Origin of the sequence: Mannheimia indoligenes (genome assembly GCF_036880405.1) — a bacterium.
GTDB lineage: Bacteria > Pseudomonadota > Gammaproteobacteria > Enterobacterales > Pasteurellaceae > Mannheimia > Mannheimia indoligenes.
In genome coordinates this window covers 1-56,945 of record NZ_JBAJJM010000001.1, presented here as the reverse complement: position 1 = coordinate 56,945, position 56,945 = coordinate 1, and the positions used below count along the sequence as shown (strand labels likewise).

Genomic DNA, 56,945 nt, shown 5'->3' with positions numbered 1-56,945 from the left:
ACTAATTGGTTGATAGTTGCCATTAAAAAAGCTCCAGTTAAAATTATTAAAAATAAAATTAAAAATATCCTTTCACACGAAAGGACGGCAAATTTTAAATTGGTTACGGATAAAAGTCAAGCACAGTAAAAGATTAACAATGATTATTTGTTAATCAACGGCATTAATTTTTCTAGTACTTGTAAAGGTTTAATATTTTCCATTTTATCGGCTTTTAGATAACATTGATTTTGACCGTAAGCTCCGATTAATTTAGGATCGGTTGCTCCGTATAAAATCACATTTGGTTTATCTAAAGCTGCCGCCAAATGACTTAACCCTGTATCCACCGACACTACCGCTTTAGCCCCCACAATCTGCGTTGCTAATTCTGTTAATCCCATTTTAGGGAGAACCACAACATTACCCATCACCTTAGCTAAACGTTCCGCTCGTTCTTTTTCAGTTTGATTCCCCCAAGACAACCGTACTTCAATATTTTGCTTAGCAAGCTCTTTTATAATATCCGCCCAATACTCCTCTCTCCAATGTTTATCCGCACGAGTTGTCGCGTGAATGAGCATAACGTAAGCGGTCTTTTTCGACTGATTTTTTGCAAAATGTTGTGCAATGCGGTAATTACCTTGAGTTCCAGACAATGTATAACCTAATGATTTTGCACATAATTTTCTAATCCGCTCTACCGCGTGTTGTTGGTAAGGAATATCAAATTTTTTATCATAAAATAGACTACTTAGCCCTTCTCGAGCGGAGTTTTTATCATAGCCAAATTTTTTACCTTTCGCTTGTTGGGTAACCAACACCGCACTTTTAATAAGCCCTTGAGCATCAATCACAGCATCATATTGCTCACTTTTCAGTTCTTGCAAAAAATGTTGCCACTCTATCCAAGTAGAACGCTTACATAAATTTTTTCGCCAACGGCGAATGGCGACAGGAATAATTTTATTAACAATAGGATGCCAAGTCGGAATTTCAGCAAAATTTTCTTCAACAACCCAATCTACACTCAAATTAGGAATTGTATTTTGCATATCAGTTAAAGCAGGCAAAGTGTGTAATACGTCGCCCATTGAAGAGGTTTTTACAATTAGAACTTTCATTTTGATAAATAACAAGCGGTGATTTTTACAAAAAAATTTACAAAAACGACCGCTTGTAGTGAGTTTATGCTAATAATGCTTGGAGTTTTTCTATTACCATTTGCGGCTCAATATCAATCAAACTTTGATGATACCCTTCTGCTCCATCGCCTTTGCGGATTTTAATTAACCCACCTTCAATCAAGCGGATAATCACCGCATTTTTAGCCAGTGGCGGCGTATATTGTGGGCTGGTTGGACCGTAGAGGGCAACCAACGGTTTATTTAGGGCAGCAGCAATATGCATCAACCCCGAATCGTTACTCACAACCGCTTGGCAATCGGCAATTAAATCTACCGCTTGGTTTAAATCCGTTTGCCCGGCTAAATTTAAGCAATAACGTTGTAAATTTTCAGGCAGAGATAAGCGGATTTGTTCACCAGCTTCTTCATCTTTTTTTGAGCCAAATAAACGCACAGAATAGCCTTGTTCAATCAACATTTTAGCAAGTGCTGCATAATGGTAATGTGGCCAACGTTTTGCCGGTCCAAATTCCGCACCCGGACAAAAACCGATTGCAGGACAGTTTTCTGCATAGCTTAATTGCTTCTCAAATTTTGCTTTGGTTTGCTCAATTTCTTGACTATCGGTTTTCAAGTAAGGGTAAGCAATCGGCAATTGTTCAGCGTGAGGAATAGCACCTTGTTCAAAGGCTAACGCAACATAGCGTTGAACCATCATCGGATAATCATTTTTATTTGAGCGAAGATCATTTAAGAAAAAATATCTACTTTCGCCTTTCCAGCCTCGACGTGTTGCAATTTTCGCAAAAAACGGAATAAAGGCAGATTTCAATGAATTTGGTAACACTATTGCCATATCATATTGATTTCTCAATGATTTCCCGAGTTGATAACGCTCACATAGGCGAAATGAACCGTGTCCAATCGGCATTGAAATGGCTTTCCGTACTTCAGGCATTCGAGCTAACAGCGGACGACACCAATCCGGAGCCATTACATCAATTTGACAATTTGGATATTGCACTTTGAGTTGTTGATAGAGTGAATGAGACATCATCATATCCCCCACCCAAGAAGGACCGATAACTAAAATATTCATTTGCAAAATTCTCTTAAAAATCATTAACAATCCTTGTAAGGATTGTTCACAGCTTCGCTGCAATTGGCAAAGCCAACGCCCAAAAAGCGATACTTTTTGTCCTCGCTTGTTATTGTTTTACGCAATTTTCAGCAAGATTTTTTTTCGTTGTATTATATAAAAATGCTTTGCCATTACGCATTTCGTGCCACGTCCAGCGAATATTCGTGTATTTTTTACCATCTTTGGTTACTGCAGGGGAAAGTTGATGAGTCGAACCTTGAAAATTAACCATAATAGTTTCTTTTTTTGTTGTATTCCTTGTAACTCTTTGGCGTTCAACCTCAACTTTTTTATTGTTTTTACAAAGATATAGATTGATTTCTGTCGCTTTCTCGACCTGCTTAATCACAGTTTTAGCAGGTTCTGCTACTTTTTGTACTTTTTCAACTTGCTCAACAGGTGGAATAATCTCGGTTGTACAAGCTGCTAAAGAGCCTACTGATACCGCCAAAACAATAAATTTATAGGATTTGGAAAATAAGTTCATATACTCCTCCTTAAAAACAAAGAAGCAACGCTTGTAGCGTTGCTCTTATTTCCTCATTATTTAAAAGTATAGCTACCGTTTGCTTGGCGTGTAAATTTACCACCTGAGCCAATGCTCATTTCAACCACACGGTTATTTTTATCTAAATGAACAGTTACTCGTTCACCCACTTTTAAATTACTTACTACATTATTTACTTTACTCATCGCATTCACATCTGAGATATTTAAATTATTATCACGGAATACCTGCATTAACGATACACCTTTTGGCACTGTCATTGTTTTAGTAGATACTGCTGCCGAAGCTGTATTTGTTTTAGCTACTTCAGATTTTACAGGTGCTTTTTCTGCCGGTTTAGCCACTACTTTTGCCGGCTCTTTTTGTGCCTGTACTACAACACGCTCAGCTTTAGGCTGCTGTTTTGGAGTAGTTTCAGGTTGGAATATTACGCTACCCTCTGTTTTTGGCTTGATTGCAGGCTGTGCAACTACAGGTTTATTCTGAACAGGCTTAACTGCTACAGGTTGCTCAGCAACAGGAGCTTGTGTTGCCTGTGGCTGATTATTTTGCACTTGATTAGAAGCCGGTTGTTCAGTTTGACTTGGTGCTACTGCAGCTGTTGCCTCTTGTTGTGCTTGCGACTGAGTTTCTTGAGCTTGAGCCTGTTCTTGTGCTTTAGCTGCTTCTTGCTCCGCACGAGCTTGTTCTTCCGCTCGTTTTGCTTCTGCCTCATCTACCGGACGGAACTCAATTGGTAAACTACCACCTTGTTGCGATTGCAACTCTTCCACCGTTTCAGGCGTACTTGGTTTTAATAGGAAAAATAACACTAATAATGCTAAACCTAATAATGCTACTAATAATAAACGACGTGTTTTAGGTGGCATTTTCGCTTTAATATCTTTTGTTTTTGCAGTCGCCACAGCTGCCGTAGCTGCTAAGGTTGCCCCTGCTGCAGTTGCTGCTGCATTTGGAATAATACGCTCAGTAGTAAAACTTTCTTGAGCAGGCTTAACCGCTTCAGGTTCTACTTTTTCACTTATTTCAATAGGTTTAGTCATTATTGCTGATGTAGTTTCTACAGAGATATTTTCTTCCACATCATTCAATACTCTCTCCTTATTCTCTGAGCTAGGGGTAAATTGAAATTCTTTTGTTGATTTAGCTGTAAATACATCTGCTGTTTTATCTTCCACTGTCGCATCAGGTCTTTTCATAATTGGCGTAAATGTATGAGCAGGTGCTTTTGTTGAATGTAGAGAAACATAAGGTTTGTTATGTTGTGATTCTATTTGAGCTGACTCTACCTTTTCATTTTCTTGATTAGGAGTTAAAGGTTCGCCAAAAACAGGCTCTTTACGAAAGTTATTTTGTGTCATATTTATTCCAAAAATAATGGGAGTTAATTCATATAAAAATGCCGTTATTCTAAATCAATTCACGGTTTATTTGAATTTATTTGAATAAATTTACACAATATAGCGGTCATTTTTCATAAATTTTTTGCAAATTGTTGTAATTTCGCTTAATTTCAGACCAAATGCAAGCTAATAAGTTTAGCTTTTTCTATTTTTTCGATCTGTGTCGAAAAATTCATTTTTGCTACTTGCCGTCATTTTAATTCACTTTTACTCTTCTCCTCGAATTTTCACAACCAAAAGGAAAGCCTATGAAAATCATCAAAGCACTAAGTTTAAGTTTGTTACTGGGTTTGTCTTCTTACAGCTTGGCACAAACCGCTGAAACCGCTAAAGTGGCAGAAACAGTACCTGCTCAAGAGGTGGAGCAAACGACTACTCAAATTCAAACCAGTACTAATACGGTCAATATCAACACTGCAACCGCTGCGGAAATTCAAGATAAATTAGTTGGCATCGGTGCCAAAAAAGCCCAAGCAATTGTCGATTACCGTACCAAAAACGGCAATTTCAAAAGCGTGGAACAGCTAACCGAAGTATCCGGCATCGGGCAAGCAACCTTAGAGAAAAATCGAGCTAATATTGTTTTAGAGTAAGGTTTTAATAGCAGCCAAGGATATGTTGAAGTGGGCAAACCTACAAAGCCCCTATCTGTTTTTTCTTTGTAGCCACTTCAACATCTTTAATTTTTTTATCTATTTTGCATTGTATTTGCTATACTTCGCCCTCATTTAAAAACAGACTTCAGTTTTTAATCAAAAAAAGGAAAACGCAATGCAATTAAAATCATACCCTACTCCGACTTATTTACAGCGTGTAAAAATTGCTCTGCATTACTTATTGCCACAGTTAGCAATTACCAGAACCGCAGGTTGGTTAGCGGAACAAAAATGGGGAGCAGTTACTCATTTCATTATTAAATTATTTGCCAAGCAGTACAAAGTGAATTTATCTGAAGCGGTAAAAACCGAGCCTTCAGATTACGCTACATTTAACGAATTTTTTATTCGTGAATTAAAAGAGGGCGTTCGTCCTATTAATAATGATTTAAATACTATTTGCCTTCCGGCAGACGGTAAAGTAAGCGAATCAGGCGAAATTTCTGATAACCGCTTATTACAAGCAAAAGGTCATCACTTTACGTTAGAAACCTTATTAGCTAATGATGAAGAAATGGCGGCAAAATTTAAAGACGGCACATTTATTACCACTTATTTATCGCCAAGTGATTACCACCGTGTGCATATGCCGTGCGATTCCACCTTACGTAAAATGATTTATGTACCGGGTGAATTATATTCGGTAAATCCATTTTTAGCGGAACACGTTCCAAACTTATTTGCTCGCAACGAACGTGTAATTTGTGAATTTGATACCGCATTCGGACCAATGGTACAAATTTTAGTGGGTGCCACCGTTACTGCAAGTATGAGTACCGTTTGGGCAGGTGTGATTAACCCACCTCGAGCTGATGAAGTAGTCGTTTGGAACTATGAAACCGAAGGTGAAAAAGCGATTAAATTACAAAAAGGTGAAGAAATGGGTGCATTCCGTTTAGGCTCAACGGTAATTAATCTTTTCCCTAAAGGAACGGTGCATCTCAACCCAGCCTTGATTGCAGGAATGAAAACTCGAATGGGAGAAGAATTAGGTAGATTGATTTAAATACTCATTAGTCCTTTAAAACTGAATATACTATTTAGCTTTAAAGGGCTTTTTTCATAACCAAATCATCTAGCTCATTCCAATAAAATAAAACCTACTATTTCACTAAGCCTTTCATTTATGCTATTGTTCTACCGATTTATAAATTAAATAAGGATAGATAATGAAGCTACAACAACTTATCCGAGAAAATCATTTAGGATTACTGTTTCAACAAGGAAATTTTGGTTTAGAAAAAGAGAGCCAACGTGTTGATATCTTTGGTAATATTGTTACCACTCCACATCCAGCCGTATTTGGCAATCGTTCTTACCACCCTTATATTCAAACTGATTTTGCAGAAAGCCAGTTAGAACTTATCACTCCTCCAAATGCGAAATTAGAAGATAGTTTTCGTTGGTTATCGGCAATACACGAGGTAGTTTTACGCTCTTTGCCGGAAGATGAGTACATTTTTCCTTTAAGTATGCCTGCCGGTTTACCGCCGGAAGACCTGATTCAAGAAGCACAATTTGATAACCCCGAGGATGTGAAATATCGTGAACATCTGTCTGCTACCTACGGCAAATATAAGCAGATGGTTAGCGGTGTGCACTACAACTTCCAACTTTCGCCGGAATTTGTGCAAAAAGCCTTTGGGTTGCAAACGGAATACTCGGATCTAAAAACTTACCAAAACGCACTTTATATGAAGTTGGCGAATAACTTCTTGCGTTATCAGTGGATCTTGCTCTACTTGCTTGCTGCCACGCCAACGGTGGAATCGCAATATTTTTATGAAAAATCACCGCTTGCAACGGGGCAATTAGTACGTAGCTTGCGTTCAAGCCCTTATGGTTATGTCAATTCAGCTGATGTTCAAGTCAATCACGACAGCCTTGAAAGCTATGTGGAAAGCCTTGAGGATCAGGTGGCGAAAGGCTTGCTGATTGCGGAAAAAGAGTTCTACTCAAATGTGCGTTTACGTGGCGGTAAAAAAGCCCGTGATTTATTAGAAAATGGGGTGAAATATGCCGAGTTCCGTCTATTTGATCTCAACCCTTTCTCCCCTTACGGCATTACGTTGGAAGATGCGAAATTTATCCACACATTCTTGTTGGGAATGTTGTGGCTAGAGGAAGCAAGCGGTCAAAAAGAGGTAGAAATTGGCAAACAGAAACTTTACCAAGTAGCTCTCGAAGATCCAAGAGCGGAAACCGCTTTCCGGACCGAAGGTGAGGTGATTTTAAAGCATATTTTAGCGATGTTAGAAGATCTTGGTTCAAATGAAGAAAGACTTGCTATTGTGCGTGATAAATTAGCTCAGTTTGCTGATCCAACGAAAACAGTTAATGGACGTTTACTAAAAGCCATCGAACAATTCGGTAACTATAAAGCACTAGGAGCAAAACTCGCTCAAGAATACAAAGCCCAAGCCTTTGAACGTTTTTATGCGTTGTCGGCATTTGATAATATGGAGTTGTCCACGCAAGCCCTATTCTTTGATTTGATTCAACAAGGTATTAGCACGGAATTATTGGACGAAAACGATCAGTTCCTTGCCCTGAAATTTGGCGATCATTTGGAATATGTGAAAAACGGCAATATGACCAGCCACGATCAATATATTTCGCCACTCATTATGGAAAACAAAGTGGTAACGAAAAAAGTGCTAGCGAAAGCCGGTTTCAACGTGCCGAAAAGTGTGGAATTTACCACGCTCGAAGAGGCGGTGGCTCACTATCCGCTATTTGAGGGTAAGGCAGTGGTGATCAAGCCGAAATCCACCAACTACGGTTTGGGCATCACTATTTTCCAACAAGCGGTCAAAAATCGGGAAGATTTTGCAAAAGCGGTGGAAATTGCGTTCCGTGAAGATAAAGAAGTGATGGTAGAAGATTATTTGGTCGGCACAGAATACCGTTTCTTTGTGCTGGGCGATGAAACCTTAGCCGTGCTTTTGCGTGTGCCTGCCAATGTGATAGGAGACGGCGTGCATTCCGTCAAAGAATTGGTTGAGCTGAAAAATGACGATCCGCTACGAGGGGACGGTTCACGCAGTCCGTTGAAAAAAATCGCTTTGGGCGAAATCGAACAATTACAATTGAAAGAGCAAGGCTTAACGGTAAATTCCGTGCCGGCGAAAGGTCAAACCGTTCAGCTGCGTGCCAATTCCAACATTAGTACCGGTGGTGATTCGATTGATATGACCGATCAAATGCACGAGAGCTATAAACAAATTGCGGTAGGAATTGCTCACGCTATGGGAGCAAAAGTCTGCGGTGTCGATCTAATTATTCCAGATCTCACAAAACCTGCCGAGCCATATCTCGGCTCTTGGGGCGTAATTGAAGCCAACTTCAATCCAATGATGATGATGCATATTTTCCCATATCAAGGGAAATCTCGCCGTTTAACCAAAGCAGTAATTAAAATGCTGTTTCCGGAAATAAGTAATTAAAATTCTTATTATCTATTCAAGAGGAGCCGTTGATTAATCAATGGCTCTTTATTTATACATCAGCACTCCAATTATATTTTACTTCGCACAAAACCACTCCAAATAAAGAATGAGCATATAACAAAAATGAAGAATACCCGTAACATTTTGTTATTAAAATGTTATAAATAAATCACAATAAAGCTAATTAACAAACAAAAAATATCTTTATATGTGATATAGATCACACTTCCATAATTAATACATTGCGTGAAATAATTATCATATTAAAATCACACTCCAGTAATAACCTAAATACCTCTAAGGAGTAACAAATGAGCATTGCTATTATTATAGCAACCCATGGTGTTGCTGCGGAACAACTCCTCAAAACGACGGAGATGTTAATTGGTGAGCAAGAAGATGTGGCATACATTGACTTTGTTCCCGGTGAAAATGCAGAAACGATTATGGGTAAATACCAAACATTAATTGATGGACCATTATCACATTGTGATCAAGTTCTATTTCTTGTGGATATGTGGGGAGGAAGCCCTTTCAATGCGGCTAATCGCTTCCAAGATGGTAAAACAGGAATGGATGTTGTTGCCGGTGTTAATATCCCAATGTTAGTCAATACCTGTATGGCTCGTGATGATGTTGAATCACTAGAAGAGCTTGTTGAAGTAGCATTAGAAGCTGGCTCAACAGGAATTCGTTCATTAAACCATCAACCTGAGGTTGCTCAAGCAACTACTCCAACTCAAGAACAAGAAACATCTGTTACCCAACAATCTGAAATTGTCGATGATGGTCGCCGAATGACTATTGCTCTTGCCCGTATTGATGATCGTCTAATTCACGGACAAGTAGCAACTGTTTGGACAAAAGAAAGCAAGGTAAATCGTATTATTGTCGTAAATGAGGGTGTTGCAAAAGATAGCGTTCGTACAACGATGTTAAAAAGTGTAGCTCCTCTTGGTGTTACGGCACACGTTGTTGATGTACCTAAAATGATCCGTGTCTATAACAATCCTGAATATGCAGATGACAGAGTGATGCTTCTCTTCACTAATCCTAGCGATGTGCTGGAACTTATCGAAGGTGGTGTTCCGCTTACCTCCATTAATGTTGGAGGCATTTCTCATAAAGAAGGGAAAAAAATGGTCAGCCACGCTGTTGCCGTTGATCAGAAGGATATTGAGGCTTTCAAAGCTATTGACACTAAAGGTGTTGAGTTGGAAGTACGTAAAGTCTCAAGTGATAGCCGTCAATATATGATGGATTTATTAAAAAAACATAATTTAATCTAAAGGAAATCAATATGGAACTCTCAGCATTACAAATTGTGCTTTTATTCCTCGTTGCCTGTATCTCCGGTATGGGCTCAATTCTTGATGAATGGCAAACTCACCGTCCGCTAATCGCTTGTACGATGATAGGATTAGTGTTAGGCGATGTTACAACTGGTGTTATTGTAGGTGGTTCATTAGAACTATTAGCATTAGGCTGGATGAACATTGGTGCAGCAGTTGCTCCTGATGCAGCTCTTGCCTCTATTGTTTCAACCATTCTTGTCATTGTTGGTAAACAAGATATTTCAACAGGTATTGCTATTGCAATCCCACTTGCAGCAGCAGGTCAAGTATTAACTTATATTGTACGAGCTATCACTGTTGGCTTCCAACACGCAGCGGATAAATCAATAGAAGATGGTAACTTAAACCGCTTAGATTGGCTACATCGTGGTGCATTACTCTTACAAGCAATGCGTATTGCTATTCCAGCATTAATTGTTGCTCTAACAGCAGGCACAGATGCAGTACAAACAATGTTAAATGCGATTCCTGAAGTTGTAACAACAGGGCTCAAAATTGCAGGTGGCTTTATTGCCGTAGTCGGTTATGCGATGGTGATTAATATGATGCGTGCCGGTCATTTAATGCCGTTCTTCTTTGCCGGTTTTGTGATTGCAGGTTTTACTGATTTTAACCTTGTCGCACTTGGTGTACTAGGTACTGTAATTGCAATGTTGTATATCCATATGCATCCAAAATACAACAAAGGCCAACAAGTAGTAGTAACTGCTGCACCGAAAAATGATTTAGACAACCGTTTAGACTAAGAGGGCATTCAATATGACAACCGAAATCAAAAAAGTAACGAAAAGCGATTTGAATGCCGTTGTACGTCGTTCAAACTTATTCCAAGGTTCGTGGAACTTCGAACGTATGCAGGCTTTAGGCTTTGCTTATGCGATGGTACCGGTCATCAAACGCTTATATCCCGATCCAAATGACCCTGCTCGTAAAGAAGCTATTAAACGCCACTCTGAATTCTTTAACACTCAGCCATTTGTTGGTGCCCCTATTTTAGGTGTAACTATTGCGATGGAAGAAGAGCGAGCTAATGGTAAAGAGATCGATAATGCCGCAATTAACGGGATTAAAGTTGGTCTGATGGGTCCTTTAGCAGGTGTAGGTGATCCTATCTTCTGGGGAACCGTTCGCCCCGTCTTTGCTGCATTAGGGGCAGGTTTAGCGTTAAAAGGCGAACTTTTAGGTCCAATTTTATTCTTTGTTTTATTTAATATTGTCCGCTTAGCAAGCCGCTATTATGGTGTAGTTTATGGCTATAAAAAAGGATTAGATGTTGTACAAGATATGAGCGGAGGTTTACTACAAAAATTAACCGAAGGTGCATCAATTTTAGGTCTGTTTATTATGGGGGCTTTAGTCCAAAAATGGACCAGCATCAATGTTCCGCTTGTGCTTTCTACAATTCAGAAACAAGATGGTACAACCGAAATTACCACCGTTCAAAGCATCTTAGACAGCTTAATGCCGGGTTTACTGCCGTTGCTTTTAACCTTTGCTTGTATGTGGCTACTTCGCAACCGTGTTAATGCAATTTGGATTATCCTAGGATTCTTTGTCATTGGTATTTTAGGTGCTGCAACAGGTGCATTAGCTTAAATATACCGATATGTAAAATTTCTCTCAAAAATGACCGCTTGATCTTCAAGCGGTTTTTTTATAATTTCTATCTACATTTTTCCCACTATTCAGACATTATGACAAATGCGATTCTTTTTTTCTTTATTTTACTTAGCTTTAGTTTTGCCATTTACGATCAAATCCTAATGAATAAACTTAAAGGCGAAACAAAACTCACAGTCGTACTCAAAAAACAAAAAGCTATTGATAGTTGGTTATTAATCGGCTTAATCATACTCTCTATTAGCTATGGCATTCAAAATCAAATTTCGGCATTTACCCTCTATCTACTTAGCACTTGCGTTATTTTAGCCGTCTATTTAGCATTTTTTCGTGCACCACGTCTTTTACTCAAACAAAATGGATTTTTCTTTGCCAATGTTTACTTTCATTACACTAGAATTTACCAAATAAATATAGCTGAGATAAGCCCTCGTGAAAAAGTCCTCGTCATTGACTTACACGGAGGAAGAAGGTTACTTGCCAGCCCCGAAAACGAAAATGATCTTCAATCTGTGGTAAACTTTTTTGGTGGATATAAAAAATAGCAAAGCGGTTGTTTTTCTCAAACATTTTGCAAAAAATATGAGAAAAACAACCGCTTGTAATATTAAAAATGCAATTATGCTTTCGCTGCTGCCGCTGCTTTCACGATTACCGCAAATGCCGGAGCTTTCAGTGAAGCACCGCCGACTAATGCACCGTCAATATCCGGCTGAGTAAATAATTCTGCCGCATTTGCATCATTTACAGAACCGCCGTATTGAATAATCACTTGGTCTGCTACTGCTTGTGATTTTGCTGCGATGTGATCACGGATGAATTTATGTACTGCTTGAGCTTGTGCTGGAGTCGCTGATTTGCCTGTGCCGATCGCCCAGATTGGTTCGTAAGCAATAACTGCACCGTTAAATGCTTCAACACCGTGTGCGTTGATTACTGCATCAATTTGACGTGCACACACTTCTTCGGTTTTGCCTGCTTCGTTTTCTGCTTCAGATTCACCGATACATAACACCGGCACTAAACCTGCATCTTTTAACACTTTGAATTTTTGGGCGATAAATTCATCGCTCTCTTTATGGTAAGTACGACGCTCTGAATGCCCGATAATGATGTATTTTGCACCAAACTCTTTTAACATTTCAGGGGAAATATCGCCTGTGAATGCACCTTTCACATTCACATCAACATTTTGTGAACCTAATGCAATTAAGCCTTTATCGCTACAACCACAGCCACAACCTGCAAGTGATGCTTCAGCGTGAGCCAAATACATTACCGGTGGAGCAATTGCTACATCACAGCCTTCAACGCCGTGTAATTCTGCTTTTAAATCTGCAATTAAGGTTTTAGTAAACGCTTTATCACCGTTTAATTTCCAGTTACCCATTACCAGTGGACGACGTGCCATTTTGTTTCTCCTATAAATTGAATTTAAATATAAATCGTTGTGAACTATATCAAATTTTGAAAGCGTTTTGTGGTTTTTATTCGCTTTTTCTGATCTAGATCGAAAGGTTTAACGTATAATTAGTAAATCTATTTCTAATGAGCAAAAAACAATGCAACTAAACTATTTATACTCTGCCCCTCAAACCCAAGGGCATTTAAAAGCTGAATTTGCCGACTTTATCGTGCGTGAAGAATTGGGCTATGAACTGACTGGCGAGGGAGAGTTTGTGGCAGTTAAAATCCGTAAAACCAATGCAAACACTCTCTTTGTCGGCGAAAAATTAGCAAAATTTGTCGGAATTTCTGAGCGAGAGATGAGCTACGCAGGCTTAAAAGACCGCCACGCCGTTACTGAGCAATGGTTCTGCTTGCATTTGGCTGGTAAAGAAACACCTGATTTCTCTACTTTTGAATGTGAAGGTGTGGAAATTTTAGAGGTTACTCGCCACAACCGCAAAATCCGTGTTGGCTCACTTGCCGGCAATTATTTTGAGTTATTGCTACGTGATGTCAAAGAAAGCGATAACCTAACCCATCGCTTACAGCAAATACAAGCGGTCGGATTCCCCAATTATTTTACCGAACAACGTTTCGGGCGAGACGGTCATAATTTAACCCAAGCGTTACGTTGGGCTAAGGGTGAAATTACGGTAAAAGATCGCAAAAAACGCAGTTTCTACCTTTCTGCTGCCCGCTCTGAAGTATTTAATTTAGTGGTTTCCCAACGTATTGCAGATGGCTTGATGAATCAAGTGCTAGAAAATGATTACGTTCAGCTTGCCGGCTCAAATAGTTTTTTCTGCGTAAAACAAGATGAAATTGCCGAAACCCAAGATCGCTTAGCTCACTTTGATGTATTACTCACCGCCCCTCTCATTGGTGAAAAATCGCTTGAGTTGGAAAGCAACCAACCCGAAAAAGCAATTATTGAACAACACTCCGATCTAGTGGAATTAATGAAAAAAGAGCGAATGAGCACTGCCCGCCGAGCAATGATCTGCAAACCTAAAGATCTCGAATGGCAATTTGAGACAGATGGATTAAGATTAAAATTCTTTTTAGATTCAGGTAGCTATGCAACAGGATTGGTGCGAGAGTTAATACGTTTATCGGAAGAGAATGAAGTTTAAATCTACAAGCGGTTAGATTTATAAGATTTTTTGCAATTTGCAAAACTTTCTTAAAATCTTACCGCTTTTTACACTTTTAGACTAAAAAAATTGTCGAAAAATTGTTAGAATTGAATGCTTTTATACTTAGTATCTGTTTAGCAGTAAGATCTAAAGGAAATTATGAGAATTTTAATCAGTAATGACGATGGTTTTCACGCTGTCGGCATTCAAACCTTAGCCAAAGCACTGCGAGATGCAGGGCATATTGTAACCATTATTGCTCCGGATCGTAACCGCAGTGCAGCATCAAGTTGTTTAACTTTGGTCGATCCATTACGTGTGCATCGTTTTGATGAATACAATTATGCGGTAATCGCCGGTACACCGGCAGATTGTGTCCATTTAGCCTTAAATGGCTTGTTTGACGGTAAATTTGCGGAAAAATTTGATTTAGTGGTTTCGGGGATTAATCACGGTGCAAATTTAGGCGATGATGTGGTTTACTCAGGCACGGTAGCTGCCGCGTTAGAAGGTCGCCATTTACCATTACCAAGTATTGCAGTTTCGCTGGTTGGACGTAAGCATTCCTCATTTTTAGATGGCGAAAACCATTTTAATACCGCAGCACAAGTTGTGTTAGATTTGTTGATAAAAATGGAAAATCAAATGTTTCCGCCAAACCACGTTTTAAACGTGAATGTGCCAAATTTACCTTATACAGAACTAAAAGGCACGATGATCACCCGATTAGGAGAACGCTCAACCGCTGCTGAGATCGTAAAACAGAAAGATCCTCGCAATGCCGATGTGTATTGGATTGGCGTAACAGGCGATCCAATAGATGAAAGTTACGGCACCGATTTTTATGCGTTAAATCGAGATTGTGTATCTATTACTCCAATCCAAGTGGATATGACTGCACATAAAACTATTGCAACTTTAAAAGGCATTTTTAATGAAACTGTTTGAAAAAATTTATGACAAAACTATGGAATGGTCAAAACACCGTTTAGCGGCATTTTGGCTTAGTTTAGTCAGTTTTATTGAGGCGATTTTCTTCCCAATTCCGCCTGATGTAATGCTTATTCCGATGTCGATGGCAAAACCGGAAAATGCGTTTAAATATGCTTTTTATACCACTGTTGCCTCCGTGCTGGGTGGTATTATCGGCTATTTTATCGGTTTGTATGCGACCGATTGGGTACAAGGCATTATTGCCAACTGGGGAATGCAAGCAAACTTCGATAGAGCAAAAGCGTGGTTTGAAACTTGGGGAGTGGCAGTTGTCTTCTTAGCAGGATTCTCACCAATTCCGTTTAAAGTATTTACGATATGTGCCGGTGTGCTACAAATGGCATTTTTCCCATTTGTAATAACCGCTGCAATTTCTCGTTTTGCCCGCTTTATTTTAGTCGCAAAACTGTCTGCGTGGGGAGGCAAAAAATATGAAGTCAGAATTCGCCACTCTATTGAATTAATTGGTTGGGGAACTATCGTGCTTGCGGTAGTTGCTTATCTTCTTTACAAATTATTGAACTAAATTTTAAGGGTAATAGAAAATGAAAAAATCACTTTTTGTTTTATCACTTGTCTCATTCGCTTTAGCAGGCTGTTCAAGTAACTCAAGCGAGTCTAGTACATCAAGCGTGGAAACCACAGATGCCAACGCAACTTGGCAATCTGCGGATAGCATTCAAACTGCACCAATGCCGGATTCTATGAATCAACCCATTGCTGTACCGCCGGCACAGCCTGTATATTCAGCCCCACAACCTATTACTGCCGCACCTGCCCCAATGCCTGTTTCAAGCGGTAGCTATGGAGCTCAAATGGAAAACGTAGGCAACTGCCAAGTTGTGCGAGATGGCAATAATGCCCCAATTTACGCACAAATTACCAAAGGTTGCTATACCGATAGCTCTTACACAGTGGGTAAAAGTGATACCCTTTATTTAATTGGCTACTTAACAGGCACAAGTGCGAGCCATATTGCTAACTTAAACGGCTTAAGTGCAAATTCTGCCCTAAAAGTTGGTCAAGTACTGCGTGTGCGTTAATAGGCGGATTGAGTGAAAAAATCATTTTTAACATTTGCAATTTCTTGTGCATTTTTGACCGCTTGTGGAACAAGCTCTAAACAGGACAACGTTGATGATCCGAACCTCTTACCTTCAGGCACATTAGAGCCTGTTGCCGGTTCTGGAGCAAGTCAAGGGAGTTACAGCTTACCGTCCGATATTAAATCGACGTCTATGCCTGATACAATGAAATAATTTTAGGATAATCATTTAATGAAAAAACAATTTATACTTTTACCTTTAGTTTCCGCTATTTTAGCTGCTTGTTCCTCGAACAATCCTGCACCAGTGGTTAATGCTTCGGGCAATAATGAGCTTAGTCCGGGTGTAATGCAGCCTGTAAATAGTAATATGGGAGCAATAAACTCAAGCGGTGGTTGGCAGTCTGATATTCAGTCAGCTCCAATGCCAAGCTCAATGAACACACCGGTGCAAACTATTCCGCAGCCTGTTTCTACACCTCAGCCGGTTGCAACTGTGCCGCAGCCTGTTATCACTAATCCTGTGATTACAGAACAACCGCCACAGCCGACGACTACGACTAAAATTGTGAAGAAAACAAAAACAGTAGAGAAAAAAGTCGATCAGAATTTTGAGATTCCGCGTGATGCTAACAATGCTCCGATGTATAACCAAATTCAAAAAGGCTTCTATGATGGTTCAACTTACACGGTTCGCAAAGGCGATACGATGTTTTTAATTGCTTATATTGTGGGCAAAGATGTAAAAGAAATCGCCGCTCTTAACAATATGAGTGAGCCTTATCAATTAAATGTAGGGCAACAAATTAAGACCGGTAAATCAGCTACAGAAACTATTACCGTTGAGGAAAAAGTAACCGTACCGGTTGAGCCACAAATTACTTATCAACAAGGTGCAAATGGTACGACTTACGCTTCTGATGGTAACATTACAGGTCCGGTGAAAGCGGGAACAGGTAATACAGAAGTACCCGTTTCTAATAATGGCATTCGAGCAACAGCAGGAACAGTATCAGCTGTAACAGCTTCTGTAGGTAATGCAAACCAAGTAGAAAATCGTACAACTTCGACTATTCGAGCGACAACCGCCTCTGAAAGTCCATCGTCTGCCTCAAATACAACGGTAGCTCCTACTTCATCAATTAAATGGCAATGGCCAACCAATGGACGTGTTATTTCAGGCTTCTCATCAGCAGAAGGTGGCAATAAAGGTTTAGATATCGCGGGCTCGAAAGGGCAAGACGTGCGTGCAGCGGCAGCAGGTAAAGTTGTATATGCAGGTAATGCCCTACAAGGTTATGGTAACTTAATTATCATCAAACATACCGATGACTTCTTAAGTGCTTATGCACATAACAATACCATTGATGTTGATGAGCAAGATACAGTTAAAGCCGGTCAGAAAATCGGTACTTTAGGTAGTACCGGTACAAACACCAACAAGCTTCACTTTGAAATTCGTTACAAAGGGAAATCTGTCGATCCTGCTCGTTATTTACCAAGAAAATAATGGTAAACTTTTAGCGTAATTTGACCGCTTGTTTCATCTTATATTAGGAACAAGCGGTTATTTTTTATAGGAATTTTACAAATGAGCAAAACTACACGCTGCGATTGGTGCGGTGAGAGCGAACTTTACGTGAAATATCACGATGAAGAGTGGGGAAAACCTGAATTCAATAGCATCAAGCTATTTGAGAAAATTTGTCTCGAAGGACAACAAGCGGGGCTTTCGTGGATTACTGTACTGAAAAAGCGAGAAGCTTATCGTCAAGCATTTCATCAGTTTGATCCTGTAAAAATTGCTCAGATGACAGAAAAAGATCTCGATCAACTAATGCAAAATGCCGGTTTAATCCGCCACAGAGCAAAATTAGAAGCCATTATAAAAAATGCAAAAGCCTATCTTGCAATGCAGGAAAAAGACGAAGATTTTAGTGAATTTATTTGGGGATTTGTGAACCATCAACCACAAATTAATGATGTTCCCACGCTTCAAGCTATTCCGGCTAAAACAGAAACTTCAAAGGCTATGTCTAAGGCGTTAAAAAAGAGAGGATTTGTTTTTGTGGGTGAAACGACTTGTTACGCTTTTATGCAATCAATGGGACTGGTTGATGACCACTTGAATAATTGCATCTGTAAAACGAAATAGCGATAAAAAAATTAGGCGACCAGTGGTCGCCTAATCTCAATCCTAATTATTGATTGTTTTGAACGTAATCAATTGCTGATTGAACTGTAGTAATTTTTTCAGCTTCTTCATCTGGAATTTCGATATCGAATTCTTCTTCTAAAGCCATTACTAATTCAACGGTATCTAAAGAGTCAGCACCTAAATCTTCAATGAAAGAAGCTTCCGGTTTAACGTCTTCTGCTTTCGCGCCAAGTTGATCAACAATGATTTTTTTTACGCGTTCTTCAATGCTCATTTTGTTTTTCCTATAGTGAATATCGCATAAGTGCGAGAGTTAATTAGTGTAATCGAAATAATTTTAGATACAACCTTTTTATAGAAAGGTCAAACCAGACTATTCCAATACACAAGAATAAAACTGTATCTGTTCTACCATTCTATCATTATGTTTGTCTTTAATCTATAGAGATAGTTCAAATTTCCGGATCTGATTAACGAACTTTCGCTAATTCAGTTCTCATTTGCTCGATGACAGCTTTATAATCAGGCTGGTCAAAAATCGCAGAACCTGCTACAAACATATCTGCACCGGCAGCAGCAATTTCGGCAATATTATTGATTTTTACACCACCATCCACTTCCAAATGAATGTTGTAACCGCTGTCATCAATGCGTTTTCGAACTTCACGTAGCTTGTCTAAAGTGGATGGAATAAAAGATTGCCCACCAAAGCCCGGATTTACCGACATCAATAAAATCACATCAACTTTATCCATCACATAATCTAAATAGTGCAAAGGCGTTGCAGGATTGAATACCAAGCCGGATTTACAACCTAAATCACGAATAAGTTGTAAATTACGATCAATATGTTCTGTTGCCTCTGGGTGGAAAGTAATGTAATCGGCTCCTGCCTTAGCAAAATCAGGAATTAAACGCTCAACAGGTTTCACCATTAAATGCACGTCAATCGGACATTGAATGCCATAATCTCGTAATGCTTGGCAAATTGCCGGTCCAAAGGTTAAATTAGGCACATAGTGATTATCCATTACATCAAAATGAATTAAATCCGCCCCAGCCTTTAGCACATCTTTCACATCATCACCCAATCTAGCTAAATCTGCCGATAAAATCGAAGGGGCAATCAAATAAGGATTTTTGCTCATATTTCCTCACAATTTATGAATAAATGGTTGTTAGATTAACATAATTTTAAAAATGAAAATCAGATCTAGATCTAAAAATTAGCTTTTTCTTTAAATTCCATAAAAAAGTTATGGAATAAAAATTAAATTTCGTATAACATATATTCCATAATATAATTATGGTTAATAGCCTATTGTCAAATTTTGGAGAAAATATGAAAAAAGGGATTCATCCTGAAAATTATCGTGAAGTACTGTTTTATGATGCCTCTGTACAACAAGGCTGGGTTATCCGTTCTTGTGCATCGACGAATAAAACAATGGTATGGGAAGATGGTAAAGAGTACCCACTTTATACCTTAGATACCTCATCGGCATCGCACCCGGTTTACACAGGTAAACGTCGCGAAGTGAATAATGAAGGTCGTGCAAGTCAATTTAAAGATAGATTTAAAGGCTTTGCTGCAACACTTTCAAATAAAAAATAAGAAGGACATAAAATGAAAATTTTAAATTCATTAAAATCGGCAAAAACACGCCACCCTGACTGTCAAATTGTAAGACGTAAAGGTAAACTGTACGTAATTTGCAAAACTAATCCAAGATTTAAAGCTCGTCAGCGTTAAAAAGAATAGCACCTTAATTCATTCCAATTAAGGTGCTAATTTTTTATAACTAAATGTTCCCAATAATCCACTTAATTTGCTATTTTCCCTCATAGTTCCATTATCAATAAAACAATTCATACTATAAAACCATTTCATTATGGCTTATTCCATTTAGTTATTTGCAAGCGGTCATTTTTCCCTTTAAATTTGCAAATACTAAATTTTACCAATTAAAAGGAACTTATTATGTTGAAAAAATTATCAGTTGCCGCATTAGCACTTACTCTTTCTGTTTCTGCATTTGCGAAAGAGAGCTTACTTGAGCGTATCAATAACAAAGGCACAATTACTGTTGGTACAGAGGGAACCTACGCACCTTATACCTATCACGATGAGAGCGGTAAATTAACAGGCTATGATGTAGAAGTAACCCGTGCGGTAGCAGAAAAGCTCGGCGTGAAAGTTGAATTTAAAGAAACACAATGGGACGCGATGTTAGCTGGTTTAAAAAGTGAGCGTTTTGACTTAGTGGCAAACCAAGTTGGTTTAACATCACCGGAACGCCGTGCAACATTTGATAAATCTGAAGCGTACAGCTGGGACGGTGCAGCATTATTAGTGCGTGAAGATGAAACCAAAATCAAAAGCCCGGCTGATGTAAAAGGTGTAAAAACGGCACAAACATTAAGCTCTAACTATGGCGAATTAGCACATGAAAGCGGTGCGGATATCGTGCCAATCGACGGTATGGCACAAGGCTTACTATTAATTCAGCAAAAACGAGCTGATGCAACCTTCAATAGCCACTTATCACTATTAGATTACTTGAAAAAGAATCCGAATTCAGGCTTGAAAATCGTGTGGGAAAAAGAAGAAAAAGTGGGAGCAGGTTTAGTGGCAAACAAAGGTAACGATGAAGCATTAGCAAAAATCAGTCAAGCAATCGTTCAATTACGCGAAGATGGTACATTAAAAAAATTAGGTGAACAGTTCTTCGGTAAAGATATTAGTGTACAATAATCCGTATTGGATTTGGCTGAGGGGCGACTTCGCCCCTTTTGTTTTTTTAAGTTTAATCTCCCTACTATTTCAAAAGTAAGGGAGATTTTAGGTTTTTAGATGTTAAACGATCTACTACTTTCTATTCCCTTTATGACCCAAGCCCGAGTGGATTTGGTGTTAAGTGGCTTCTTGCCTATGGTAAAAGCCGCCTTTTTAGTCTCTATTCCATTGGCAATTGCCTCCTTTGTTATTGGTATGTTGATTGCTGTAAGTGTTGCGTTAGTAAGAATTAGTCCATCAACTAGCATTCTACACCGCTTGTTGCTGCTATTTGTAAAAGGTTACATATCAATTATTCGTGGCACACCGATGCTGGTGCAGATCTGTATCGTATTCTATGGATTACCTGCGGTAGGTATTTTCATTGATCCTATCCCGGCAGCGATTATTGGCTTCTCTCTAAATATTGGAGCTTATGGCTCTGAAACTATTCGTGCCTCAATTTTATCTGTTCCCAAAGGACAATGGGAAGCAGGCTATACCATCGGTATGACTTATATGCAAACTTTCCGCCGTATCATTGCACCACAAGCCATTAGAGTGGCAGTACCACCGCTGAGCAACACCTTTATCGGATTGTTCAAAGATACCTCACTAGCCTCTGTCGTAACCGTTACTGAAATGTTCCGTGTTGCACAACAGGTGGCAAATATGTCTTATGACTTCCTTCCGGTTTATATTGAGGCAGCAATTATCTACTGGTGCTTCTGCTGGGTACTATTCTTAATTCAAGCAAGACTTGAAGTTCGCTTTAACCGATTTGTAGCGAAGTAGGAGGAAAGAATGATAAAAATCCGTAATATTCACAAAACCTTTGGACAAAATACAATTCTACGAGGAATTGATTTAGACATTCAAAAAGGGCAAGTCGTTGTTATTTTAGGACCATCCGGTTCAGGTAAAACGACTTTTCTGCGTTGTTTGAATGCGTTAGAAATGCCAGAAAAAGGTACGATAGAGTTTACTGATAATGCTCCATTAATAATTGATTTTGGTACAAAAACAAGTAAAAAAGATATTTTAGCACTCCGTCGTAAATCAGGTATGGTGTTCCAAAACTATAACCTCTTTCCACACAAAACGGCATTGGAAAATGTGATGGAAGGACCTGTATTTGTGCAGCAACAAGCGGTCGAAATTGCCAAAGAAAATGCAAAACGCTTGCTTGCAAAAGTGGGATTATCAGATAAAGCCGATCTCTATCCATTCCAACTGTCGGGCGGACAGCAACAGCGAGTTGGCATTGCAAGAGCTCTAGCAATTCAGCCAGATTTAATGCTATTTGATGAACCGACCTCAGCCCTTGACCCTGAATTAGTACAAGATGTATTAAATACAATGAAAGAGCTCGCCAACGAAGGCTGGACGATGGTAGTGGTTACTCACGAAATCAAATTCGCCCTTGATGTCGCCGATATTGTAGTTGTAATGGACGGTGGGGAAATTGTAGAACAAGGCTCACCACAACAACTCTTTAAAAACCCACAACACGAACGAACAAAACGTTTCCTACATCAAATTCGAGCTGATGGATAATAAAAAATCGGCTCCTTAATTAACCTAAGGAGCCGATTTTTATTTCTATTGCTTAATTAAGCCGCAGCCCATAGCCCACCAAAAATTTGGTAAAACAAGCTGTTTAATAGCAATAGTCCAAAGCCTAATACCATTACCGAGAAATCTAACATTCCTGTTCTTGGAAGTAGTTTGCGGATAAAACCTAACACCGGTTCAGTAATTTGAGCAACAGTATAATCAAGTGGGTGGTTACCTTGTGTAACCCAACTCATCAATGCACGAATTAAGGTGGTGAAAAAGAGAATTTGTCCGAAGGTTTTTACTAAACTTAATAAACCGATTAATACGGCACGAGGCAAATCCAGTCCAAAGAAGATAAATTGCAAAGTAACTAATGCCGCAGCAATCAAAAGTGCAGGAAAGCAGATATTTTTAACCGTTGGAATTAATTTACCAACAGGGGCAACCAAAGGCTCTGTGATTTTGAGCAAGGTTTGCGAAATAGGCAAACGTGGATCAACTCGACAAAATTGTAGCCACGTTCTGAGTACCAGCACAAAATTGAAAAAGCCAACAACTAACGAAATAACAGGGGCTAAAAATTCCATTTATTTCTCTCTTTTATACTTGAAATTAAAAAAACAAGCGGTCGTTTTTACGAAAAAATTTGCAAATTTTCAGAAAAATATGACCGCTTGTATCAGTGTAAATCAATTAAACTTGTGCCGGGTAATCCCACCAAATATCGAACAACTCGCTTACTTGTACATTTTGTAACCCGTTGTTTTCTAACCAAGTTTTCACTAATTGACGGTGAGATTCATCACATTTGCCTAATTTTTCTAAGCAAACTAAACCTTCCCAATTTAAGTAGCCGTTTGCTTCTAACGCTAAACCGTTTGGTTTGATCACTTCATCAATGAAACGATCAACTGTTTCATCAATTTGGTCGATACCTGTGTTTTCAGCAAAACTAAATTTGATTAAAAAACCTAACTCTTGGTATTCACCTAAGTGCATTTTTTTACGCTGACGAGCATTACGTTGAACTGCCATTTTTTCTCTCCTCTATTAAGTAAACTGTTACTTATTTTTTAACAAAATATAGATCCCACACACCGTGCCCTAGTTTATGACCTCTTTCTTCAAATTTGGTTAAAGGTCGGAAATCCGGGCGTGGAATAAAATCATTGGTCGGTGATGTATTTTGCAATTTATCCTCGAATTGGCGTAACACTTCAAGCATATGCTCTGAGTAATTTTCCCAATCGGTTGCAAAATGAATAAAGCCGTTTGGGCTTAATTTTTCAATCACTCTTGTGATAAATTCAGGCTGAACAATACGACGTTTGTGGTGTTTTGCTTTCTGCCAAGGGTCCGGGAAATAGAGCTGTAAACCACCTAATGAGCCATCTGCGATACTATCTCGCAGAATTTCCGTTGCATCGTGGCAAATCACTCTCAGATTTTTCACGCCTTTTTCTAACGCATAAGCAATACAAGCTCCAACACCCGGTGTGTGAACTTCTATGCCGATGTAATTGCGATTTGGGTTTTGTTCCGCCATTTCAACCAGCGATTTCCCCATTCCGAAACCAATTTCTAGCACAACGGGGTTATTATTGCCGAAAATCTGTTCAAAATTAAAGGGGATTGGTTGATAATCTAGCCCTAAATTCGCCCAGTTGTTGTTCATCATATCACGTTGATAATCGCTTAAGCGACCGGTACGCAATACGAAACTACGCACTTTTCTTAAATAACGACCATCTTCGGTAAATTCAGCTTGCTCAACCGTTTTACGTTTTTTATCTGCAAAGGTTTGTTTTTCTGACATTTTCTCGCCTTAAAACTTCACTAATGCAGAACCCCAAGTCCAGCCGCCGCCGAAAGCCTCGAGAAGTAATAATTGACCACGTTTTACACGACCATCACGTACCGCTTCATCAAGAGCTACCGGCACCGTCGCAGCACTGGTGTTGGCATATTTATCAAGGGTTACTACCACTTGGTCCATTTCCATCTCTAATTTTTTCGCCGTTGCAGTGATAATACGTAAATTTGCTTGATGTGGAATGAGCCAATCAAGATCTGATTTTTGTAAATTATTTGCTTCTAACGTTTCTTCTACCACGCTTGAAAGTTGGTTCACTGCAATTTTGAAAGTTGCGTTGCCCTGCATTTCAATAAAGCCGGAACGCTCTTCACCACGCTTTTGACCTTTTAAGGTAAGATTATTGTCCAAATCCGGCGAAGCGTGTAAGTGCGTTGAAATAATCCCTTGCTCCTCGCTGGCTTCTAAAATAACTGCACCTGCTCCATCGCCAAATAACACAACGGTGCTGCGGTCAGTTTCATCTAACATTCTGGAGTTGATGTCTGAACCAATCACTAACGCTTTTTTCACTTGCCCGTTACGCACAAATTGATCGGCAACACTTAACGCATACACAAAGCCCGTGCAAGCAGCTGCCACGTCAAATGCAATCGCATCTTGAATATTTAGCAAGCCTTGAATTTGGCAAGCCGCACTTGGATAAGCGTGGGAATTGGTAGTTGTACCAACTACGATTAAACCAATTTCATTAGCGTCAATTTTTGCCATTTCTAAGGCTTGTTGAGCCGCTTTTGCTCCCATTGTAGCCACGGTTTCATCAGCTCTTGCAATACGGCGTTCACGAATGCCCGAGCGAGTAACAATCCACTCATCAGAGGTGTCCACCATTTTTTCTAAATCAGCATTGGTACGCACCTGACTTGGTAAATAACTTCCCGTTGCTAAAATTTTGCTGTTCATATTTTTGATTATTCTCAATCGATTAAAATAGTAATCCGTTATTATAGCTTGAAAATAAAGAAATTTATAGACTTTACAAGTGGTTGTTTTTGGTAAATTTTTTACTAAAAACAACCGCTTGTAAATTTATTGAACCGCAATTTTGACACTCACGACTTCCTGTGGCTGGAGTAAGGTGTTCAAACGAGCAGTTTCAACACAAACCATTTTCTGATAAGCATTTTCGCTCATTCCGCCTGTTGGCTTATGCCAAGGGTTCCATAAAACCGTTTCTGTTGCATTACTATGTTCAATCACAATGGCTCTTTGGTAAGCGAAATCTTGAATGATATTCGTTGGGTTCGCCGCATAAATACAGTCTATGTTTTGATCTATCCGGCGAGGAGAGGGCACTTCAACGTTTTGATTAGTTAATTTATCAAAACAACGGATTGGCAAACCTTGCACTTCCACTTTTTCAATATCGCCCACATTAAAATAAGTATGTAATGCAAGCTGTGCCGGCTCTTGGGCTAAATGGGTAAAGTGTAGCTCGCAAGTTTCGCCTAAAATCATCTCCATTCTGGCTTCCTGTGCTAAAGTGAACACTAAACGAACGTTTTCACTAGAACAAGAATATTCAACTAAATTCCACTCTCGAATACGTGCCGTACCGTGAGCAGGTTCTTTTACCGGTCCAAACCAAGGGTAACAAATCGGCACACCGCCCCGAATAGCCGAGCCTACTTTAAAAGGCTCAATCTCACTTAACCACAATACATCTTGCTTTGCATTATGTGGCTGCCAACTTAGTAATTGTGCTCCTTGTAATGCAATTTTGGCTTTGACTTTACTATGATTTACTTCCAGCACGTCTAATTCATTATATTTGGTTAATTTTAATTCATTGCTCAAGTTCATAATATATTCCTTTGATGAGTGAAATGATTGAAAAGCAACAAAAATGTGAATGAGATCACAAAACTAAGCATTAATTTTCTACCTCTTTTAGGTAGTCGCTATAATAGTGATATTCTAACATAGACAAGGAGAAAACTATGAAAACGCTCGGCGAATTTATTATTGAAAAACAAGCCGAATACCCTGGAGCGAAAGGTGAATTAAGTGGTATTTTGTCATCAATTCGTTTAGCTGCAAAAATTATTCACCGTGAAATTAACCGTGCGGGATTAAGCCAAGATATTTTAGGCACAGCAGGCTCTGAAAACGTGCAAGGCGAAGCTCAAATGAAGCTTGATGTTTTCGCAAATGAAACAATGAAAAAAGCCTTATTAGCCCGTGAGGACGTAGCAGGTTTTGCTTCAGAAGAAGATGATGACTTTGTTGCATTTGACACGGAACGTGGTCGCAACGCAAAATATATTTTAATGACGGATCCGCTTGATGGTTCGTCTAACATTGAAGTGAATGTATCTGTTGGTACGATCTTCTCGATCTACCGCCGTGTTTCGCCAATTGGTACGCCTGTAACCAAAGAAGATTTCTTGCAAGAAGGGCGTAAACAAGTTGCTGCCGGTTATGTTACTTATGGCTCATCAACAATGTTGGTTTACACCACAGGTAATGGGGTGAATGGCTTTACTTACGATCCATCACTCGGCTTATTTATTCTTTCTCATCCCGATCTCAAAACGCCGACAGAAGGAAAATATTACTCTATCAACGAAGGGCAATATGTAACCTTCCCTCAAGGGGTAAAACGCTTTATCAAATATTGCCAAGAAACGGACGAAGCCACTAAACGCCCATATTCATCACGTTATATCGGCTCGTTAGTATCTGACTTCCACCGCAATTTATTAAAAGGCGGGATCTACATTTATCCAACTTCAACCGTTTACCCGAAAGGCAAATTACGTTTACTCTATGAATGCAACCCAATCGCCTTCTTAGCGGAACAAGCAGGCGGAATGGCAACTGACGGCTTTAATCCGATTTTGGATATTAAACCAACTGAGTTACACCAACGTGTGCCATTCTTTGTTGGCTCAAGCTCAATGGTGAAACAAGCGGGCGAATTTATGCAAGAATTTGCAAAATAGAACGCCCTCTGAAACAAAAGGCGAACATCACGTTCGCCTTAGTTTTATCTAATCCACCCTCTTATAAATTCAGTAATTTGTTCCACATCATTAATATCAAGTAAATTCTCTCGCTCAAGAAAATAATCCGTTGCGGTAGCAATCGTCCACTTATCAAGCTCCGGCAATGGCTTTTCAATCTCTTTGCGGTGGAGCTGAATTTTCGGTAAAGTTTCGTGTTTAAAGCCTTCCACGAAAACAAGATCGATCTCTTGCGGATTGAATTTTGCAATTAATTGAGAAAATTCGACCGCTTGTTTGGTTTCTGTCATTAACGCCCAACGTTCATCGCACACAATCATTGTCGGATTTGCTCCTGCTTCACGTAGACGGTAGCTGTCTTTGCCTTTTTTATCCACATCAACATTATGGTGGGAGTGCTTAATCAAGCCAACCCGAATGCCACAAGCGGTCAATTTTGGGATTAATTTTTCCAATAAGGTAGTTTTGCCCGTGCCGCTGTAGCCTGTAATCGCAAGGGTTTTCACCGGAAATTGGCTTACTCGGTTTAAATCTTCCAATGTATTCACGTTCGTGAATGCGGATTTTTGTTCAGAAAAATCCACCGCCACACTTTTTTGTGATTGGAAAAACCAAAGCAGACGGCGTTCGCCTGAAGCTAAATAGTGGCTCAATTCCTCTTTTACCGAATGATGAACCAATGCAAATGTTGGGTGTGGTCGCTCGCCATCGTGAACATAGGCAATTTGAGCGTTGTTAATACGTAAGGCAATGTGTAATTTTTGCAATAACTTCGTTGGAATAAAAGGTGTATCACAAGGCACAAAGAGCACATAGTCGCTGTCAATTTTCTCTAAGCCTGATAGCATTCCGCTTAGCGGACCTTGAAAATCGGGCAAACTATCTTGGTAATAAGGGATTGTAGGATAAAGTTGCTGATATTGCTCAATAGAACGGTTTATATTCAGCCAAATGTCGCTAATTTGTGGGGAAAGACGGGTTAAAATGTGTGAAATAAGCGGTTTTCCATCAAAAAGTTGCAACCCTTTTTCCACGCCATTCATTCGGCGAGCCAAACCGCCGGCTAAAATCACGGCTGAAATACGTTCTTCTATTATTTTACTCACAGCTTTATCCCTTAAAATTTTGCAAAAACTAAAGCAAAAGTATATTATTTCGCTTAATTTCCAACAAGATTTTTTAAGGGGCAAACAATGAAATGCAAACGCTTGGAAGAATTATTAGAGTTACTTGGCGAACATTGGCGTAAAAATCCTGACTTACACCTCATTGATATTTTGCAGCAACTTTCGATTGAAGTAGGCGAGCCTGATAATTTTAAAGCCTTGAGCGATGAGGTCTTAATTTATCAGCTAAAAATGCGAAACGCAGATAAGCTTGAGCCTATTCCCGGCATCAAAAAAGATTACGAAGATGATTTTAAAACCGCTTTATTGCGTGCACGTGGAATTTTAAACGATTAAGGTTGTCTTATCCGTTAGCTGGTTTAGCACTTATATTTATCAACATTTTTTGAAGGAATCATTATGAAAAAATTGGCATTAAAAACGGTTTTTGTTGCACTTTCTGCCCTTTTTGCATTTAACTCAACGGCAATCGCCGCTGATCCAACCGCAGGGAAAGAATATACTGAGGTACGTAAAGCCCCATCGGCTCAAAAAGAAGTGGTGGAATTTTTCTCATTCTACTGCCCGCACTGCTATGATTTTGAATTAAGCTACAAGATCCCAAGCCAAATTAAAGAAAAATTACCAAAAGACACCAAATTAGTGCAATATCACGTTAATTTCTTAGGTCGCCAATCTGAAGACTTAACCCGTGCTTGGGCATTAGCAATGGCATTAGGAGCTGAAGATAAAGTAAAAACTGCATTATTTGAAGGGGCACAAAAAGATGCATTCAAATCAATGGACGATATTCGTGCGGTATTTTTAGCAAACGGCATTACGGCTGAACAGTTTGATAGCGGCATTAACAGCTTTGCAGTAAATGGCTTGGTGAATAAACAAGTTCAATTAGCGGAAGACTTCCAAATTCGTGGTGTGCCTGCATTTTTCGTAAATGGTCAATACCAATTGAATTTAGAAGGCTTTGCAGATTCTTCATCAACGAATGATTTCATTCAACGTTATGTTGATGCAATTATCTTCTTGAGTAAAAAATAATTGTCCCCATATTGAGAGTATGGTTTTACAATGCTGAGTAGGTAAATCCTATTCGGCATTTTTTTATTTTACACTCTCATTTAATTGGAAAGCCTTATGACAAAATTATCCATTCTAAATCTTGTGCCTATTCGTGAAGGGCAAACCGCTAAACAAGCGGTCGATTCTATGGTGAAATTAGCAAAACACGCAGAAAAGATCGGCATTGAACGCTATTGGATTGCAGAACATCATAATATGAAAAACCTTGCCAGCTCGGCAACACAATTACTCATTCAGCACGCACTTTCTCACACTGAAACATTAAGAGTGGGATCAGGTGGCGTAATGCTGCCTAACCACAGCCCTTACATTGTGGCAGAACAGTACGGCACACTTGAAACGCTCTACCCTAACCGTGTAGAACTAGGGCTTGGGCGTGCACCGGGTACTGATATGCGTACTGCCACTGCTTTACGCCGTAATGCACAAAGTTTGCCGTTTCCTGACGAAATCAGCGAACTAAAAGGCTATTTTGAAGGCACAAACCCTGTATCTGCTTACCCTGCACAAGGGCTAAATGTGCCGTTTTATATTCTAGGATCTAGCCCCGAAAGTGCGTATTTAGCCGCAGAGCGAGGCTTACCTTATGCCTTTGCCTCGCATTTTGCCCCACGTTTTATGGACGATGCGGTGAGAATCTACCGCTCAAACTTCAAACCGTCTAAAGTGTTGGATAAACCTTATGTGATTTTAGGTGTGAATGCAATCGTGGCTGAAACCGATCAAGAGGCGGAACAGCTTGCTACTACTCAAACCCAGTTTTTCTTAAATGTAGTAACCAACGCTCAGAACAATTTGCAGCCACCCGTCGAGTCTGACGAAAAGGTCTGGGAAAATTTTGTGAAAGCTGAGATGGTGCCGCATTTCGGACCTGTTGCTTTTCAACAAAATGCGTTGTACAACCAAGAGAAAACCGTGGTTAGTCAAATGACAGCGTGTTCACTTATCGGCAGCCGTGAGAGTGTTGAACAACAACTCAAAACGTTAAAAGAGAGAATCGAAATTGATGAAATTATGGCAGTAAGCTATATTTTCGATGAGCAAAAACAACATCAGTCTTATACCTGGTTAAAAGAGATTTCAGATAGGGTGTAATATGAGTAAAACAATGCAACAAAAAGCCGCTGACGCACACAATACGTGCAAGCTGAAAGGCGACTCTATGTTAGATAACGCAGACCGCCAAATTGCCTTTGAAGCAGTTTATGACAGTGAAGAAATCGCTCAACAAGCGGTCGAATTTTTCACACAAAAAGCAAAATCGGTAGAAAGCGAACCTTGTGAAATTCAAAGTGAAATCACACAAATTGCAGACGGTTTTCTGATGAAAATGTGGATAGAATTTAGCTGCGAGGCTGAGGTAATTTTATTCCAAATGGCGGTGCGGTAAACATAAAACCGAAAGCACCATCTTAAATACATAAAAAATGCCTTTAACTCCTTACAAGTTAAAGGCATTTTTATTCTTCTATTACTAACGATGGCAACGCCCTAGTATGTCGAGTGATTTATCATAAACTGGTAAACTATGCTTGCTCATATCAATATCCATCAAACTAAACACCGTGTGGAAAACGTTATCATGCGAATAGGCTGCATCAGCATTTTGTTTTATACATTCTAGATCGAATGGTTCGTTTTGAGCCCACGATTTAGAAAACCACATCATCATAGGAACTTGAGTTTGTTCCCTTGGAGCAAGAGAGTATGGTGTACTATGCAAGTAAATGCCATTTTCGCCTAATGACTCACCGTGATCGGAAAAATAATACACTGCACTCTCCCAATCATTTCTCCCTTCCAGACGTTGAATAACTTGATCGAGAAATTTATCTAAATAGACAATGCCGTTGTCATAGGTATTGACCAATTCTTCCCGACTACATTTGTTAATTTCGTTCGTGTCGCAAGTGGGGGTAAAAATGCGTTCATTTTCGGTATAACGTTCGTGGTAAGTTGGTCCGTGGCTGCCGATGGTATGCAACACAATCACCGTATCTTTATCCGGATTTTCAGCTAACGCTTTATCCAATTCTGGCAACATCACTTCGTCTAAACACTCGCCATTGGTACAAAGTGAAGAGGTATTGCCACTGAATGTATTGATTTCTTTAAGTCGATCCGCAACAGTTTTGCTGTCGCTATTATTTTCAATCCATACCACATTCACACCGGCACGGTTAAGAATATCGAGTAAATTATCCTGATTTTTTGCCGTCACTTCATCATACTGTTCACGAGTCATTGATGAAAATAAGCAGGGTACGGAAACTGCTGTCGATGTCCCGCAACTACTCACATTGCGAAAATTAATTAAATTATCACCGCTTGCAAGGCGAGCTGCCATTTTGGGTGTGGTTTGGCGTGCATAATCATTGAGTCCCCAGTTCATTGCTCGAGTCGTTTCACCTAATACAATCACAGAAACGTGACGATAACGGTCCGGCTTTTGTATTTTGGCATCCTCAGCCAAGGTAACAAAAGGGCGATTTTCCATTCGACTATGCTTGATTTTGCTCACACCCGCGGCAACAAAATTAGAGGGTACAATCAAGTGTGGTAAGTATTTGTTATTACGAAAAAACGAGGCATAATCTTGATAATACTGACAAGCAACGGCAAAAATGATCAATGCGGCGGCAAAAATTGTTACGACTCGCACGGAAATTTCTTTCCACCACACTTGGTAACGAACTTTCACATTCAAATAAGCCAGTGCCGGCACAATACCTAGGAAGAAAATCCACGCAAGGTAGCGAGGTGTTAGCATCCGAATACTTTCAGCCATATTGGTTTGTAACACATTGGAAAGCATATCTCGATCAAAATAAACATTAAAAAAGATCGAATTATAGCTTACCGCAGCACTTACGATGATCAATAACGGCACTATCACTTTATGAATGAAAGGTAAAGCCAGTATGTTCAATACAATGTTTAATACGGCAAAAAGTACCAAAGGTGTGGTATAAATAAAATAATCCGAATTTGTTCCGGTAAATTGATAAAGATTAAAGGTTTCTCGGAAAAAAGCTATATTAAGAACAATGGTAAAATAGAGAGAAACAAGGGCTATAAGGCTAATTTGAGATAAATGCCATTGAGGGTGTTTCAGTTTCATTGAATATCCTTTGTAAAAAAATAGGGAAATTTGACCGCTATGATCTGTCTTTTCTATGTGGATATTCTAAAACGCTAGAATTAGCGAAAAATTAGGAGAGATAAAAAATGGGAAGGCATTTTCTGATTATACCCTCCCACATCTATTTAGGCTTGCAGATAAGATTTCCGGAGAAAAACTTTAACTAAAAGCCCTGTTGGAAATTGTCGGCTATCTTGTAATTCAATATAACCTCCATATCGTTTAGCGATATTTTCCGCAATGGCTAAACCCAGCCCCGAACCTTGCTGCTCTGTGCCAAGAATACGGTAGAAAGGTTCCAAAACCTGCTCTCGCATTTCCACCGGAATGCCTCTACCATTATCTTCCACACTGAAAATGACAAACTCATCATTTTCTTCACAAACTAAATCAATTTGGCTTTCTACGGGGGTATAGCGTAAAGCATTATCCGCCAAGGTTTTTACCAAAGTAAACATATCGATCTCTGCTGCATAAAAAGCTACTGTTTGCGTACCAACCACACCTATATCCTGATCTTTTTGCTGACTAATTGGCAACAAACTTTCAATGATTTGGCGGAATAAATGTTGTGAGTTAATTTGCGTTTTATGTAAAGTAACATTGCCGGCTTGGGCTTTCGCAAGAGAAAGTAATTGTTCAATTAAATGACGATTACGCTTAATACTTTGCTGAATTTGCTCAATTTGCACTCTTTGATCATCTGGTAGCTGTTGCCCTGAAAGACGTTCTGCCTGTAATGACAGTGCGGTCATTGGGCTACGCATTTCGTGAGCAGCATCTGCAATAAAACGTTGTTGTTGCTCAATCAAATGTTGGGTTCTAGCCAAAAGTTGATTAATCGCATTGGCGAAGCCTTGAATCTCCGTCGGAATATGTTGTGTATTGATTGGGGTAAGATCGAGATCTTGACGCTGTTCAATCTCCTCAGACACCTGCTGTACCGTTCGCATTTTGAAATGCACCAAAAAACCGATTGCCAGTAGGGTAAGCGGCAATAAAATAGCAAATGGCACGGTATTATCTAATGCAACATCCATCGCTAAATCAGTACGATAATGACTATTTTGTGCAACTAATACATAGCCATCGGCTTTCTCTTTCAAATAAAAGCGGTATAGATTGCCTTGATGTTCCGTATCATAAAAACCCGCCTGTTTGCCGCTCACATCAAAGATGCTATTTGGACTCACCGAAGTTTGTACCAGTAATTGAATATTATCGTGGTCTAGATCGGTTGCAGAATAGACCTTGGTCGGCTCAATATAATCTGCTACCTGCTTTAATATCTTATCTTGTAATTCATTGGTTTCCCGCCAAATATCCGAAAAGTTATAAGCTGCATTCAATAGTGCGGTCACAAATAGGAGAGCAGAAATGCCCCACATTAATTGTGATTTGATTGAATTTTTCATTTTTCCTATTCTTCCTTCGATACCAGCCAACCCACACCACGCACATTTTTAATATGGTTTTTACCAATTTTTTTACGAATAGAATGAATCAAGAAATCTATCGCATTGCTTTCTACCTCCTCTCCCCAACCATAGAGTTTATCTTCTAAATCCGCTCGAGAAAGGATAATACCTTGACGTAAAACCAATGCTTGTAAAACCGTAAATTCTTTATTAGTCAATGCAACAATCTCGTTTTGTCCGGCAATTTCAACTTGATACGTTTGCGGGTCAAGCGTTAAAACACCATTACTCGGTTTTGGCGTTGCCTGACCGCTATGACGGCGGATAACGGCTCGTATGCGGGCGTGTAATTCAGCCAAATCAAAAGGCTTGACTAAATAATCATCTGCCCCACCGTCCAGCCCTGCCAAACGGCTATTAATATCATCTCGGGCAGTCATAATCACAATTGGCGTATTATTTTTCAGATTACGAACGTGCTGCAAAACCATTAACCCATCTTGTCCGGGCAATCCCAAATCCAGTAAAACCATATCGTAAGCTTGATCCCGCAAAGAGGTTTCAGCAACTTTGCCATTATTGACCCAATCTACCGCATAACCTACATCTTTTAAGCTGGCTTCTACTGCCTTCGCAATCATTACATCATCTTCAACTAATAATATTCGCATATTTTCTTCTCCTAATTAGCCCATTATATGCCGAAAAAAAAGCTCAAACCAATAATCGGTTTGAACCTCTAAAATTATGATGAAAAAAACATATCGGCTTAGCAGTTCCGATGACAAACATTCTAAATAAGAAAAATTAGCGAAGAATTAGCAAGCGGTTATTTTTGATGAATTTTTTGCAAAAAATCTTCAGAAAATAACCGCTTGTATCATTATGCCTGTTTAACCGCTGCCGATTCACTGCTTGGCTTACGGCGTTTACCGATATTTTTGGTGTCTTTATGGCGAACTTTTACTTTTTGCTTCGCCGCTTCTTTCTTCACCTCTTTTTTCTTTTTAATGCGGGCTTTTTCTTTTTTACTCGTTACATTCAACTCGCCGTCTTTCGGGGCTTTGGTGCGAGGCTCTAAGCCTTCGATAATACGCGGCTTTAATGCTTCTTCCGTATAACGCTTGATTTTACCGAGCAGCTTGTAATCGTGAGCTTCTACTAGCGAAACCGCCGAACCTTTTTTGCCGGCACGAGCGGTTCGCCCGATGCGGTGAAGGTAAGTGTCGGCACTGTATGGCAAATCGTAGTTGATCACGAAATCCACATCGTCAATGTCGATACCACGAGCCGCCACATCGGTCGCAACAAGAACATTCACAACGCCCTCTTTTAAGCGGGTAATCGCCTGATTACGTTGGGTTTGTGCCATTTCGCCTTCAAGGTAAGTGGAACGCAAACCACGTTTGCGAAGTATGTCGCTTAGCTCTCGCACATCTTCACGGCGGCGAACAAACACAATTGCTTTTTCCACCGAAAATTCTCCGATAAGACGAGCCAACAATTTGGTTTTATGCTCCACGTTATCAGCGTGATAATACCATTGTTGGATTTTCTTACGTTCACGGCGGCTTGGCTCTGCATCTACTTTTATTGGGTCATTTAATAATCGCTCAGAGAAATCCTCTAACAACTCCCCTTCAAGAGTGGCTGAGAATAACCAAGTATGTTTACGCCAACGGGTTTCTGCCGCAATTTTCTCTGCATCTTGCCCAAAGCCCATTTGTAACATTCGGTCTGCTTCGTCAAAAATCAGCACTTCAACCGCTCGGCAATCAAAGTTTTCTTCTTTGATATATTGCATCAAACGACCCGGCGTTGCTACCACAATATCTTGATTACTGTTAAAGACTTCGCCGTGATTTTGATACGCCACTCCACCTGTAATGGTCGCAATACTTAAGTTGGTAAATTGTGCCAGCTCTTCTGCTTGCTCCGCCACTTGCATTGCCAGCTCTCGAGTAGGTGTAAGTACCAAAATACGCGGAGCTCCCGGTTTACGGCGTGGGTAGTCTAATAAATGTTGAATCGCCGGCAGTAAGAAGGCTGCAGTTTTCCCTGTGCCTGTTGGAGCAGAACCCAGTAAATCACGCCCTTCAAGGGCAGCTGGAATAGTGGCTTGTTGAATTGCTGTTGGGCGGCTGTAGCCCTTTTTTACTAAGGCTTTTAGAAGTTGGGGGCTTAAATCAAGCTCCTCAAAGGTCATTAATTCGGACATATTCTTTTCTCGTCAATAAATTTGATAGAAGTATATCATATTAAAGCCCAAGCCGTGAGGTGAATAAAGCTATGCTTAATTTGCAAAAAATTGTTAAAATATAACCGCTTGTTATTAACAACTTTATAGAGGAAAAAAGATGTTTGTTGAAATTTATGGACGTTTATCTTGCCCGTACTGCGTGCGTGCAAAACAATTAGCTGAAAAAATGAAAACCGAATTAAACGATTTTGATTTTAAATTTATTGATATGATTGCAGAAGGTTTATCAAAAGAAGATTTAGAGCCTCGTGTTGGTAAGCCTGTTGCAACCGTGCCACAAATTTTTGTTGATAATGTTCACGTTGGCGGCTGTACTGATTTCCAAGCCTTTGTGAAAAAAAAATTTGGCATTGTTTAGTAAAAAATGACCGCTTGTAAGCGGTCATTTTTTTAATTATCTTTGCAAATTATTGCTCTTCTTTCGGTAGGCTTTTAATTGCGAAAATTAAGCCTCCCCAAATGATCGTCATTGCAACCACCATTGTAATAATTGCTGCGGTACTCATTATAGTTCTCCTTTTGGTTCATTTTTCCACACGAGTTTTGAAAGTAGGTAAGCCACAACCGCTAAGCCAATTGCCATACCCCAACCGAAGGTGTTTACAAACCAGCTTGGGTAGCCTTCATAGCCCTCACGATATACTTTCGCAATCTCACTGAATAACATAAATGCAAGCACACCTGCGGTAATTACGATACATAAACGCCAGATAAAGCCAACTTTAAATGAAGAAACTTCGTTAATATGTCTTTCTAACGTACTGAGTTTTTCACTGGTTACAATCACAACTAATGATACGAACGCTACTGCCACAATGCCGAATTGGTTCACGAATTTATCCATTACGTCAAGCATTGGTAAGCCTGTGGTTGTACCGAACAACATTACTGACACAACCATCATTGGAATACCCACCAGTACAGTCGCTTTTACACGTCCTGCATTCAATTTATCTTGCACTGCTGATACGATAACTTCAACAACAGAAATAAATGAGGTTAATGCTGCGAAGGTTAATGATCCGAAGAATAATACGCCTACTAATGCTCCCATCGGGGCTTGGTTAATGATAGTTGGGAAGGCAAAGAACGCTAAGCCGATACCGCCTTTCGCTACTTCATTAACCTCTTGACCTGCCGCAGTTGCCATAAAACCAAGTGCTGCAAATACGCCGATACCGGCTAATAATTCAAAGCCACTGTTGGCAAAGCCAACCACTAAACCTGAACCGGTTAAATCTGTTTTTGGCTTGAGGTATGAAGCATAAGTAATCATAATCCCAAAGCAGATTGAGAGTGAGAAGAAGATTTGACCGTAAGCGGCAATCCACACACTTGGGTCAGTTAGTTTTTCCCAGTTTGGTGTAAACAACGCATCTAAGCCTTTTGTGGCTCCCGGCAGAGTTAAAGAATAGCCTACCAAGATTAAGAACATCACAACCAATAATGGCATTAGGATATTAGAAGCCGCTGAAATTCCTTTTTTGATCCCTAAAGCTAATACAGCAATAGCTACTAGCCAAACTGCAATTAATGGACCGGTTACTGCCCCTACAAATTCAAAGCTAACACCTTGCGTGATGTCGCCCATTTTTAAGAACTCGCCAACAAAGAAATCAACAGGTTTATCACCCCAAGCACTGTTAAGCGAGAAATAGGTATAACTTGCTGCCCAGCCTAATACAACGGCGTAATAGATACCGATAATTACGTTGATTAATACCTGCCACCAGCCGAAAGTTTCAAATTTAGGGCTGAAACGGCGGAAAGAAAGCGGTGCACCACCACGATATTTATGCCCGATAGCATAATCTAAGAATAGCAACGGTAAACCTGCGGTCAATAATGCAATGATATATGGCAGAATAAATGCTCCACCGCCGTTTTCATAAGTCGTATAAGGGAAACGCCAGATGTTTCCTAAGCCGACAGCCGAGCCAATAGCTGCCATAATAAATGCCCCACGACCGGCAAAGGTTTCTCTTTGTGGAGCTGTTGATGATTGAATAGACACAGTAAATACCTCAAACTTGTAACAGTTTATATAAAAAATGACTTTAAATTGTATGAAATGTGATTATTCACATTTTGAAAACGAAATATGCCGAAATACCAAATAAAAGTAAAGTAGAAAAATAAAATAAAAATGGACTTAAAAATACTAAAATACAAAATTAAATATCGAAAAATAAAACAAAAAAAGTTAAATGTTCTAAAAAGCAGAATTTTACAGATAAAAGCATTAAAAACCTTTCTTTGCTTAGCATAATTCTTTAGCTAAATTTTTAACAAAAAAATAACACATCATTTATACAATGATGTGTTATTAGCTTAAACATTGGGTAAATTATTCTTATACCGAAGGTTGTTCTATTACTAAATGCTCGACTTTAGCTTGTTTAACCATATTGTCCGCCACCTCAAGAATAGTAACTTTTAAGTTATATAACTCAAATTCCATTCCTTCATCAGGAATTTTCTCTAAATGTTCTAGTAGCAAACCATTAAATGTTCGAGCTTCATCAATAGGTAAATCCCACGCAAATAGTTTATTCAAATCCCTTAAATTTGCCGACCCCTCAATAATCACTGTTCCATCTGACTGTTGTTGAACTTCTTGCTCAAGCGTCGGGGCTGATGAAGTGGTAAACTCGCCGACAATTTCCTCTAAAATATCTTCAAGGGTTACTAAGCCTTTAATATCACCATATTCATCAACCACTAAGCCTATTCTCTCTTTATTGGCTTTAAAGTTCATTAATTGCGTAGTTAATGGTGTGCCTTCTGGAATAAAATAAACTTCATCAACCGCACGCACTAACATCTCTTTGGTAAATTCGTTTTTTTCCAACATTAAACGAAATGCTTCACGCACACGCAAAATACCGAGAATATTATTATCCATATCACCTTTATAAATCAGTACGCGAGCGTGAGGGGCGTGATTGAGCTGACGCATAATTGCTTTCCAGTCATCATCAATATCAATGCCGCTGATATCATTACGAGGCACCATAATGTCATCAACTGTAACTTTTTCCATATCTAAAATAGAAACAAGCATTTCACGGTGCTCTGCCGGAATAAACTTACCCGACTCAAGCACTACACTACGCAGTTCTTCTGGGCTAAGATCTTGTTTATCTTTCTGCTGAATACGCAGTAATTTCAACAAACCTGCAATAATCAGATTCATTAAAAAGACGATCGGGCTTAGTAATTTCTTAAGGGGTGTTAATACAAAACTAACAATAAAGCCAACTTTTTCCGGGTAAGTCGCAGCAATAGTTTTAGGCAGAATTTCAGAGAAAACCAACATTACAAATGTAAGTAAACCGGTAGCAATCGCAACACCCTTTTCGCCGGAAAGTTGCATACCGATCATTGTAGCAATTGCAGAAGCAGCAATGTTTACAAGGTTATTACAGATTAAGATAAGACTGAGCAAAACATCCGTTCGTGCTAAGAGTTTTTCCGCTAATTTTGCCCCTTTATGTCCTTGCTCAGCAAGATGACGCATTTTATAACGGTTTAAAGACATCAAGCCCGTTTCCGAACCCGAGAAAAAAGCAGAGAGTACTAAAAGAATAGCTAAGGTAATAAATAAACTACTCAGGGGAATACTGTCCAAAATTGAATTCCTATATAAATTAATCATAAAGTGATCACAATTCGATGATTGTTATCACTCACTTCGCCTAAAAAGCCCGATTTGCAAAAAATCGGGCTTTTTTAACCGCTTGTAGCGATTAATGGACGATCAAACGGCTACCAAAATATCCGATTGTGAGCAACATCATACCCGAAATCGAATAAATAAGCACCCGTTTTCCTCGCCAATGTAATTTCCACTGACCTAATATTTGAACGTTATAAACAATCCAAGCCAAAAATGAGAAAATCGCTTTATGAATATGCTCCGGCTCAAAAAAGTTATGTAGATAAACCACGCCCGAAAATAGTGTGAGCGTAAGCATTGCCTGTGCTGCAAGCGTTAAGGTAAAGAAATGGCGTTCAACCGACATTAAGGGCGGAAGAATTGAGCAAAAGAACATTTTTTTGCTTTTGAGTTTGTGATCTAACCATTTTAACTGGAACGCATAAATTAAGGCGAGGAAAAATAATGCATAAGAGAACAGAGCAATACCTAAGTGGAAAATAAACCCTGCGTTTTCTTCTATATTGCGGATAAAACTCCCCTGCACAAAACTGGCTACCGCCACACTACAAATCGCAAAGGCATATACAACAAGAAGAGGAAACCAAGCCGTTTTCCATTTAAGCAACGCAAAGGTTACACAAATCGCCATAATGAAACTCATTAAAGAGATCACATTCGTTACCGTAAAATTCTGCCCTTCTATTAACCATAATTGGTTGTATAACACGGCACAATGCAAAAGAATAGCTAATAAACCAAACCCAAAAACAAGAGTTATATTCGGCTTTTTATTTTCTGTTGCACTTTCCAAATTCACTAAGGTGGGAGCCACCCAAAGCAACGTTAAGGCATAAGCTACAATAGCTAAAATAGGAAGTAACATATTTTCTCGAATCTCGTCAAATAATAATAACTTTCAGAATTTTAATCAAAAGTCGCCTTTTTAGCTAGTTTTTGCGATAGCTAGATGAAAAATTATCCCTAAATACCATAGCTTTTTATGTTAAGTCAAAAAATCCTCTCAATTTCAGCTAATATTCTGCATCAAAAAATAATTTTCCTTTGACTAATTTGCTTTCTATCTGTAATATGCACACCCTATGCAAAAGGTAAAACTACCCCTTACGATTGACCCATATAAAGATGCTCAGCGTCGAGTGGATTATGAAGGCTACATTTCAGGTGAACTTCTAAAACGCTTGGGTGAATCTGTATGTAATGTGCTAAGTGATGCACAAGTTACACTTTCGTTATATGTCGATCCGCAACGTTTAACTGTGATTAAAGGCACAGCTAAAATTGAGGTGGAGTTTGATTGCCAACGATGTGATAACCCGTTTACACACACGCTAGACTGTTCATTTTGTTTCAGTCCGGTGTCTAACATGGATCAGGCGGACATCTTGCCCGAAATTTATGAACCTATCGAAGTAAACGAGTTCGGTGAAGTAAATTTACTAGATATGATTGAAGATGAATTTATTCTTGAATTACCTCTAGTCCCGATGCATAGTGAAGAACACTGTGAAGTGTCCGTGAGTGAACGTGTGTTTGGTGAATTGCCTGAAGAACTGGCAAGCAAACCAAATCCGTTCGCAGTATTAGCTAATTTAAAGAAAAACTAGATCTAGGAGAAAGCCCGTGGCTGTTCAACAAAATAAGAAATCTCGTTCACGTCGTGATATGCGTCGTTCACACGATGCATTAACAACTGCAGCAGTTTCAGTAGATAAAACAACTGGTGAAACTCACTTACGCCACCACGTAACTGCAGACGGTTACTATCGTGGTCGTAAAGTAATCAACAAGTAATTCCTTTCGAGGTATATCTTGGGTGATATCACTCTTGCAGTAGATGTGATGGGCGGGGACTTCGGTCCCCGTGTTACTATTCCTGCTCTGGCAAAAGCCTTATCACAACATTCAAATCTCTCATTTTTATTATTTGGCAATGAAAGCCAAATTACCTCGTTATTAGAAAAATACTCTCTACTAAATTCTCCTAAAATCCAACTTCATCATACCGAACAAGTTATTGATGCAGATATCCCCTTTTCTAAAGCAATCCGCCAAAGTAAAAATAGCTCTATGCGTTTAGCACTTGAAGCTGTTAAAGAAGGAAAGGCTCAAGGTTGCGTAAGTGGTGGAAATACAGGGGCATTAATGGGATTAGCAAAGCTACTGATTGAACCGTTACCCAATATTGAACGTCCTGCTCTTACCTCACTCATTCCTACAATGAATGGGAAATCAACAGTAATGCTAGATTTAGGGGCAAATATTGAAGTAAGCGATTGCCAACTACAACAATTTGCAGAAATGGGCAATTTATTTGCACAAGTAATGCTAGGGTTAGTTTACCCTCGCATTTCTTTGTTAAATATCGGCACAGAAGAAAACAAAGGTACTGCACAAATTCAAGCTGTTCATCAGCAACTAAAAAACAGGCAAGATTTAAACTACATCGGTTTCATTGAAAGTGATAAATTAACCAGCTACTTAACCGATGTAATTATTTGTGATGGCTACACAGGCAATATCGCTCTAAAAGCATTGGAAGGTGCAGCAAAGAATATTATTTCGCTATTTAAAAAAGAGAAAGCCGATTCTAACATTTGCCGCAACACCAAACGCTACTTGCTTAAATTGATTTTCTATCGCTACTACCGCAAATTGCAAGAAATCAATCCTGATCGCCATAATGGAGCAACCTTGCTCGGTTTATCAAAAGTGATTGTCAAAAGCCACGGCGGAGCAAATGCTAATGCCTTTAGCTATGCGATTGATTATGCAGTTCAGCAAATTGAAAACGATATTCCAAACAAGATCCTGCAAAGATTGCATCAACTCGATAAAAAATAAGCGAACCAAAAGTTCGCTTATTTTGATCTTAACCTTTTAATTTAGCCACACGCAAGCTCACTGCATTTTTGTGTGCTTGCAATAACTCGGCACTAGCCATTTGTTCTACAGTTTCCGCTAAGGCTAAAAAGCCTTCAGGGGTCAGCTCTTGTACCGTCATTCGCTTGCTGAAATCCGCTAAGCCTAAGCTTGAATAGGTTTTGGTGTAACCATAAGTCGGCAGCACGTGGTTAGTTCCGCTGGCATAATCGCCCATAGATTCCGGCGAGTAAGCCCCCAAGAAAATCGAGCCGGCATTATCTAAATCCGCCAAAAGTGAGCGGGCATTTTCTGTTTGCACAATTAAATGCTCAGGTGCATATTTATTGCTAATTTCGACCGCTTGTTGCAGGTTTTCAGCAATAAACGTACGGCTATGAGCCAACGCCTTGCGAGCCGTTTCGCCACGAGGTAAAACGGCAACTTGTTTTTCTAATTCCTCATCCACCGCTTTAGCCAATTTTTCACTCGGGGTTACTAAAATCACTTGTGAATCTGCACCGTGTTCTGCTTGGGAAAGCAAGTCGCTCGCCACAAAAGCCGGATCAGCGAACTCATCGGCAATCACCAACACTTCACTTGGTCCTGCCGGCATATCAATTGCCGTTCCTTCTTGAACCACTTGACGTTTAGCTTCTGTTACAAAACTATTACCCGGTCCGAAAATTTTATCCACTTTCTGTACCGTTTCCGTGCCATTTGCCATTGCAATAATGGCTTGAGCCCCACCTACTGCATAAATGGTTTCCACCCCACAAAGGTTTGCGGTATAAAGAATTTCATCAGCAATCGGTGGAGGCGAACAAAGCACGATTTTCTTACAGCCTGCAATTTTTGCCGGAATGGCAAGCATTAAAACCGTTGAAAAAAGTGGTGCCGAGCCGCCCGGAATATAAAGCCCCACTCGATTGATCGGACGAGTAATCACTTGGCAACGCACACCGGCTTGGGTTTCAATATCCACTTCTTGATTTTGCTGTGCCTTGTGAAACGCCTCAATATTTGCCTTTGCATTTTGAATCGCTTTTTTAAGCTCAGGCGAAATACGGCTTTCTGCTTGCTGAATTTTCTCTTTCGATACAATAAGGCTATCTAGTTTGACTTTATCAAATTTTTCGCTTAGCTCGAATAAGGCTTTATCGCCATTTTCTAATACATTTTGCTTAATTTCCTCAACGGCTGTTTTGATACTATCGCCAATCACCTGTGCCGGACGGGCAAGATTTTGTTCTTGCTCACACTCGCTGAGATTATTCCAAATTAGGGTTTGCATATTTAATCCTTATTTTGCCTAGTACAGTAAAGCCGTACTAGGTTACTCATATTGTTTTTTTGGTTACTTTCTTTGCACAAGCAAAGAAAGTAACATAAAATCCTACGCCAACATTTTCTCAATAGGCAAGACAAGCACAGAACTTGCCCCCATCTCTTTAAGTTGTTCCATTGTTTCCCAGAACAAGTTTTCTTGGCTTACAACGTGCATTGCCACTCGGGTTTGATCATTGGCAAGAGGCAGAATTGTTGGGTTTTCTACCCCCGGTAATAAAGCCGTGATTTGTTCCAATTTGTCTTTCGGGGCGTGTAACATAATGTATTTAGATTCGCTTGCTTGCTGCACACCTTGAATACGGGTAAGTAATCTATCCACTAAAGCCTGTTTTTCGACAGAAAGTGGCTCTTTACGCTGAATTAAACAAGCGGTTGAGCGGTAAATCACTTCCACCTCTTTTAAACCGTTGGCTTCTAATGTTGCACCTGAAGAAACCAAATCGCAAATTGCGGTGGCGATGCCGGCACTTGGGGCAACTTCCACCGAGCCGGTCAAGAGAATGCTTTTAAACGGTACGCCTTGCTCTTTCATATAACGTTTTAACAAATTTGGGTAGGAAGTGGCAATTACGGCATCGGTTAAATCTTGAACGCTGCTATAGTTGCGATCACGATCGAGTGCTAACGATAAACGGCAGCCGCCAAAATCAAGCTGGCGGAGTTTTTTATATTCCACTTTCTCGCCTGCTGTTAGTCTCCCAAGTTCTTCTTCCTCCAACACGTTTTCGCCAATAATGCCGAGATCGACCACACCATCAAACACTAAGCCCGGAATATCGTCATCACGCACACGCAAAATTTCAATCGGCATATTTTCCGAATAGGCAATCAAGCGTTGGTCATTCCAAATAATTTTTACCCCGCACTGTTTGAGTAATTCGCTACACTCTTGGCTTAAACGCCCTTTTTTCTGCATTGCGATGCGTAAACGATTTTGTGTTGTCATTGTTGTTTCCTTCTTGTTTTTGAATTTTGAATATAAAGAAAAACCCTCTCGAAACGGCTTCCGAGAGGGTTAAATTTAGTTTGCGTTTATGCGTACTCGGAAGTTCTTATCTTCCGCACACACCAAATGCCCGAAAGATTATTCAGGGAAATGATGATGGTGATGGTTACGCATAAATGTCATTGTTCTGTTTTCCAAAAATTGAATTGGTTTAAAAGATACTCTGAAAATTGATAAATCACAAGCATTTTTTCTACAAAAATCGGCTTATTTTTCACGAAAGGGAAGAATTTATCGCAAACGTTTGCGTAAAGCGGTATAATTTTTCCAATTTTTTGCAAATCAAACTAGATAGGAATTTTAAAATGCAAATCAGCTTAAAAAAAATCTATTCAGGCAAGGTACGGGACCTTTACGAAATTGATGACAAAAGAATGTTAATGGTGGCAACCGACCGCTTATCGGCATTTGATGTGATTTTAGATGATCCGATTCCACGCAAAGGTGAGATCCTGACCCAAATTTCTAATTTCTGGTTTAACAAATTGGCACACATTATGCCAAACCACTTCACAGGCGATAGCGTATTTGATGTGTTGCCAAAAGAAGAAGCTGAAGCGATCCAATACCGTGCGGTAGTGTGCAAACGCTTAACGCCGGTGAAAATCGAATCCATCGTGCGTGGATATTTAACCGGCTCAGGCTTAAAAGATTACAAACAAACCGGCACGATCTGCGGCTTAAAATTAGCGGAAGGTTTAGTGGAGGCGAGCAAATTGCCAGAGCCGATCTTCACTCCATCAAGCAAAGCCGAAGTGGGCGATCACGACATCAACATCAGCTACGAAGAATGCGAACGCCAAATCGGTGTAGAACTTGCCGCCAAAGTGCGTGATGCTGCTCTCAAACTTTACACCGAGGCAGCAGAATATGCCCTCACCAAAGGCATTATTATCTGCGACACCAAATTTGAATTCGGCTTAGATGAAAATGGCACGCTAACCTTAATGGACGAAGTATTAACACCGGATTCCAGCCGTTTTTGGTCAGTTGATACCTACCAAGAAGGCACAAACCCACCGTCCTTCGACAAACAATTCGTACGTGATTGGTTGGAAAACAGCGGTTGGAACAAACAAGCTCCGGCACCGAAAGTACCTACCGATGTGATTGAAAAAACCGTGGCAAAATACCAAGAAGCGTTGGATTTATTAACAAAATAAAGCTCGCAAGCGGTTAAATTCAGTCAATTTTTTGCAAACAAAAAGCCTGTAAGGAATACTTACAGGCTTTTGTTGTATAACCAAACTATCTAGCCAAGGGGCAAATTGCAATTTGCCCCTACACACATCATCAAATTAACCTTGTGATGAAATACGTTTCATATCTGTCATATAACCACGTAATTCTTGACCGATTAGCTCGATTGGGTGGTTACGGATAGCATCGTTCACATCACGTAAGTAAACGTTGTCGATTTCAACCGCTGGGGTTGGTTCGCCTAAGTCGCCTTTTTCTAAGTTCGGGATAATTTCTTTCGCAAGAATTGGTGTCGCAACGTGAGAGAATAAGTAGTTGCCGTATTCTGCCGTGTCTGAAATAACCACGTTCATTTCGTATAAACGTTTACGAGCGATAGTGTTAGCAATTAACGGTAATTCGTGTAGAGACTCGTAGTACGCTGATTCTTCATAGATACCTGCTGAAACCATTGTGTCGAACGCTAATTCCACGCCAGCTTTCACCATAGCCACCATTAATACACCATTGTCAAAATATTCTTGCTCAGAAATTTTGATACCGTCAGCTTGTGGTGCGTTTTCGAAAGCGGTTTTGCCGGTTTCTTCACGCCATTTGAATAGGTTCGCATCACCGTTTGCCCAGTCTGCCATCATTGTTGATGAGAACTCTCCGCTGATGATGTCGTCCATATGTTTTTCAAATAAGAATGCTAATTTCTCTTTGATTTGCTCAGAAAGCTCGAACGCACGTAATTTTGCACTGTTAGATAAACGATCCATCATTAAGGTGATACCGCCTTGTTTTAACGCTTCGGTGATAGTTTCCCAACCGAATTGGATCAATTTACCTGCGTAAGCCGGATCTTTACCCTCTGCCACTAATTTGTCGTAGCACACGATTGAGCCTGCTTGTAACATACCGCAAAGAATAGTTTGCTCACCCATTAAGTCAGATTTTACTTCTGCCACGAATGAAGATTCTAACACGCCGGCACGGTCGCCACCGGTTGCACTTGCCCACGCTTTAGCAATCGCTAAACCTTCGCCTTTCGGGTCGTTTTCAGGGTGAACTGCGATTAAGGTTGGCACGCCGAAACCACGTTTGTACTCTTCACGCACTTCTGTACCCGGACATTTTGGTGCAGTCATCACAACAGTGATATCCGGACGAATTTGCTCGCCTTCTTCCACGATGTTGAAACCGTGTGAGTAACCGAATGCTGCACCGTGTTTCATTAACGGCATTACATCCGCAACCACTTTAGAGTGTTGTTTGTCCGGGGTTAAATTGATCACTAAATCCGCTTCAGGGATTAATTGCTCGTAAGTGCCTACTACGAAACCGTTTTCTGATGCACGTTTGAATGAAGCACGTTTTTCCGCAATCGCTTCTGCACGTAATGCGTAAGCGATATCTAAACCTGAATCACGCATATTTAAACCTTGGTTTAAACCTTGAGCACCACAGCCTACGATCACCACTTTTTTGCCTTTTAAGAAATTGCAGCCGTCTGCAAATTCGTTACGATCCATAAAGCGGCAACGACCTAATTGGTCTAATTTTTGACGTAAATTTAATGTGTTGAAATAGTTAGACATTGTTTGATCCTTATAGTGAGTCAATGAATGATATTTAATGTGATTATACACAGAAGCATTGTTGCGTAAATTGAAAATATCAATATTTAATATTGCAAAATATGCAACTAACTGTCGTTTGAAAATCTTTTTGAAAACTTAACCGCTTGCAATCTCTGTTATAAAGTAGAAAATAACCACTTAAATTAATAGAAGATAAACAAATGAAGATAAAAAGTATCATTCTACAAACTTGCCTTGAATGTGGGCAAAATGTACGGGTTCCTTTGAGCGAAAAAGGGGACTTCCTCTGCCCTGTTTGCAATAATGTCATACGAAAAGGCAATACTTGGAGCTTACGCCGTAGTGCATTTTTAGCATTAGCCATTTTAATTTTGCTCCCCTTCGCACTTGGCTTTCCACTACTCAGCATTGATTTACTCGGCATAAAAATTAATGCCACCGTATGGGACGGTATTTGGAAAATGGCAACCACAGGCTACCCTTACACCGCATTTATGGTTCTCGTGTGTGCAGTCATTATGCCTGTCTCCTTTGTTTTGCTGATTTTAACTATTCATATCCAGCGGATGATCCACCAACGCCCACGTTATACACTAATATTCCTCACTAAAATTAAAGAGTGGGTAATGCTTGATGTTTATCTGGTTGCTCTCGCCGTTGCAGCATTTAAAATTCGAGACTATGCCAATTTAGAATTTGATATTAATTTAATTGCATTTGTGCTCGTGGTGGTACTAAACACATTACTTTTTATCAAAACAGAGCCCAAACAGGCGTGGGAGCGATTTTACCCTGAATATCACTCGCTACCTTTCGATCACGCGAGCCACCCAACGCTCTGCCCGACTTGTGAATACTGTTTTGATGAAACGATTTTAGATTTGAAAGGAAGACAACGCTGCCCTCGTTGCGAGAGCAATTTATCGATTGCCGATAATATTAAAATTCAGCGTGTCTGGGCGTGTTTAATTGCCGGAACGATAATGATGATCCCCGCCAATATTTTCCCCATTTCAATTACTGAAATGGCGGGAAAAGTTTCCGCAGATTCATTGATGTCTGGGGTGCTCTTGTTTATAGAAATGGGTAGCTACACTGTTGCAGCTATTGTATTTATTGCAAGCATTGCCGTACCTGTAAGCAAAATTACGATTATTTTTTACCTGTTACTTGCTATTCACTACAAATGGAAACACCCTATTCACATACAGATGAAATTACTGCACTACGTTCACTTTGTTGGACGTTGGTCGATGCTTGATTTATTTGTACTTTCACTAATGATGTCGCTACTCGAACGCGGACAAATTCTTAGCTTCTCGGTAGGCGAAGCGGCATTCTATTTTGGTGCAGCAGTTTTTTTAACAATGTTTGCTTCCGCCAATTTAGATGCCAGAATGTTGTGGAAGATTCATTATGATAATGAGAAAATAAAGCACAATTAATCTATTTTATTATACTCCCCTCTCCTTGCGGGAGAGGGAATTTCCTCAATCTACTTTTTCCACTCCACTTAATTTTTCCATTTTCAACAAACTCTGCAACTGCGGCAATAATTGGGTTATTAGCCGCAATTGCTGAATCAAAATCAAGGCTAATTCGTCTTGTTTTTGCTGATGTTCTTGCTCAAATTGAGCGAGATCTTGGTCAATAGCGGTCAATTTTTCCGATAATTTTGCAAATGAACGACTGTCATCTGCAATTTTATCGATAATATTCGCGACTTCTCGTCCGTGTGAAAAAAATATTGCGGAAAAATCGACTTGTCGATTAATTTCACGGCTGGCAATGCGGTAAGCTCCTAAGGTTGAAATATAGCCAAGCAAGGTATAGCCGATACCTAACAATTTCGGAGCAAAGGCTAAATCATTTGCGTATTTCTGCGGCTCACTATACATACTAGTAATCGTATTGCTGAGTGCAGATAAATGGTTGTGTACATCACGGCGGGCTATGCGATAAGGTAGTTGCTCGTTATAACCAAATTGGAGTTGAGCAATAATGTGCCGTAAATAATTTCCGCTGGCTTTTAGGCTATTATGTAAATTACTTTGCAAATTGAGATATTTCCAGTCCGGCCATAAAAATGTTACGGCTAACCACGCAATAGCTGTGCCAAGTAGCGTATCGAAAATTCGCATTAATGTGCTACTTTCTATACTTACGCCTGCAATATCAAGGCTTATCATCACTAATACGGTAATGTAAAAAGTCGAAAAGCCGTAATGTACCAAACGGAAAAAGGTATAGAGCGAACCGGTCAGTACAATAATACCAAGTTGAGCTTCAAGACTAAGCGTTACATTAAACAATTCAAACATTCCACCAACGATTACGCCGAAAATCGTGCCAATCACACGGTGAATTAAGCGGGTTTTCGTTGCGGTATAATTGGGCTGACAGACAAAAACCGCCGTCAATAAAATCCAATAACCTTTGTTATCAAAACCTAAAAGTGGCACTATTGCACTACATAAAAGTACCACAATCGAAAGGCGAACGGCGTGGCGAAATAGTTGTGATTCAAAGGTTAAATGCCCTTTAATTGCTTGGATAATATTGCCAAAACCCGTAATATTTTCGGCTATCAAGCGGTTAGATTTTGTGAAATTTTTACTAAGTGGCTCAATATGCTCTGAACGGCTTGCCCCTTGTTCGATTTGAGCTAATTGGCATTCAATATTGGCTAAATTCTCAGCAACCGATTCCCATCGGTAAGTGCTTTTTAACCCTCTTTCTTGATGATAAACCAACGAGTTGAGTAACCCTTGCAATGCTTTCCCACCACGCTCACTGTGTTCATATCTTTCTCGATGACGTAATGCCACTGCAATTTTTTGACACGCAACCGCTTGAAGTTCCATTACTCGCTGGAAGCGAAACATTAAATCGCTATTACTTAATTGTTGGAACAGTTCGTGATACTGATAATGACTGGAACTCGCCCGTTCTAAAATATCTTGAGCCGTAAAATAGTAGCGTAACATTCGTTGCGTACGTTGCTGTTTGTGCTGTCGTCTTAAACGATAAAATAATGATACTCGCGTTTTATCAAATGCTACCATTACTTCACTGTTCGCTTTGGCAAGTGCCAGTTGTTTTGCGTTTAAATCGTCATCATCAGGGTCAAAATAGGCGGATTTTGCCAGCAAATAGTGGCTTAAGGCAAGGTAAGCAGAAGCTAAATTCTCCTGTACCGTTCGATTCGGGAAAACTAAATATACTAAAATCCCGACCAATCCATATAACAATGTGCCGAGTAGAATCATCACGACATTGTTATACCACAGTACTTCGGGGGTATAAGTTAAGCTGTTATAGATAGCCACAATCAACGTACCGAAAGCAATAGTGCTGTAACGTTGTCCAACTGCTCCGAGCATTACTAGAAGAAAAGTACAAACCATCAGGACCGGCACGAACAACCAGCCTAAATATAAAGAGACGCTTGCCCCAATGGAGGAAAGTGAAAATGCCACTAGGCTGATGATTAGATTTTTTGCTCGTCCGATAAGACTATTATCTAAATCAACCAAACCACCTGCGATAATGCCTAACATCAGCGGCATCGCAAAATGCGAAATACCAAGCTGCCAAATGCTTACTGCGGCAATATTGAGCGAAATAAACATCGGCAAGGTTTTAATCACACTTTCCGAGAGCCAACTGTTTTGCAGTTTTTTTAAATACTTATTCATCTTTTTATTTGTAAATTTTTACTAACAAACGCTTGCGTTTGAATGTTGGCTTTGCCAACGGCTCCGAAGGAGCGAGCGTAGCGAGTAAAAATGACCGCTTGTAATTAATACCAAATGTTACCCTAAACGCTCCGCCAAATAGCCATCGTAATCCGGCACAATCGCTTCAACCTCTTGATTAAATAAATCTGCATTTAACAAGAAATTAGCTGACGTTTCATTAATAGCAACAGGAATATTCCACACCGTTGCAATTCGCATAAGGGCTTTCACATCAGGATCGTGCGGAGCAGCATTCATCGGATCCCAAAAGAAAATCAGCATATCAATTTTCTTTTCTGCAATCAGCCCACCTAATTGTTGATCACCACCCATTGGTCCACTCATTAATGCTGTTATTTCAAGCTCGGTTTCTCTCGCAAGCAAATGTCCTGTTGTACCTGTGGCGTAGAGTTTATGGGAAGCAAGTTGCGATTTATGGGTTTGTGTCCAGCGGATTAAGTCATTCTTACAGCTGTCGTGAGCAACCAACGCAATTTGTTTTTGTTTTGCGATTGTTCGAACGATGGTTTTCATTTTTATCTCCTTTGCAAAATTTTTGCTAAATCATACCGCTTATTTTTCGCTTTTGCATTGACTAATCATTGCTTATGGCTAAAATCAATTAAAAATATCTATTTTAAAATAAAGGATCTCCCTAAATGAATTTATACAACATCAAACACCCTGAAGAACAAGTGAATTTTGCCCAAGCGGTACGTCAGGGCTTAGGCAAAAATCAAGGATTATTTTTCCCCGAAGTCTTACCTAAATTAGATAATATTGATGAATTATTAGATTTACCTTTAGTTGAACGTAGCCAAAGAATTCTTTCTGCATTAATCGGCGAAGAATTACCGCAAGAAACCTTAAATACAATGGTAAAAAATGCGTTCACTTTCCCTGCACCGCTTGCCAAAGTCAATGATGATATTTATGCGTTAGAACTGTTCCACGGTCCGACCTTAGCATTCAAAGATTTCGGCGGTCGCTTTATGGCTCAGGCATTAGCAAATGTGCGTGGCGATGGCAAAATCACAATTTTAACCGCGACTTCCGGCGATACAGGTGCAGCAGTGGCTCACGCTTTCTATGGTTTAGAAAATATCAATGTGGTGATTTTGTATCCGAAAGGTAAAATCAGTCCGTTACAAGAAAAATTATTCTGCACCTTAGGCGGAAACATTCGTACTGTGGCGATTGAATCAGACTTTGATGCTTGCCAAGCCTTAGTTAAACAAGCCTTTGACGATGCAGAACTTCGCCAAGCCATCGGTTTGAACTCGGCGAACTCCATCAATATCAGCCGCTTACTGGCTCAAGTCTGCTACTACTTTGAAGCAGTGGCACAACTGCCAAAAGAGAAACGTGATAATGTAGTAGTTTCAGTACCAAGTGGTAACTTCGGTAACTTAACCGCCGGCTTAATTGCAAAATCAATGGGCTTACCAATTAAACGTTTTGTTGCTTCAACCAATGTAAACGACACCGTTCCACGCTATTTAAAATCAGGCAAATGGGAGCCAAATGCAACGGTCGCAACCCTGTCAAATGCAATGGACGTAAGCCGCCCGAATAACTGGTCTCGTGTTGAAGAATTATTTAAACGCAACGGTTGGAGCTTGTCAGACTTAGGCTCTGCGGCATTAAATGATGAAGAAACCGAAGCCGCATTAAAAGCTCAATATGCAGAAGGCTATTTATGCGAACCACACGGTGCAATTGCATACCAAAGTTTAAAAGACCAACTACAAGCAGGCGAAACAGGCATTTTCTTATGTACCGCCCACCCGGCAAAATTTAAAGAATCGGTTGAGCGTATTTTAGAGATTGAATTGCCACTTCCGGAAGCATTAGATAAACACAACAAATTACCGTTGTTATCTGATGAAATGCCAGCAGATTTTGCCACATTGCGTGCTTATTTATTAAAATAAATCTCATCTCAATGGGGCGGTAAGCCCCATTTTCTTTTATTGAAAAAATTTTTTCCTCTTTATTAATTTATTTAACCGAATTAAATCTTAAAAATTTATCGTTAAATCCTATCAAGTAAAAAGTTATGTTGTAAAATACGAAGCATTATGCGTGCAAATATGGCATAATTTACCTATCGGATTAATAGGAAAATATCAAATTGGAGAAATAAATTGAACATTCGAGATTTAGAATACCTAATTGCCCTTGCAGACTATAAACATTTTCGCCGTGCTGCGGAATCTTGTAATGTCAGCCAGCCGACTTTGAGTGGACAGATCCGTAAATTAGAAGATGAGCTAGGCACAATTCTACTTGAACGAACCAGCCGCAAAGTGCTTTTCACGCAAGCGGGCTTAACCCTCGTAGAGCAAGCCAAAGTCGTATTGCGAGAAGTTAAAATTCTAAAAGAAATGGCAAGCAATCAAGGGAAAGAGATGTCCGGTCCGCTCCATATTGGGGTAATTCCAACGCTTGGACCTTACCTTTCTCCAATTATTATTCCTGCATTGAAAAAAGATTTTGCCGATTTAGACCTTTATCTTTATGAGCTGCAAACCAATCAGCTATTGGATCAACTTGAGGCAGGCCAGCTTGATTGTGGAATCATTTCATTTGTAAAAGAGAGTGAGCCTTTCATTGAAGTACCGATTTTTAATGAAGAAATGTATCTCGTTGTACCGGAAAATCACGAATGGGCTAAATTGGATAAATTAGATATCAGCTTATTAAAAAATAAAGAGCTACTTTTCCTTGATGGTGGTCATTGCTTACGCACTCACACATTAGATTACTGCTTATCTATTGGTGCAAAAGAAAATCCGCATTTCAAAGCAACTAATTTAGAAACCCTACGCAATATGGTAGCGGCAAATGTAGGTATGGCTCTCATTCCTAAGCTGGCAGCAAAACCAATGGAAGGCATTCGCTATATTTCGTTTGATGCTCCGAAGCCGTTCCGTGCAGTCGGTATGGTTTACCGACCGGGTTCGCCACTCCGTGTACGCTATGAGCGGTTAGCTCAAGCAATTACACAAATTGTTAAAACTGAGGTTTAAAATGGCAAATGTGGTGAGCGTACGTGCCATTCAAAAAGAAAAAACGCGTAGAGCGTTACTTGAAGCTGCCTTTAACCAATTAAGTCCGGAAAAAAGCTTCTCCAACCTAAGCTTGCGAGAAGCTGCCCGTGAGGCTGGAGTTGCTCCAACCTCATTTTATCGCCATTTTAAAGATATGGATGAGCTTGGCTTGGCAATGGTTGATGAATCCGGCTTATTGCTTCGTCAATTAATGAGACAGGCTCGGAAACGCATTGCCAACGGTGGCAGTGTAGTCATTGTATCGGTTGAAACTTTCTTTGAACTGATTTCCGACAGACCTAACGTATTCCGATTGCTACTGCGAGAAAGTTCAGGCACATCACAAGCTTTTAGAACTGCCGCCTCACGAGAAATTCAGCATTTTGTAGCAGAGCTTGCCGATTACATTATGGGAAAAGACAACCACAGCGACCGAGATCTCGCCTATATTCAGGCAGAAGGGCTGGTTACTTTAGTCTTTACCGCTGGCTCTCACGCCCTTGATATGAACAACCAAGAGCGAGAAAAACTTAAACAACGAGTGATTATGCAACTTAGAATGCTCATTCGTGGTTCTTCTTATTACGCCAACAAACAAACCTCTCAAAGCTAAAAATAGACGCCTTTGCGTCTATTTTACTCTTTTGTAATATGTGCGGTGGATAATTTTAACCATTCTAATGCTAATCGGTGTTGATCCGATAACGCATTCCACAACGCATCTTCCGATAACACACTATAATTGCCTTTTGTATCAAGCTCTTCATCAAAATTATCGTGCAACTCACGCCATTTTGGATCAGAATAAAATTGGCTTAATGGATCTAAAAGCTCAATGGATTTCTTCCACTGCTCAATACCTTTTTCCAATTCAGGCAATAACTCCACCCATTCATTATAGCGATCTTGCATTTTTTGAATTTCTTCTTTTCTCATACATTCCCCCTTATTACAAGCGGTTGAATTTGTAAATTTTTTTGCAATGCTGACATAATAGCAAAATTTTAGAAGAATTTAACCGCTTGTAACCTATCACATTACAAATAAAAATCCCCTTCCGAAGAAGGGGATTTGAACACATTATAGATTAATTACCACTGGTAACCAACACCTACAGAGCCACCTAAATCTCCACGAGTATTTGCATTACCTTGTAATTTCAAGATAACTTTACCGTTATCGCTTGAGCGAGAGTAACCGACTGCAAGAGCATTTTCACCTTTAAAGGTACCAGCCGCCGCTGCAACCATTGATTTACCCGGAATGTAAACTTGTGGTAAACCTGCTGCTGCGTTCGCACCTGCAATACCGGCACGTAAATCACGGTTGTTACGGTTGATCTTATTATCAAGATTGTTTACCGCACCTTTTAATTGGCTTACGTTTACTGCATCAGTATTTTTCACACCTGCAGCTACATTGGTAATACGGGTTGGAGCATTGTTGTTACCACCAATGTTCAACTCATTTACACCATCTTCAGCTACTTTCGAGCTAAGTTTAGTGCCACCAACTTTCACGCTATTAAACTCTGGATTATCTGATACTGCAACGTTAATGTTTCTACCAGAACCGCTGATTTCAACGTTACGTCCTGCATTAACTTTAACTTGGCTACCTGCTTTAACCTTGTTATCCACCGGTTTATAAGTGTTTTGGGTTGCTGCATTTGCAGTTGCTTTATCAGTTTCAGAGTTCACACTCCAGCTTACTTCGTTTACTGCTTTAGCAACAGTATTTGCATTAACGTAGTGAGCACCTGTACCATTCGGATCTTGAACGTTAATCGTACCCTCTTCAGCCACAGTTAAGTCAGTATTGTTCACATTAACCTTGATTTCGCCGGCTTTATCGCTAGTAACTGTTGTACCGTTACCATTTACGATATTGATAGAACCGTCTTGATCAGTACCAATGTTGTTACCGTTTACTTTGGTGTAGTTGTTTAACTGTTTACCGTTAATTACATCTGTGCTTACTGGGCTAATATCACCATCTGCAACGTTAGTAATCTTATCTCCACCCATATCTAAGCCGTTATCACCTGATGTTAATGTAGAGCTTTTCGCTGGATCAGTCGCATCACCTACAATAACTTTATTTGAAGTTACTGAGTTGAATTGTACATCATCTTTAGTCGCGTAAGTTACTTTACCATTCGCTTCTTGCTTAACAGTTAAGTTTTTACCTGCAATCATTTCAACGCTATCACCTGGATTGATTAGCTCATCATCACCAGATAATTTCTCGC

The 56,945-nt window shown here is 39.7% G+C and carries 62 protein-coding genes and 1 other annotated feature (1 of these 63 running past the window's edge); of the genes, 33 read left to right on the top strand and 29 right to left on the bottom strand.

Annotated elements, in window-relative coordinates:
* The 5 genes from rpsL to V6W77_RS00290 form a co-directional block, all read right to left on the bottom strand.
* On the bottom strand, positions 1 to 23 hold the start of the coding sequence (gene rpsL / locus V6W77_RS00310) for a 30S ribosomal protein S12 (RefSeq protein ID WP_005708967.1). 352 nt of this gene lie to the left of the window's left edge; the window shows 23 of its 375 coding nt (coding positions 1-23); it begins with the start codon at positions 21 to 23; its stop codon lies off the left edge, out of view.
* Between the two features lie 120 nt (positions 24 to 143).
* Positions 144 to 1,103, bottom strand: a complete 960-nt coding sequence (gene rfaC / locus V6W77_RS00305) for a lipopolysaccharide heptosyltransferase RfaC (RefSeq protein ID WP_334253446.1) — start codon at positions 1,101 to 1,103, stop codon at positions 144 to 146.
* Positions 1,104 to 1,167: 64 nt separating this feature from the next.
* Entirely contained in the window at positions 1,168 to 2,205 is a 1,038-nt protein-coding gene (gene waaF / locus V6W77_RS00300; protein ID WP_334234193.1) for a lipopolysaccharide heptosyltransferase II, read from the bottom strand.
* Between the two features lie 109 nt (positions 2,206 to 2,314).
* A complete protein-coding gene (locus tag V6W77_RS00295; RefSeq protein WP_334253445.1) occupies positions 2,315 to 2,734 on the bottom strand; it encodes an MliC family protein in 420 nt (139 codons plus the stop codon).
* Positions 2,735 to 2,790: 56 nt separating this feature from the next.
* Positions 2,791 to 4,116: a LysM-like peptidoglycan-binding domain-containing protein gene (locus tag V6W77_RS00290; RefSeq protein ID WP_334253444.1), complete on the bottom strand. Its 1,326-nt coding sequence runs from the start codon at positions 4,114 to 4,116 to the stop codon at positions 2,791 to 2,793.
* A gap of 290 nt (positions 4,117 to 4,406) precedes the next feature.
* On the opposite strand from V6W77_RS00290, the gene V6W77_RS00285 reads away from it, so the two are divergent.
* The 7 genes from V6W77_RS00285 to V6W77_RS00255 all read left to right on the top strand — a co-directional run bounded on the left by V6W77_RS00285 (position 4,407) and on the right by V6W77_RS00255 (position 11,783).
* Positions 4,407 to 4,751: a ComEA family DNA-binding protein gene (locus V6W77_RS00285; RefSeq protein ID WP_025235270.1), complete on the top strand. Its 345-nt coding sequence runs from the start codon at positions 4,407 to 4,409 to the stop codon at positions 4,749 to 4,751.
* Between the two features lie 178 nt (positions 4,752 to 4,929).
* Entirely contained in the window at positions 4,930 to 5,820 is an 891-nt protein-coding gene (asd, locus tag V6W77_RS00280) for an archaetidylserine decarboxylase (RefSeq protein WP_334253443.1), read from the top strand.
* Positions 5,821 to 5,983: 163 nt separating this feature from the next.
* Positions 5,984 to 8,260 carry a bifunctional glutamate--cysteine ligase GshA/glutathione synthetase GshB gene (gene gshAB / locus V6W77_RS00275; protein ID WP_334253442.1) on the top strand — a complete coding sequence of 759 codons (2,277 nt, stop codon included), beginning with the start codon at positions 5,984 to 5,986 and terminating at the stop codon, positions 8,258 to 8,260.
* A 314-nt stretch (positions 8,261 to 8,574) separates the two neighbouring features.
* Positions 8,575 to 9,552, top strand: coding sequence for a PTS mannose transporter subunit IIAB (manX, locus tag V6W77_RS00270; RefSeq protein ID WP_283386425.1), 978 nt, complete (start codon positions 8,575 to 8,577; stop codon positions 9,550 to 9,552).
* Positions 9,553 to 9,563: 11 nt separating this feature from the next.
* Positions 9,564 to 10,364 carry a PTS mannose/fructose/sorbose transporter subunit IIC gene (locus V6W77_RS00265; RefSeq protein WP_334235672.1) on the top strand — a complete coding sequence of 267 codons (801 nt, stop codon included), beginning with the start codon at positions 9,564 to 9,566 and terminating at the stop codon, positions 10,362 to 10,364.
* 13 nt (positions 10,365 to 10,377) lie between these two features.
* Entirely contained in the window at positions 10,378 to 11,214 is an 837-nt protein-coding gene (locus V6W77_RS00260) for a PTS mannose transporter subunit IID (RefSeq protein WP_025235265.1), read from the top strand.
* A gap of 98 nt (positions 11,215 to 11,312) precedes the next feature.
* Complete coding sequence (locus V6W77_RS00255; RefSeq protein ID WP_334253441.1) at positions 11,313 to 11,783, top strand: DUF986 family protein; 471 nt, start codon at positions 11,313 to 11,315, stop codon at positions 11,781 to 11,783.
* 74 nt (positions 11,784 to 11,857) lie between these two features.
* Here the strand turns inward: V6W77_RS00255 and tpiA are convergent, their stop codons facing one another.
* Positions 11,858 to 12,649 (bottom strand): triose-phosphate isomerase, encoded by a 792-nt coding sequence (gene tpiA / locus V6W77_RS00250; RefSeq protein WP_006251116.1) that lies wholly within the window; start codon positions 12,647 to 12,649, stop codon positions 11,858 to 11,860.
* A gap of 151 nt (positions 12,650 to 12,800) precedes the next feature.
* On the opposite strand from tpiA, the gene truD reads away from it, so the two are divergent.
* From truD to V6W77_RS00215, 7 genes are all read left to right on the top strand, one after another.
* Positions 12,801 to 13,820, top strand: a complete 1,020-nt coding sequence (truD, locus tag V6W77_RS00245; RefSeq protein ID WP_334253440.1) for a tRNA pseudouridine(13) synthase TruD — start codon at positions 12,801 to 12,803, stop codon at positions 13,818 to 13,820.
* Positions 13,821 to 13,982: 162 nt separating this feature from the next.
* Positions 13,983 to 14,771 (top strand): 5'/3'-nucleotidase SurE, encoded by a 789-nt coding sequence (surE, locus tag V6W77_RS00240; protein ID WP_334234213.1) that lies wholly within the window; start codon positions 13,983 to 13,985, stop codon positions 14,769 to 14,771.
* Positions 14,758 to 15,342 (top strand): YqaA family protein, encoded by a 585-nt coding sequence (locus tag V6W77_RS00235; RefSeq protein ID WP_283386429.1) that lies wholly within the window; start codon positions 14,758 to 14,760, stop codon positions 15,340 to 15,342. The genes surE and V6W77_RS00235 overlap by 14 nt, the downstream gene beginning before the upstream one ends.
* A 19-nt stretch (positions 15,343 to 15,361) precedes the next feature.
* Positions 15,362 to 15,859 (top strand): LysM peptidoglycan-binding domain-containing protein, encoded by a 498-nt coding sequence (locus tag V6W77_RS00230; RefSeq protein WP_025235260.1) that lies wholly within the window; start codon positions 15,362 to 15,364, stop codon positions 15,857 to 15,859.
* Positions 15,860 to 15,871: 12 nt separating this feature from the next.
* Complete coding sequence (locus tag V6W77_RS00225) at positions 15,872 to 16,075, top strand: hypothetical protein (RefSeq protein WP_025235259.1); 204 nt, start codon at positions 15,872 to 15,874, stop codon at positions 16,073 to 16,075.
* Positions 16,076 to 16,093: 18 nt separating this feature from the next.
* On the top strand, positions 16,094 to 17,371 hold the full coding sequence (locus V6W77_RS00220) for a peptidoglycan DD-metalloendopeptidase family protein (RefSeq protein ID WP_334253439.1): 1,278 nt from the start codon (positions 16,094 to 16,096) through the stop codon (positions 17,369 to 17,371).
* An 81-nt stretch (positions 17,372 to 17,452) separates the two neighbouring features.
* A complete protein-coding gene (locus tag V6W77_RS00215; protein WP_334253438.1) occupies positions 17,453 to 18,016 on the top strand; it encodes a DNA-3-methyladenine glycosylase I in 564 nt (187 codons plus the stop codon).
* Between the two features lie 46 nt (positions 18,017 to 18,062).
* On the opposite strand, the gene acpP is transcribed toward V6W77_RS00215, so the two are convergent.
* On the bottom strand, positions 18,063 to 18,293 hold the full coding sequence (gene acpP, locus V6W77_RS00210; RefSeq protein ID WP_006249478.1) for an acyl carrier protein: 231 nt from the start codon (positions 18,291 to 18,293) through the stop codon (positions 18,063 to 18,065).
* Between the two features lie 196 nt (positions 18,294 to 18,489).
* On the bottom strand, positions 18,490 to 19,167 hold the full coding sequence (gene rpe / locus V6W77_RS00205) for a ribulose-phosphate 3-epimerase (RefSeq protein ID WP_334253437.1): 678 nt from the start codon (positions 19,165 to 19,167) through the stop codon (positions 18,490 to 18,492).
* A gap of 194 nt (positions 19,168 to 19,361) precedes the next feature.
* On the opposite strand from rpe, the gene V6W77_RS00200 reads away from it, so the two are divergent.
* The 5 genes from V6W77_RS00200 (at position 19,362) to V6W77_RS00180 (ending at position 22,352) form a co-directional block, all read left to right on the top strand.
* Positions 19,362 to 19,634 (top strand): type B 50S ribosomal protein L31, encoded by a 273-nt coding sequence (locus V6W77_RS00200; RefSeq protein ID WP_025235255.1) that lies wholly within the window; start codon positions 19,362 to 19,364, stop codon positions 19,632 to 19,634.
* A 12-nt stretch (positions 19,635 to 19,646) separates the two neighbouring features.
* The gene (gene ykgO / locus V6W77_RS00195) at positions 19,647 to 19,772 is read left to right on the top strand and encodes a type B 50S ribosomal protein L36 (protein ID WP_025218041.1); all 126 of its coding nucleotides are present in this window, start codon (positions 19,647 to 19,649) and stop codon (positions 19,770 to 19,772) included.
* 228 nt (positions 19,773 to 20,000) lie between these two features.
* The gene (locus V6W77_RS00190; protein WP_334253436.1) at positions 20,001 to 20,774 is read left to right on the top strand and encodes an amino acid ABC transporter substrate-binding protein; all 774 of its coding nucleotides are present in this window, start codon (positions 20,001 to 20,003) and stop codon (positions 20,772 to 20,774) included.
* 99 nt (positions 20,775 to 20,873) lie between these two features.
* Positions 20,874 to 21,590, top strand: coding sequence for an amino acid ABC transporter permease (locus tag V6W77_RS00185; RefSeq protein WP_025235253.1), 717 nt, complete (start codon positions 20,874 to 20,876; stop codon positions 21,588 to 21,590).
* A gap of 9 nt (positions 21,591 to 21,599) precedes the next feature.
* Positions 21,600 to 22,352, top strand: coding sequence for an amino acid ABC transporter ATP-binding protein (locus V6W77_RS00180; protein ID WP_334235680.1), 753 nt, complete (start codon positions 21,600 to 21,602; stop codon positions 22,350 to 22,352).
* A 56-nt stretch (positions 22,353 to 22,408) separates the two neighbouring features.
* Here V6W77_RS00180 and V6W77_RS00175 read toward each other — a convergent pair whose 3' ends face one another.
* From V6W77_RS00175 to V6W77_RS00155, 5 genes are all read right to left on the bottom strand, one after another.
* The gene (locus V6W77_RS00175; protein WP_025235251.1) at positions 22,409 to 22,942 is read right to left on the bottom strand and encodes a YggT family protein; all 534 of its coding nucleotides are present in this window, start codon (positions 22,940 to 22,942) and stop codon (positions 22,409 to 22,411) included.
* Positions 22,943 to 23,048: 106 nt separating this feature from the next.
* Positions 23,049 to 23,390, bottom strand: a complete 342-nt coding sequence (locus V6W77_RS00170; RefSeq protein ID WP_025235250.1) for a YggL family protein — start codon at positions 23,388 to 23,390, stop codon at positions 23,049 to 23,051.
* Positions 23,391 to 23,421: 31 nt separating this feature from the next.
* The gene (trmB, locus tag V6W77_RS00165; RefSeq protein ID WP_283386436.1) at positions 23,422 to 24,171 is read right to left on the bottom strand and encodes a tRNA (guanosine(46)-N7)-methyltransferase TrmB; all 750 of its coding nucleotides are present in this window, start codon (positions 24,169 to 24,171) and stop codon (positions 23,422 to 23,424) included.
* Between the two features lie 9 nt (positions 24,172 to 24,180).
* Positions 24,181 to 25,131 (bottom strand): beta-ketoacyl-ACP synthase III, encoded by a 951-nt coding sequence (locus V6W77_RS00160; protein WP_025235248.1) that lies wholly within the window; start codon positions 25,129 to 25,131, stop codon positions 24,181 to 24,183.
* A gap of 126 nt (positions 25,132 to 25,257) precedes the next feature.
* A complete protein-coding gene (locus V6W77_RS00155) occupies positions 25,258 to 26,031 on the bottom strand; it encodes a D-hexose-6-phosphate mutarotase (protein ID WP_334253435.1) in 774 nt (257 codons plus the stop codon).
* A 137-nt stretch (positions 26,032 to 26,168) separates the two neighbouring features.
* On the opposite strand from V6W77_RS00155, the gene fbp reads away from it, so the two are divergent.
* Entirely contained in the window at positions 26,169 to 27,173 is a 1,005-nt protein-coding gene (fbp, locus tag V6W77_RS00150; protein ID WP_025235246.1) for a class 1 fructose-bisphosphatase, read from the top strand.
* 44 nt (positions 27,174 to 27,217) lie between these two features.
* Here fbp and mobA read toward each other — a convergent pair whose 3' ends face one another.
* Complete coding sequence (mobA, locus tag V6W77_RS00145) at positions 27,218 to 28,300, bottom strand: molybdenum cofactor guanylyltransferase MobA (protein WP_334253434.1); 1,083 nt, start codon at positions 28,298 to 28,300, stop codon at positions 27,218 to 27,220.
* A gap of 87 nt (positions 28,301 to 28,387) precedes the next feature.
* Between mobA and V6W77_RS00140 the strand changes: the two genes are divergently transcribed.
* From V6W77_RS00140 to V6W77_RS00125, 4 genes are all read left to right on the top strand, one after another.
* On the top strand, positions 28,388 to 28,657 hold the full coding sequence (locus V6W77_RS00140; protein ID WP_025235244.1) for a YihD family protein: 270 nt from the start codon (positions 28,388 to 28,390) through the stop codon (positions 28,655 to 28,657).
* A 63-nt stretch (positions 28,658 to 28,720) separates the two neighbouring features.
* Positions 28,721 to 29,359 (top strand): thiol:disulfide interchange protein DsbA, encoded by a 639-nt coding sequence (gene dsbA / locus V6W77_RS00135; protein WP_334235683.1) that lies wholly within the window; start codon positions 28,721 to 28,723, stop codon positions 29,357 to 29,359.
* Between the two features lie 96 nt (positions 29,360 to 29,455).
* A complete protein-coding gene (locus V6W77_RS00130; RefSeq protein ID WP_283386441.1) occupies positions 29,456 to 30,496 on the top strand; it encodes an LLM class flavin-dependent oxidoreductase in 1,041 nt (346 codons plus the stop codon).
* Position 30,497: 1 nt separating this feature from the next.
* Positions 30,498 to 30,791 (top strand): YfcZ/YiiS family protein, encoded by a 294-nt coding sequence (locus V6W77_RS00125; protein ID WP_334253433.1) that lies wholly within the window; start codon positions 30,498 to 30,500, stop codon positions 30,789 to 30,791.
* A gap of 84 nt (positions 30,792 to 30,875) precedes the next feature.
* On the opposite strand, the gene V6W77_RS00120 is transcribed toward V6W77_RS00125, so the two are convergent.
* The 4 genes from V6W77_RS00120 to srmB form a co-directional block, all read right to left on the bottom strand.
* Positions 30,876 to 32,522: a phosphoethanolamine transferase gene (locus V6W77_RS00120; protein WP_334253432.1), complete on the bottom strand. Its 1,647-nt coding sequence runs from the start codon at positions 32,520 to 32,522 to the stop codon at positions 30,876 to 30,878.
* Positions 32,523 to 32,668: 146 nt separating this feature from the next.
* Entirely contained in the window at positions 32,669 to 33,958 is a 1,290-nt protein-coding gene (locus V6W77_RS00115) for an ATP-binding protein (protein ID WP_334253431.1), read from the bottom strand.
* A gap of 5 nt (positions 33,959 to 33,963) precedes the next feature.
* Entirely contained in the window at positions 33,964 to 34,632 is a 669-nt protein-coding gene (locus tag V6W77_RS00110; protein ID WP_334253430.1) for a response regulator, read from the bottom strand.
* 212 nt (positions 34,633 to 34,844) lie between these two features.
* Positions 34,845 to 36,179 (bottom strand): ATP-dependent RNA helicase SrmB, encoded by a 1,335-nt coding sequence (gene srmB / locus V6W77_RS00105; protein ID WP_334253429.1) that lies wholly within the window; start codon positions 36,177 to 36,179, stop codon positions 34,845 to 34,847.
* Positions 36,180 to 36,318: 139 nt separating this feature from the next.
* Between srmB and V6W77_RS00100 the strand changes: the two genes are divergently transcribed.
* The gene (locus V6W77_RS00100) at positions 36,319 to 36,579 is read left to right on the top strand and encodes a GrxA family glutaredoxin (protein WP_334253428.1); all 261 of its coding nucleotides are present in this window, start codon (positions 36,319 to 36,321) and stop codon (positions 36,577 to 36,579) included.
* Between the two features lie 49 nt (positions 36,580 to 36,628).
* On the opposite strand, the gene V6W77_RS00095 is transcribed toward V6W77_RS00100, so the two are convergent.
* The 4 genes from V6W77_RS00095 to V6W77_RS00080 all read right to left on the bottom strand — a co-directional run bounded on the left by V6W77_RS00095 (position 36,629) and on the right by V6W77_RS00080 (position 40,765).
* Positions 36,629 to 36,727 carry a methionine/alanine import family NSS transporter small subunit gene (locus tag V6W77_RS00095; RefSeq protein WP_176672064.1) on the bottom strand — a complete coding sequence of 33 codons (99 nt, stop codon included), beginning with the start codon at positions 36,725 to 36,727 and terminating at the stop codon, positions 36,629 to 36,631.
* Positions 36,727 to 38,235, bottom strand: a complete 1,509-nt coding sequence (locus V6W77_RS00090; RefSeq protein ID WP_334253427.1) for a sodium-dependent transporter — start codon at positions 38,233 to 38,235, stop codon at positions 36,727 to 36,729. The genes V6W77_RS00095 and V6W77_RS00090 overlap by 1 nt, the downstream gene beginning before the upstream one ends.
* 339 nt (positions 38,236 to 38,574) lie before the next feature.
* Positions 38,575 to 39,852, bottom strand: a complete 1,278-nt coding sequence (locus tag V6W77_RS00085) for an HlyC/CorC family transporter (protein WP_025235236.1) — start codon at positions 39,850 to 39,852, stop codon at positions 38,575 to 38,577.
* A gap of 118 nt (positions 39,853 to 39,970) precedes the next feature.
* The gene (locus V6W77_RS00080) at positions 39,971 to 40,765 is read right to left on the bottom strand and encodes a cytochrome C assembly family protein (RefSeq protein WP_283386445.1); all 795 of its coding nucleotides are present in this window, start codon (positions 40,763 to 40,765) and stop codon (positions 39,971 to 39,973) included.
* A gap of 217 nt (positions 40,766 to 40,982) precedes the next feature.
* On the opposite strand from V6W77_RS00080, the gene yceD reads away from it, so the two are divergent.
* The 3 genes from yceD to plsX are packed head-to-tail and all read left to right on the top strand — an operon-like array spanning position 40,983 to position 42,744.
* Positions 40,983 to 41,507 (top strand): 23S rRNA accumulation protein YceD, encoded by a 525-nt coding sequence (gene yceD / locus V6W77_RS00075; RefSeq protein ID WP_025235234.1) that lies wholly within the window; start codon positions 40,983 to 40,985, stop codon positions 41,505 to 41,507.
* Positions 41,508 to 41,523: 16 nt separating this feature from the next.
* The gene (gene rpmF / locus V6W77_RS00070) at positions 41,524 to 41,694 is read left to right on the top strand and encodes a 50S ribosomal protein L32 (protein ID WP_005598552.1); all 171 of its coding nucleotides are present in this window, start codon (positions 41,524 to 41,526) and stop codon (positions 41,692 to 41,694) included.
* A gap of 18 nt (positions 41,695 to 41,712) precedes the next feature.
* Complete coding sequence (gene plsX / locus V6W77_RS00065; protein WP_334232335.1) at positions 41,713 to 42,744, top strand: phosphate acyltransferase PlsX; 1,032 nt, start codon at positions 41,713 to 41,715, stop codon at positions 42,742 to 42,744.
* 28 nt (positions 42,745 to 42,772) lie between these two features.
* On the opposite strand, the gene hisD is transcribed toward plsX, so the two are convergent.
* Positions 42,773 to 44,056, bottom strand: a complete 1,284-nt coding sequence (hisD, locus tag V6W77_RS00060) for a histidinol dehydrogenase (RefSeq protein WP_334253426.1) — start codon at positions 44,054 to 44,056, stop codon at positions 42,773 to 42,775.
* A gap of 102 nt (positions 44,057 to 44,158) precedes the next feature.
* Positions 44,159 to 45,058, bottom strand: a complete 900-nt coding sequence (hisG, locus tag V6W77_RS00055) for an ATP phosphoribosyltransferase (protein WP_334253425.1) — start codon at positions 45,056 to 45,058, stop codon at positions 44,159 to 44,161.
* A gap of 34 nt (positions 45,059 to 45,092) precedes the next feature.
* Positions 45,093 to 45,221, bottom strand: a sequence feature (His leader region).
* Between the two features lie 202 nt (positions 45,222 to 45,423).
* Between hisG and V6W77_RS00050 the strand changes: the two genes are divergently transcribed.
* A complete protein-coding gene (locus tag V6W77_RS00050; protein ID WP_283386449.1) occupies positions 45,424 to 46,281 on the top strand; it encodes a phosphoribosylaminoimidazolesuccinocarboxamide synthase in 858 nt (285 codons plus the stop codon).
* Between the two features lie 135 nt (positions 46,282 to 46,416).
* Here V6W77_RS00050 and ilvC read toward each other — a convergent pair whose 3' ends face one another.
* Positions 46,417 to 47,898, bottom strand: a complete 1,482-nt coding sequence (gene ilvC, locus V6W77_RS00045; protein WP_334253424.1) for a ketol-acid reductoisomerase — start codon at positions 47,896 to 47,898, stop codon at positions 46,417 to 46,419.
* A 203-nt stretch (positions 47,899 to 48,101) separates the two neighbouring features.
* On the opposite strand from ilvC, the gene V6W77_RS00040 reads away from it, so the two are divergent.
* Positions 48,102 to 49,346, top strand: a complete 1,245-nt coding sequence (locus tag V6W77_RS00040) for a paraquat-inducible protein A (RefSeq protein WP_334253423.1) — start codon at positions 48,102 to 48,104, stop codon at positions 49,344 to 49,346.
* A gap of 45 nt (positions 49,347 to 49,391) precedes the next feature.
* Here the strand turns inward: V6W77_RS00040 and yccS are convergent, their stop codons facing one another.
* On the bottom strand, positions 49,392 to 51,599 hold the full coding sequence (yccS, locus tag V6W77_RS00035; RefSeq protein ID WP_334253422.1) for a YccS family putative transporter: 2,208 nt from the start codon (positions 51,597 to 51,599) through the stop codon (positions 49,392 to 49,394).
* 117 nt (positions 51,600 to 51,716) lie between these two features.
* Positions 51,717 to 52,175 carry a methylglyoxal synthase gene (locus V6W77_RS00030; RefSeq protein WP_334253421.1) on the bottom strand — a complete coding sequence of 153 codons (459 nt, stop codon included), beginning with the start codon at positions 52,173 to 52,175 and terminating at the stop codon, positions 51,717 to 51,719.
* A gap of 125 nt (positions 52,176 to 52,300) precedes the next feature.
* On the opposite strand from V6W77_RS00030, the gene thrC reads away from it, so the two are divergent.
* The 3 genes from thrC to fabR all read left to right on the top strand — a co-directional run bounded on the left by thrC (position 52,301) and on the right by fabR (position 55,307).
* A complete protein-coding gene (gene thrC / locus V6W77_RS00025; RefSeq protein ID WP_334253420.1) occupies positions 52,301 to 53,575 on the top strand; it encodes a threonine synthase in 1,275 nt (424 codons plus the stop codon).
* 213 nt (positions 53,576 to 53,788) lie between these two features.
* On the top strand, positions 53,789 to 54,673 hold the full coding sequence (gene oxyR / locus V6W77_RS00020; RefSeq protein WP_334253419.1) for a DNA-binding transcriptional regulator OxyR: 885 nt from the start codon (positions 53,789 to 53,791) through the stop codon (positions 54,671 to 54,673).
* 1 nt (position 54,674) lies between these two features.
* On the top strand, positions 54,675 to 55,307 hold the full coding sequence (gene fabR, locus V6W77_RS00015; RefSeq protein WP_334253418.1) for an HTH-type transcriptional repressor FabR: 633 nt from the start codon (positions 54,675 to 54,677) through the stop codon (positions 55,305 to 55,307).
* A gap of 23 nt (positions 55,308 to 55,330) precedes the next feature.
* Here fabR and V6W77_RS00010 read toward each other — a convergent pair whose 3' ends face one another.
* Complete coding sequence (locus V6W77_RS00010) at positions 55,331 to 55,630, bottom strand: DUF4298 domain-containing protein (protein ID WP_334253417.1); 300 nt, start codon at positions 55,628 to 55,630, stop codon at positions 55,331 to 55,333.
* Between the two features lie 155 nt (positions 55,631 to 55,785).
* Positions 55,786 to 56,945 (bottom strand): YadA family autotransporter adhesin (locus V6W77_RS00005; protein ID WP_334253416.1); only part of this gene is annotated, 1,160 nt, incomplete at its 5' end.

Bases quoted from the DNA above. Each gene is read 5' to 3' on its own strand.
- rfaC (WP_334253446.1), bottom strand. From the start codon at position 1,103: ATGAAAGTTCTAATTGTAAAAACCTCTTCAATGGGCGACGTATTACAC.
- waaF (WP_334234193.1), bottom strand. From the start codon at position 2,205: ATGAATATTTTAGTTATCGGTCCTTCTTGGGTGGGGGATATGATGATG.
- V6W77_RS00295 (WP_334253445.1), bottom strand. From the start codon at position 2,734: ATGAACTTATTTTCCAAATCCTATAAATTTATTGTTTTGGCGGTATCA.
- V6W77_RS00290 (WP_334253444.1), bottom strand. From the start codon at position 4,116: ATGACACAAAATAACTTTCGTAAAGAGCCTGTTTTTGGCGAACCTTTA.
- V6W77_RS00285 (WP_025235270.1), top strand. From the start codon at position 4,407: ATGAAAATCATCAAAGCACTAAGTTTAAGTTTGTTACTGGGTTTGTCT.
- asd (WP_334253443.1), top strand. From the start codon at position 4,930: ATGCAATTAAAATCATACCCTACTCCGACTTATTTACAGCGTGTAAAA.
- gshAB (WP_334253442.1), top strand. From the start codon at position 5,984: ATGAAGCTACAACAACTTATCCGAGAAAATCATTTAGGATTACTGTTT.
- manX (WP_283386425.1), top strand. From the start codon at position 8,575: ATGAGCATTGCTATTATTATAGCAACCCATGGTGTTGCTGCGGAACAA.
- V6W77_RS00265 (WP_334235672.1), top strand. From the start codon at position 9,564: ATGGAACTCTCAGCATTACAAATTGTGCTTTTATTCCTCGTTGCCTGT.
- V6W77_RS00260 (WP_025235265.1), top strand. From the start codon at position 10,378: ATGACAACCGAAATCAAAAAAGTAACGAAAAGCGATTTGAATGCCGTT.
- V6W77_RS00255 (WP_334253441.1), top strand. From the start codon at position 11,313: ATGACAAATGCGATTCTTTTTTTCTTTATTTTACTTAGCTTTAGTTTT.
- tpiA (WP_006251116.1), bottom strand. From the start codon at position 12,649: ATGGCACGTCGTCCACTGGTAATGGGTAACTGGAAATTAAACGGTGAT.
- truD (WP_334253440.1), top strand. From the start codon at position 12,801: ATGCAACTAAACTATTTATACTCTGCCCCTCAAACCCAAGGGCATTTA.
- surE (WP_334234213.1), top strand. From the start codon at position 13,983: ATGAGAATTTTAATCAGTAATGACGATGGTTTTCACGCTGTCGGCATT.
- V6W77_RS00235 (WP_283386429.1), top strand. From the start codon at position 14,758: ATGAAACTGTTTGAAAAAATTTATGACAAAACTATGGAATGGTCAAAA.
- V6W77_RS00230 (WP_025235260.1), top strand. From the start codon at position 15,362: ATGAAAAAATCACTTTTTGTTTTATCACTTGTCTCATTCGCTTTAGCA.
- V6W77_RS00220 (WP_334253439.1), top strand. From the start codon at position 16,094: ATGAAAAAACAATTTATACTTTTACCTTTAGTTTCCGCTATTTTAGCT.
- V6W77_RS00215 (WP_334253438.1), top strand. From the start codon at position 17,453: ATGAGCAAAACTACACGCTGCGATTGGTGCGGTGAGAGCGAACTTTAC.
- acpP (WP_006249478.1), bottom strand. From the start codon at position 18,293: ATGAGCATTGAAGAACGCGTAAAAAAAATCATTGTTGATCAACTTGGC.
- rpe (WP_334253437.1), bottom strand. From the start codon at position 19,167: ATGAGCAAAAATCCTTATTTGATTGCCCCTTCGATTTTATCGGCAGAT.
- V6W77_RS00200 (WP_025235255.1), top strand. From the start codon at position 19,362: ATGAAAAAAGGGATTCATCCTGAAAATTATCGTGAAGTACTGTTTTAT.
- ykgO (WP_025218041.1), top strand. From the start codon at position 19,647: ATGAAAATTTTAAATTCATTAAAATCGGCAAAAACACGCCACCCTGAC.
- V6W77_RS00190 (WP_334253436.1), top strand. From the start codon at position 20,001: ATGTTGAAAAAATTATCAGTTGCCGCATTAGCACTTACTCTTTCTGTT.
- V6W77_RS00185 (WP_025235253.1), top strand. From the start codon at position 20,874: ATGTTAAACGATCTACTACTTTCTATTCCCTTTATGACCCAAGCCCGA.
- V6W77_RS00180 (WP_334235680.1), top strand. From the start codon at position 21,600: ATGATAAAAATCCGTAATATTCACAAAACCTTTGGACAAAATACAATT.
- V6W77_RS00175 (WP_025235251.1), bottom strand. From the start codon at position 22,942: ATGGAATTTTTAGCCCCTGTTATTTCGTTAGTTGTTGGCTTTTTCAAT.
- V6W77_RS00170 (WP_025235250.1), bottom strand. From the start codon at position 23,390: ATGGCAGTTCAACGTAATGCTCGTCAGCGTAAAAAAATGCACTTAGGT.
- trmB (WP_283386436.1), bottom strand. From the start codon at position 24,171: ATGTCAGAAAAACAAACCTTTGCAGATAAAAAACGTAAAACGGTTGAG.
- V6W77_RS00160 (WP_025235248.1), bottom strand. From the start codon at position 25,131: ATGAACAGCAAAATTTTAGCAACGGGAAGTTATTTACCAAGTCAGGTG.
- V6W77_RS00155 (WP_334253435.1), bottom strand. From the start codon at position 26,031: ATGAACTTGAGCAATGAATTAAAATTAACCAAATATAATGAATTAGAC.
- fbp (WP_025235246.1), top strand. From the start codon at position 26,169: ATGAAAACGCTCGGCGAATTTATTATTGAAAAACAAGCCGAATACCCT.
- V6W77_RS00140 (WP_025235244.1), top strand. From the start codon at position 28,388: ATGAAATGCAAACGCTTGGAAGAATTATTAGAGTTACTTGGCGAACAT.
- dsbA (WP_334235683.1), top strand. From the start codon at position 28,721: ATGAAAAAATTGGCATTAAAAACGGTTTTTGTTGCACTTTCTGCCCTT.
- V6W77_RS00130 (WP_283386441.1), top strand. From the start codon at position 29,456: ATGACAAAATTATCCATTCTAAATCTTGTGCCTATTCGTGAAGGGCAA.
- V6W77_RS00125 (WP_334253433.1), top strand. From the start codon at position 30,498: ATGAGTAAAACAATGCAACAAAAAGCCGCTGACGCACACAATACGTGC.
- V6W77_RS00120 (WP_334253432.1), bottom strand. From the start codon at position 32,522: ATGAAACTGAAACACCCTCAATGGCATTTATCTCAAATTAGCCTTATA.
- V6W77_RS00115 (WP_334253431.1), bottom strand. From the start codon at position 33,958: ATGAAAAATTCAATCAAATCACAATTAATGTGGGGCATTTCTGCTCTC.
- V6W77_RS00110 (WP_334253430.1), bottom strand. From the start codon at position 34,632: ATGCGAATATTATTAGTTGAAGATGATGTAATGATTGCGAAGGCAGTA.
- srmB (WP_334253429.1), bottom strand. From the start codon at position 36,179: ATGTCCGAATTAATGACCTTTGAGGAGCTTGATTTAAGCCCCCAACTT.
- V6W77_RS00100 (WP_334253428.1), top strand. From the start codon at position 36,319: ATGTTTGTTGAAATTTATGGACGTTTATCTTGCCCGTACTGCGTGCGT.
- V6W77_RS00095 (WP_176672064.1), bottom strand. From the start codon at position 36,727: ATGAGTACCGCAGCAATTATTACAATGGTGGTTGCAATGACGATCATT.
- V6W77_RS00080 (WP_283386445.1), bottom strand. From the start codon at position 40,765: ATGTTACTTCCTATTTTAGCTATTGTAGCTTATGCCTTAACGTTGCTT.
- yceD (WP_025235234.1), top strand. From the start codon at position 40,983: ATGCAAAAGGTAAAACTACCCCTTACGATTGACCCATATAAAGATGCT.
- hisD (WP_334253426.1), bottom strand. From the start codon at position 44,056: ATGCAAACCCTAATTTGGAATAATCTCAGCGAGTGTGAGCAAGAACAA.
- hisG (WP_334253425.1), bottom strand. From the start codon at position 45,058: ATGACAACACAAAATCGTTTACGCATCGCAATGCAGAAAAAAGGGCGT.
- V6W77_RS00050 (WP_283386449.1), top strand. From the start codon at position 45,424: ATGCAAATCAGCTTAAAAAAAATCTATTCAGGCAAGGTACGGGACCTT.
- ilvC (WP_334253424.1), bottom strand. From the start codon at position 47,898: ATGTCTAACTATTTCAACACATTAAATTTACGTCAAAAATTAGACCAA.
- V6W77_RS00040 (WP_334253423.1), top strand. From the start codon at position 48,102: ATGAAGATAAAAAGTATCATTCTACAAACTTGCCTTGAATGTGGGCAA.
- yccS (WP_334253422.1), bottom strand. From the start codon at position 51,599: ATGAATAAGTATTTAAAAAAACTGCAAAACAGTTGGCTCTCGGAAAGT.
- V6W77_RS00030 (WP_334253421.1), bottom strand. From the start codon at position 52,175: ATGAAAACCATCGTTCGAACAATCGCAAAACAAAAACAAATTGCGTTG.
- thrC (WP_334253420.1), top strand. From the start codon at position 52,301: ATGAATTTATACAACATCAAACACCCTGAAGAACAAGTGAATTTTGCC.
- fabR (WP_334253418.1), top strand. From the start codon at position 54,675: ATGGCAAATGTGGTGAGCGTACGTGCCATTCAAAAAGAAAAAACGCGT.
- V6W77_RS00010 (WP_334253417.1), bottom strand. From the start codon at position 55,630: ATGAGAAAAGAAGAAATTCAAAAAATGCAAGATCGCTATAATGAATGG.